This is a genomic window from Sulfuricurvum sp. (genome assembly GCF_049277495.1).
In the GTDB taxonomy this organism is placed as follows: domain Bacteria; phylum Campylobacterota; class Campylobacteria; order Campylobacterales; family Sulfurimonadaceae; genus Sulfuricurvum.
Window position 1 is genome coordinate 1 of record NZ_JBASYM010000066.1, and the last position, 57,671, is coordinate 57,671.

The following is a 57,671-nucleotide window of genomic DNA, read 5'->3' on the forward strand; positions in this document are numbered from 1 at the left end:
GTCTTCCGGAGGGTTTGGAGAGGTTAATTCCTTTGACCCGTCGCGGAAGAATCGACTGGCGGAGTGAATTGCGCGATTGCATCGGCGGATATTATATCAGCGACTTTGCGATTATTCCCCCCTCCAAAAAGCTCCTCTATAGCGGAATCTACCTCCCGGGAGCCACTTCACGCCATCTCGAACTTGCCATCGCGATTGACAGTTCCGGTTCGGTGGATGAGGATTTATTGGGTCAGTTTATTGCCGAGATCGAGTCGATCACCAAACTGTTCGGTTCGTATACGATTACGTTGTTGGTGTGTGATGACCGTATCCGCAGTATAGATAAATTTATGAACGGAGAAGCACTGACGTATACTCTGATCGGCGGAGGCGGTACCGATTTCACCCCTGTTTTCGAGACGGTTGCATCGTGGATGCATCCGCCGAAAGTCCTCCTGTATTTTACCGATTTGGACGGTAAGTTTCCTCTCATTGAACCTCATTATGATACGCTGTGGATTACGCCGCAATCTCTGGAAGTTCCGTTTGGACGGATAATCGCCATAAAGGATGAGAATGGTTGAAAATGCCCTCAGAATCTTAAAAAATTCCAACCTTTTTATCACCGGAGGTGCCGGTGCAGGGAAGACAACGCTAACCCGAAAACTGATTGAGCATGCCGAGAGTGAGGGAAAAAAAGTTGCACGTCTCGCTTCAACGGGGATGGCGGCCACCCTGATCGGCGGTCAGACACTCCACAGTTTTTTTGATCTCGGAATCGCCAATTCACAAGAGGATTTGGAACGCAGCGGTAAACTCGATGCGTCGAAAAAAGTGATCAAGCTGATCCGTTCGATGGATACGATCGTCATTGATGAGATTTCGATGGTGGGAGCACAGCTTTTAGACATGATCCGTCTGCGTTTGCTGCAGTCAGAGTTTACCGGACGTGTAATTACGGTAGGAGATTTTCTTCAGCTTCCTCCCGTTGTCCGAGGGAATGAGCCGATCTATTTTGCCTTTGAATCTCCGAGCTGGGAACGGCTGGGATTTCAGACCTTGCAGTTGGAAGGATCCTACCGGACTCACGAAGCGGAGTTTTTGTCCCTGTTGGAAAAAGTACGCAATGCCCGTATCGATGAGGAAGCCGTGAATGCACTCGATGCGTTGGTGAAACCTCTCAGCGAGGATAAATCGACGATAACGCTGCTTTATGGGAAAAATATCAGTGCCCAAAACCATAACCGTGCCCAGCTGGAACATTTAAACGGTGATATTATCGGGCTTTCCACCTATGTTACCCTTCATGACAAAAAAATGCAGGAGAGAGATGTGGAGCGGTTTATGAGTGAGAGCCGCATCGAACCGACATTAGTCCTCAAAGTAGGTGCACCGATCCTCTTTACCCGTAATTCGTGGAACTATTATAACGGTGAGCGGGGACGGATCACCTCAATCGAAGAGGATATTATCTGGGTGAAAAAAGCCGATGGAGTAAGTGTCAAAGTCGAACGTTCCAGTACGACGAAAACACGGTGGGTGGAGAAAGGCAAAGCGGTGAGCGAAGAAAATCTCATTACCCTGAGCCAGTTTCCCATCACGTTAGCCTTTGCCATTACGATCCATAAATCGCAGGGGATGAGCTTGGCCGATTACGTGATTGAGACGAATGAAATCTTTGCCCCTTCACAGTTTTACGTCGCGCTGTCCCGTTCCGTTTCGGCGCATCGAGTGACACTGACACGGCCGAACCGAGAGTGGGAGAAACTCTGTTTTGTCCATCCGAAAGCGAAGCGATTTAGCGATTCGGTGTAAATGCCGCGGCTATAATCACCCGGTACGAGAACATCACGCTAAAGACAGCCGAGAGCAGGGCAACAGCCACCATCATGTACATGACGGCGAGCTGATAGGAGATCGCTTTGAGCGGATCGGCTCCGGCGAGGAGCATTCCGGTCGTAATACCGGGGATATGGATGATCCCGACCGTTTGGAGCATATTGAGTGTCGGAATCATGGAAGCTTTGACGGACGCTTTGGAGGCAAAACTCAGTGCCTCTTTCAACGGTGCGCCTAAGGCCACCATCCCCTCTATGGTCTCTATCGTATTTTTGACCTCTCCCCGAAAACGCTCGGTACTTTGGGTATAGACATTGAGCGCATTTCCGATGATCATTCCTCCGATCGGAATCATTTCATTCGGAACCATATGGATCACCCCAAACGCCATCATCGAGAGAAACACGATTCCCGACGATGCACCGAGCGTATAGAAAGCGATTTTAAAACTTTCTTTACCCAGCGGTATCCGTTTCCGGGCAGTATAGGCTCCGAAAGTCACCATGCCAAGCAGTACGAAAAAGAGTAACGAGGGATGTTGAATTTTGAAAAGATAAACGAGGACATAACCGAGCGCTCCGAGCTGAACCATGGCTAAAATCGAGTTGGTCAGGATCTGTTTTTCGAGACCGAAGTGTTCACGGCGTGAGTACCAAAGGGCAAAAATGATGAGGAGGTAAGAGGCTAAAAAGGAGTATTGCATAGAGAAAGGATAAACAATTTTAGATTAATTGAAAGAGTGAAGAAGAAAATCTGCCCCGAAAGGGGCAAGCTTCAGTGCCATAGCGGCGAGCGTAGGTTCAGGGGCTTTTGCTCCTGAAACGTTCAAATTAAAGTGACTCAGCGTGAGCAGAGAGATATTCAGCAACACCTTCAGTGCTTGCTTTCATACCGGCATCGCCTTTTGCCCAACCTGCAGGACAAACTTCACCGTGCTCGTTTGTGAACAACATTGCGTCGATCATACGGAGCATTTCATCGATGTTACGGCCAAGCGGAAGGTCGTTGATCACTGCGTGACGAACGGTTCCGTCTTTATCGAGCAAAAATGATCCGCGTAGTGCGACAGAATCACCGAGCAATACATCGTAATCACGAGAAATTTGTTTGTTAAGGTCTGCTACCAACGGATAACGAACTTGACCGATACCGCCTTGGTTTACCGGAGTATTCTTCCATGCAAAGTGGCTGAACTGTGAGTCAACTGATACACCGATAACATTGATTCCGCGAGCAGTAAACTCGTCAAGACGGTGATCGAAAGCGATGATTTCAGACGGACATACGAAAGTAAAGTCCAACGGATAGAAGAACAATACGGCACCTTTTTCGCCGAGGTTTTCGTAGAGGTTGAAGTTATCAACGATTTGGTTGTTCCCAAGAACGGTAGTAGCGGTAAAGTCAGGAGCTTTTTTGGTAACGAGCATGTGATTTCCTTGTGTGGTTTTTTGAGTAATGTGCAGAAATTGTAACACACGAAGATTAATCGAACTGAGAATAGAGAAGTTAACCTGAAAATCTAAAGGATAATTTTTATTATTTAGAATGAAACTTGCAGCCATCACAAACAAGATACGTTCGTGTGACTTCGCGACCGAAATGTACTATAATTGTTTCATGATGACGAATACGCTTATAACCTTTAAAACCCTTTTTTTAATGATGCGCAAATACCAGCGGGAATTAGTGTGGGGGAATCTGATTGCGATTGCCGCTACCCTTATTTCGATACCTATCCCTTTACTGATTCCGGTACTGGTCGATGAGGTTCTTCTCCATAAAAGAGGATGGATCACCGAGACGATAGATTTGTTGAGCCCGATACAGGAACCTTTACTCTATATCGGGATTGTTTTGGCCGTGACGGTGGCGCTGCGGGTTCTATTTTTTATTCTCAGTGTAATCTCCCAGCGCTATTTCATTACCCTTTCACAGGAGATGAGCTTCAAAATCCGTACTCAGGCTCTTGAACATTTGAAATCGGTTTCGATGTCCGCATATGAACGCCTCGGCAGCGGAAAAGTGGTCACTCATCTGGTGACCGATATCGATACGATCGAGCTTTTTTTGGGAAGTGCTTTGAGCAAACTTGTAGTTTCCGTTGCGACGCTCATCGGGGTGGCGGCAGTGCTGATCTGGATCAATCCGCTGTTTGGGATTCTTATACTGATCTTCCAGCCGTTAATCATGATCGTGACCCGTAAGATCTCAGGGCGGGTCGGAATCCTCAAAAAAGAGCAAAATCGTACGATAGGGGAACTCTCTGACACCCTTACACAGTTATGCGACCTTTTCGGTCAGATCCGTGCGAGTAACAAAGAAGAGCGTTTTATTGAACGGAGTATCGTCCAAGCACGTCTGCTCAAAGAGAGTGCCAGAGTCTACGGTATTCAGGCACTTCGGGGAGAACGTTTTTCGTATACTCTCTTTTTGAGCGGATTTGAGATTTTCCGGGCGGTTGGATTGGTGATGGTTCTGTATTCAGATCTCTCGATAGGGCTTATGTTCGGAATATTCGGCTATTTATGGTTTATGATGACCCCGGTACAGGAGCTGCTATCCCTTCAGTACAGTTTTGCCAATGCCAAGAATGCACTTGCACGACTGAATGAACTCCTCTCTCTTCCTAAAGAGCCGTCGTATCGACTGGAACACGATCCGTTTTCCGCATCGCAGGGAACCCGTATTGAAACGACTTCCTTGGTATTTGGATACGATCCTTCCGAACCGGTTTTGAAAGGGCTCAGCCTCACTATCGGCGCAGGACAAAAGGTAGCCATCATCGGTGCCAGCGGAAGCGGTAAAAGTACACTGGCGCAGCTTTTGGTAGGCTTTTATCCTCCGACCTCCGGTGATATCCGTTATAATGGTGTGAGTGTCCAAGAAATCGGCTTTTCCCGTATCCGCGACAAAGTGTTTGTTGTTTTGCAGCAGCCGTTGATGTTTAACGACACCCTCCGATTTAATCTCACGATGGGGGATGCGATACCGGATGAAGCAATTTATACTGCATTGGGTATCGCGCAGTTGGAAGATTTTGTCCGTATGCTTCCTTCAGGTCTGGAAACACAGGTCGGCAAGCTCGGAATTCGTCTTTCAGGCGGTCAGCGCCAGCGTCTCAGCATCGCACGGATGGTTCTGGCGAATCCAAATGTAGTGATTTTCGATGAATCCACTTCCGCACTCGATGTTCATACGGAGAGTGCATTGTTTGAGGCGTTGGAAAATTTTTTGAGTGAAAAAACGGTGATTATTATCGCCCACCGTCTCAGCACCATTACGAAAGCCGATTATATTTATGTCCTCGAAAACGGGACGGTACTCGAAGAGGGGACGCGCGAAGCGTTAGAAAATTTGGATGGAAGTTTTAAAAGCTTCGTACACCATCAGCATTAATCAGGAGCAGATATGGAAAATAAGATATTCGTCAATTTTATGATTTTTTCAACCTTGGGGCTCGTCACGTGGCTCTTTTTCCCTTTCCTAAAAAGTTTTTTTGTCGCATTTTTATTAGCGATTGTCGTATTTCCGCTCCATCGTTTGGTGGAAGCCAAAATACGCGATATCCCTAGACTTTATTCCTTGGCAACACTCATTTCAGCGGGAATTGTCACTCTGGCGCTCTCGCTTCTACTCTTTATTCCTATTGCTATGCTTTTGTTCCAGATATTCGATCAGCCTGCGAATACAATGAAGATGATTCGTGTTCTGTCTGACAAGATTGACACGATTACGACGGAGCTTCCGACATTTTTAGTATGGATGAAAGAGCCGCTGGATAATTTGATTTTATTGGGAAAAGCGCATAAAGATGACATTATTGCAACGTTTGCCACATGGTTCGGAAGCGGATTGAAAAATTTTATGTCGATGCTCGGAGAGATGGGAATGATTGTCGTTTTCTTCTTTTTCCTGAGTTGGTACGGGCGGAGAATCGTTCTCTTCTTCCTTCCGATAATTCCTCTGTCACGGACGATGAAGCGGGCATTTTTTAATGATATGCTGACCACGACCGCAGTAGTATTTTATACTTTGGGGGGTGTGATGATTGCCCAAGGATTGGCATTTGGTATTTTTATCGCTTTTTTCCAGGGATATAACCCTTTTCTACTCGGATTTATGACTGCGATTTCAGCCGTCATCCCGGTAGTAGGTACTGCCCTGATTTGGATTCCTGTGGCATTGAATGAGTATTTCAAGGGGAATATCATGAATGCGATTATTATTTCGATCTATTCGTGGGCAATGATGGCATTTTTCATTGACAATATCGTCAAACTGCTTATTTTGAATTTTGTGAATCGTACTTTAAGCGACAGCAAGAACCGGATGAACGAATTTATGATTTTCTTTGCAATTGTAGCGGGATTGGCGACGTTTGGTTTTTGGGGATTTATTTTCGGTCCGGCAATTGTGGCATTTGCTCTGACGACACTTCGGATGCTCCGAAAAGCCAATCGAAGCATCCATCGTTAATCTTACACACTAATATGAGCTAAGCCCATTTTAGTGGCAAGGACAGAATTGTCCTTTTTACGACGATTGAAGTGCTTGAACCTCTTCGCGTAATCGTGAGAGTTCTGCCATAATGGCGGTGATCTCATCCGTTGTTTTCGTGTCACTGCCGTGAGTATAGCGCTCAATAGTCGATTGGACGTTTTGGGTCAGCATGTCGAGTTTACTTTTTGCTTTGTCAATAAGGGAATTGTGATCAATGTTGAGATTCCCTTCGAGTTCATGGATTTTATCAACGATCTCGTCTTGATGTTTGAACAGTAAATATCCTGCTACTCCGCCGAGTGCGGCGCCGACGATAAAGGTAAGTGTATTATTTTGATTCATTGTTGTCTCCTACTGATTTTTTTTCTTGAGTAACTGTGATAACGCCCCGATCGCGAGTGACCCGATGGTCACTTTGGCGATACCGTTGGAAGCTTTAAGGGCGAGGTCTTTCGTTTCGTCATGAACGAATGTGATCAAGCCGTGTAATTCCTGCAGTGAAAGTTTTGATTTTTCACCGATCGAGCGGGTCTCTTCTTTGAGATGACCGAGGAGTTCGTTGACTTCATGCAGCGTCAGCGCTGCTTTGGTCGAGATGAAGCTAAGCTCATTTTGGACGTGACCGATAAACGCATTGAGCTGCTGCATCGACTTGATCGTTTGCAGACCGATGAAGACAATTACCGTCGTGATAAACACGGCACATACGGCGATAATACCGACGAAAATCGTAAGCCAGTCCACCTGCATCTAAACCTCCTTTATTGTGTGAGCTTTGGATACATGATAACGAAATGTTTCTTAATGTTGATGGAAGTTAATCTTTTAATGAGGGGGTTTAGATGCGTAACTTTCTCTCTTTTAAGTATCTAATATATATACTTTCCATATTCTATAGGTATTGAAGGCATATATGATACTCACATTATCACATCAAAAAGGCGGCGTCGGAAAATCGACGATAGCCTGGAACCTTGCGGTCAGTTTTTCAAAAATAATCCCAACTCGGATCATCGATCTTGATACGCAGCGTTCGCTTACGGTCACGAATGCGCTGCGGCAGGAACACAACCTCCAGCCGATTCCGATGCTCCATTTTAATACCGCAGGCGAATTGGCAGAATATGCGGATGCTGATTCGGATGATGTTCTTACCATCATTGACTCGGGAGGATTTGACAGTGCCTTTAACCGTGTTGCCATAATCGCTTCGGATTTACTGATCACCCCTGTGAGTGACAAGCCTTTCGATTTGATGGGATTGCAAAAGTACGAAGAGATTCTCAAAAGTCTTTCCGAGATACAAGGGGAGACGATCAAAACCCATATTCTCTTTAACAACATAAATCCCGCGATGAAACGCTTCGGCGATCTGATCGATTTTGTCTGTGCCTCCGATCACTTTGAACTTCTTATCCCGATTCTCCGTCAGCGTGTCGATATCGCCAATTCAGTCGGTGAGGGTAAAAGCATCAAAGAGTATCGGATATTCAGCCGGGCCGATCAGGAAATGGATGAATTGTTTGAAGAAGTAAAATCGATTTTAAATATACAATAAATATTTAAAATATATATAAAGGATATGTGATGGCTAAAAAAAGTTTTCTACAGAATATCGAAAAAGTAAAAAGTTCCGCTGCCATGAGCGAGCGTGAAGAGAGTCTTGTAAGTGATAAAACAAAGAAAAAAAAGCTTATTACGATTCCTACGGCATGGGAAGATAAAATACGGGAGTTTCACGGAGGAACAGTGAGCGCTTATATACTTATCGCACTCCAAGAGAGGATGCAGAAAGACGGATTAATTTAAATTTCGTCAAAAGGAACCGTTATACGAGGTTCTTTTTTTGTCTTTAAAAGTATTTTCTTGAATTATAAAAATATGGTATGGTTAGAAATTAACCTAAGTAACGAACAAAGATCCTTGCAAATGTAAGGCAAGAGGTCTATTATCGTTATAATACAAGATCTGTACTGATTTTGAAAATCCAAAAGGTGAGTTTGTATGATTAAGATTATCAATAGTGAAGAATTTTCCTATTTTTTGCGTGTCAATAGAAATAAAATTATAACCATTTGGATGAATAAAAATGAGGTGCAAAATATACTGCATCGGCATTCTTTACCTGTTATAGAGAAAAATACCCATCTTTTTTACCAGTTTTGCGACTGCTTTATCAGTGTGATCGAGTGGCGCGCAACCGTATCGGAGTGTCAGGTAAAAATAGATTTTTTACAGCTTTTAAACAACTACAACGTAACGATTGCAGATCTTTTTACATTGATTACCAAACTGAAAAATGCAATAGAAGAGGTCATTTTTGAAAATGGGAACCTTTCTTATGCCCTGCAAAGCGAAATCGATTCTCTGACGCTCCAGATGGCAAACGATTTGGCGTCGAATTTTGAAAATATTATCAGTAGCAACATAAACTATAAAAGCGAAAATTCCAATCTTCTAACCGAGTATAAAAAAGCGGTAGATTTGAGCAATATCGTCTCCAAAACGAATCCCAAAGGGGTTATAACCTATGTAAACGACAAGTTTTGCGAGATATCCGGATACACACGTGATGAACTTATCGGAAAACCGCACAATATCATCCGGCATCCGGATATGCCCAGAGAAGCGTTCAAAGATCTGTGGGACACGATCAAAGCGAAAAAAAGCTGGAATGGCGTGGTCACCAACATGAAAAAAGACGGAAGCCAGTATATCGTCGATACTACGGTGATACCGATTCTGGATGTTGACGGAGATGTCGTGGAATACATCGCTATCCGCCACGATATCACGGAACTGGAAGAGACCAAACAGCAATTAAGAAATATCAACAAAGCGATGAAACACAAGGTCGATGAACTCTATTCGATGACCAACACCCTAGAACAAAAAGCCTACAAAGACAATCTTACGGGAATCAACAACCGGGAAAACTTTGAAGATATTTTCAGCATCGAGATCGCCAATGCAAAGCAAAACCATCTGCCGCTTACTCTGATCATTTTTGATGTCGACCATTTTAAACTGGTGAACGACACCTACGGGCATCAAGCCGGCGATATTATTTTAATCGACTTAGTCAAACTGATTGCCGACAACATTAAAAACGGAGATGTTTTTGCACGATGGGGAGGAGAAGAGTTTGTTATCCTTACCCCTTCTACAGAAATCTCCGGAGCGTGCAATTTGGCCGAAAACCTCAGAAAACTTGTCCAGTCACATAGCTTTAGCTATGTCGAAAGCGAGATGACATTGAGTTTCGGGATTGCACAGCTTTCCGCCGAAGATACGAAAAAGACCCTTTTTGAAAAAGCGGACGGGGCATTGTACGAAGCGAAAAAGAACGGCAGAAACAGGGTTGAGGTTTATACTTCATAAGTCATCTGATTTTCTCTCTTCGAAAAAGAAATAAAGAGTTCTGTCGATTTCAAAAAAAATGAAATCGACAGATTGAGACCTTGCGTTACAATGCGGAAAAAAAGATTAGTTTTCTAGGTTTCAATGAATAGATATTGATAGGATTTTTTTCTATCGGGTAGATCTCTTGTGATGTATCTGTTTTAGGGAGTTTCTAAATGTTGGTGGTGGCCAATCTCGGATTGTGGCTATCCTCTTTTTCGAAAGCATATTGAGTGAAGAATCCTATAAAATAGGACTTTATGCAAATCATCTTATTCTCCATTGTGGTCAATTTTGTGGTTAAGTTGTATGAAACATTGAGAAAATAGTTTCATTCTATGTTGACAATATTAAGACTACTTTTCTGTGTTTTTGCTTGCTCAGAAGTGGAATATATAAAAACAGTTAATCATATTTTATATAATTAAATAATACTATGCATTTTGTATCACACAAAAAAATATGAGAAGGAATGTAATGTCAGATATTATTGAACAAACTAGTGAACAAAAAACAGAAAAAAATGAGCTTGTAGTAAATCTTTCAAAAGAAAATTTTGCGGATATGATTTTAAATTTTCTAGGAAAAAAAGAAGAACTTACATATAGAAGTGAGGAAAATGGATATTTTAAAATAACGTTGGATGATATTGAAGAATTTTATTTTTTATTAGAACAAAAAATAAATAGAGAACAATCTCTTATCCTTGACGCTTTTTCAATGGAATTATTTTATGACAATGGAACAAAACGGGTAGTACATAGTTTTGAAAAAATTGCTGGATTTGTTGAAACAAGAAATATTAAACCAAAAGCAGTTTTATTAGAATGGCATATAATTGTAAAATTTAATGATTCTCCTCATGTAGAAACTCAAAAAATCCAACTTCTTTTTAAAGCTTATGATAATGAATATATCGGAATAGTTGTAGAACATACAGATCAGATATGGGGAATGGAGGTATTGAGTTTATTCGAAAATCAAATAAAAAATATTTATGTACCTGAAAAAAAGAGTAATGTTTATGCTAAAAAAATTAAGATTTTTTTAGAGAGCACTCCTATTACTACAGGATTGACAATAATTATTGTATTTTTGATTATGGTTTTTATTGAATCACTTGATAAAAATATTAGAGATGATTTAAAATTTCAAACAATTAATAAAGTAATAAATATAAATTCACAAGAAGATAAAAAACTGGTTGAAAGTTCATTAGCTATTTATATGATTGACAAAGATTATAGGGACAAAAATATTATTGATACATTTTCCACAAAAGAAGTTAGTAATGAAATGAAAAATTACATTGACAATAAAAATAACAATAGTAATTCATTTAAAAAATTCTTGTTAAAAATATTTATTTCAATTTATGGGTTTTATACGATTTTATATTTCTACTTAGTGTATGTTATTCGTTATAACAAGAAAAATTCTTTTATTTTACTAACAAAAAAAGCTCATAAAGACTATGAAACATATAAAGATGACAAAAATAACAAGCAGTTTTACTCTATCAGTTTAATTGCTTTTACGCTCATTATAGGTCTTGTAATCAATTTTGTATCTGTTTTCCTTTTTTAACATAGTAGCTAATACCTGAATCGCACCAATGCGATTAAATCCCTTAAATAGGGATGGTGGTGGTTAATTGTGTGGTTGAAATGTGGTTAAAAACGATTTGGGAAATTTTCGATATCTTTGAAAGTTAGTGTTTTAGGGAGTTTCTAAATGGTGGTGGTGGCCAATCTCGGAATCGAACCAAGGACACAATGATTTTCAGTCATTTGCTCTACCGACTGAGCTAATTGGCCACGTATTTGTGAGGCCGAAATTATAGCCTCACAAGCTTAAAAATAAGCTTAATCGTTATTTTGTCGCTTTTGCAAGCTCACGGAAGAGGTTTCCGCGCTGTGCATAAGAGGTGAATTGATCCAAACTTGCCGCGGCAGGGGAGAGGATCGCAACACTGTGGCGGTTGTGTTTTTTGCTGATCTGCTCTACCGCGACATCGAGGGTGTGACACAAGACGCAGGGGATCGCGTATTGCTTGCACAGCGCTTCGAGACGCAGCGCATTGGCTCCGATCGCATAGACCGTGACATCGTAGCGTTTAAGAGGGGTAAAGAGCTCTTCGAGCTCAACGCCTTTATCATCGCCTCCGAGTACCAGATGGATCGGGTAATCGCTGTAGGTACGCAAAGCAGCCAATGTCGCATCGATGTTGGTTGCTTTCGAGTCATTGACCCATAGGCGCTCGCGAGAGTCGCGGAACTCTTCCTGGCGGTGAGGGTCGAGGATGAATGTGTTGATCCGTTCATAGTCGCATCGGTCATAGAGGATCTTATCAATCCCCATGGCGATCATGGCATCCATCAAGAATGCCCCTTTGAATTTGATTTTGCTTGCATCAAATCCAAAATATTTGGCTAAATCTTTTTCATTTTCATAAACGATTTTAAAACCTTTGGTCGGTGCATCGGCAAACATTTTCGGCAGAAGGATCGCTTCGCCCTCTTTCATCATGCCCAGAGGTTTGAGCTTGGCGTCATAATAGGCCTGCATGCTTCCGTGCCAGCTGACGTGATCGGGAGTGACTGGGAGGAGGGCATAGATGTTCGGGCGTGCAACGGTGTTGTAATGCATGCTAAACGAGCTGGTCTCTAAAATCCAGATAGGAGCTTCAGGCGAGAGATCGGCTAATGGGGTGCCGATATTGCCGCCGCTGATGGCACCTTTGTCGCTGAGCAGATACTCGACCATCTGTGTCGTAGTCGTTTTGCCGTTAGTACCGCTGATCCAGATCGAAAACGGCATTTGCGGGGCGAAAAAATCATACTCGCTGATGAGGTGCGATGCCTGCTGAATCAGCGGATGTGACGGCGGAAATCCGGGCGAGGGGATCTCGTGGGTGAAAAGACGGGTATCAAACTCTTGAATAGGTTTGAGAAAGTTTCCATCTTCGTCGGTAAAAGGCTTGGTAACCTTGTCATCAAAAAAGGTGCAGGGACCAAAGGCTTTGGCAATAGCGCGGGTTGTTTTGCCGTACCCGAAACAGGCGATGTTGCGTTTTTGCATTAGCGGATCTTTAATGTGATGAGTGCGAAGATATTGGAAAGAAGCGAGATAATCCAAAATCGGACGATGATTTTGTTTTCCGCCCACTGTTTCATTTCAAAATGGTGATGGATCGGCGCCATCAAAAAGACCCGTTTTTTGCGGAGTTTGTAACTGCCGACCTGCAAGATAACGGAGACGGTTTCGATGACGAAAATGAGGCCGATAAGGATAAGAAGGAGTTCACTTTTGCCGATGATCGCCATGTAGGCGATAAAAGCTCCGATTGTTAGCGATCCGCTGTCACCCATAAAGACCTGTGCCGGATGGCAGTTGAACCACAAAAATCCGATGAGTGAACCCATCAACGCCGCGGCGATGATCACCACTTCTCCGGCAGGGATTTTAGGCATCAATAGATAGTGTGCCAATGCGGCATTACCGACGATATAGACGATGATGCTCAGCGAGAGGAGGGCAAAAAGAGACGGGACGGTTGCGAGACCGTCGAGACCGTCGGTCAGATTGACCGCATTGGAGGTGGCGATCATGACCAAAACCCAAAACGCGACACTCCACCATCCCATGTCAAAAAGGCTCGATTTGATAAACGGGACGTAAAAACCGGTATCGAGTTTGGCAAAATAGATCAAAAAGACCCCGATGGCGACTCCAAAGAGAATCTGCAAAAAGAGTTTCGCCCGAGGGGAAAGACCTGCGAGGTTGTCGGCACCGCGTATTTTTCCCCAGTCGTCGGTAAAACCGATGTAGGCATAAAATACAAGGGTCAAAAGACCGCCGATGACGAGCGGGTTCATCACGTTGACGGTCAGCAGGGATGCGATGACCGTCGAAGCGACAAAAACGATTCCACCCATCGTCGGCGTTTTGGCTTTTCCCTGGTGAGCGCTGACGTATTCGTTGATCGGCTGCACACGTGCAGAACGCTGTGCCCAGGCAATAAAACGGGGCATAAAAAAGAGGGTGAGGAGCAGACCTATGAAAAAAGCGATGCCGGCACGGAGGGTAATGTATTGAAACAAATTGATACCGAGGGCCTTGTGAAACCAATATAACATTCTATTAACTCTTTGTGATTAAATTTCAAAAGCAATGCAAAAGTGACATTTTAATATAATCCCCCCAAAGTTTGTTTAATCAAAGGAGCCAATTTGAGCAAAAAAACCGTTTTGGTCATCACAGACGGCATTGGTTACTCACCAAAACGCGAATATAACGCGTTTCGAGCTGCGGAAAAACCGACGTATGACCGTTTGTTCCGCGAAGTTCCGCATTCTCTGATCGATACATTCGGTCTGAGTGTCGGTCTTCCTGAGGGGCAAATGGGCAACTCTGAGGTGGGACACATGTCTATCGGCAGTGGTCGGGTATTGTATCAGGATTTGGTCAAAATCTCCCTAGCGCTCGAAGAGGGGACGTTTGAGCAAAACGCGGTATTTGCATCATTGCTCACAACCAGCAAACGGATCCATCTGATCGCTCTGCTCAGTGACGGAGGCGTCCATTCCCATATCGATCATTTGATGGGAGTTGCAGAGATTGCTGCCGAGGCGGGCAAAGAAGTATGGCTGCATCTCATTACCGACGGACGCGATGTCGCCCCTAAATCGGCAAAACTTTTTCTCCATACGGTCAATGCACACGGGTATCCTAATGTTAAAATCGCATCACTCGGAGGGCGATTTTTCGGAATGGACCGGGATAATCGATGGGATCGTGTGCAAAAAGGATATGAGGCTATCGTGTGTGCAACCCCAAAGAGTGAACAAAGCGTTGCTGATTACATCGAAAATGCATACGCTGCGGGTGAAACGGATGAATTTATCACTCCCACGGCATTTGAGGGATATGAAGGGTTTAAAGAAGGCGATTCGGTTCTGACGCTGAATTTCCGAAGCGACCGGATGCGTGAACTTGCCACGGCAATCGGAGAGAAAGATTTCAGCGGATTCGATCGGGTATTCGTACCGACGCATATGGCGACCATAACGCAGTACGATAAAAACTTTCCCTATCCGGTGCTGTTTCCCAAAGAGGCACCGAAAAATACCCTCGCAGAAGTGATTTCGCGAGCCGGGCTGCGCCAGCTGCATACGGCTGAGACCGAAAAATATGCCCATGTTACTTTTTTCTTTAACGGCGGTGTTGAAGAACCGTATGAGAATGAGACGCGGGTATTGATTCCGAGCCCGCAGGTGAAAACATACGATATGCAGCCCGAAATGAGCGCTCCGGAAGTCGGAACTGCGGTAATCACCGCTATGGATGCCGGAATTGATTTTGTGGTGGTCAACTTTGCAAACGGAGATATGGTCGGTCATACCGGCAATTTCGAAGCCGCAGTCAAGGGAGTCGAAGCCGTTGACGCAGAACTCAGTCGGATTGTTGAGGCCGCTCACCGTAATGGTTATGCCATGGTCTTGACCTCCGATCACGGCAATTGCGAAGAGATGCGTGATGATGCCGGTAACACCCTCACGAATCACACCGTCGGAAAAGTATGGTGTTTTGTCATGGCGGAGGGGGTAAGCGAAGTCCATCCGGGTGCACTCAATAATGTAGCCCCGACCGTTTTGAAATTGATGGGATTAGAGATTCCATCGGAAATGGACTTGCCGCTTATATAATGATGCTATCCCTTTGAAAGTTGGGATTTCGATACATTTCTGTTTCGGCAGGGATTGAAAAATACAAAATCAGATAAATAAAGGATTCAAATGAAATTTACAGGTAAAAACGTATTGGTAACGGGTTCAAGCCGGGGAATCGGAGCGGAAGTAGCAAAAGTATTGGCAGGCTACGGTTTGAAAGTATGGGTCAACTACCGAAACGGCGCTGCGGCTGCCGATGCGGTTAAGGCTGAGATTGAATCTGCCGGCGGAACTGCTGCGGTCATCGGGTTTGATGTAGCGGATGAAGCGGCATTTGTCGATGCTATCAAAACGATCGTGGATGCAGACGGCGAACTTTCGTATCTGGTAAACAATGCGGGTATTACCAATGATAAATTGGCATTGCGTATGAAAGCGGAAGAGTTTACGAGTGTACTGGATGCGAATCTTACGTCGGCATTTATCGGATGCCGCGAAGCGATGAAAGCGATGCGCAAACAAAAATTCGGAAGCATTGTCAACATGGCATCTATTGTCGGTGAGACAGGGAATGCGGGACAAACCAATTATGCCGCGTCCAAAGGGGGGATGATTGCGATGACTAAAAGTTTCGCAATCGAAGCTGCGACCAGCGGAATTCGCTATAACTGTATCACTCCCGGCTTTATCGCGACCGATATGACCGATGAACTCAAAGAAGAGGTCAAAGCGGCATTTACCGCAAAAATTCCGATGGCCCGATTCGGGAATGCATCCGAAGTTGCCGAAGCAACGGCATTTCTCCTGAGTGATCATGCGAGCTATATTACGGGAGAAACCCTAAAAGTCAACGGTGGAATGTATATGTAAAAGGGGCTTAATGGGGGTAGTTTGCCTCTTAAGCTAAATATGCTATAATTTTACGATTTTATTCATAGGAACAGGAGCTATTATGGCACTTTTGGAAGATATTAAAGAAGTAGTGGTTGAGCAACTCAGCGTTAACCCGGACGAAGTTAAAGAGGATTCTAAGTTCGTAGAAGATCTTGGCGCTGATAGCCTTGATGTTGTTGAATTGGTAATGGCTCTTGAAGAGAAATTCGATATCGAGATCCCTGATGACGAAGCGGAAAAAATCCAAACTGTTCAAGATGTAATCAATTACATCCAAAGCAAAAACTAAAACCCCTTATCGAGGGTTTCCCTCGATAGCCCAAACCTAAAATATGGTCTAAGATATTGGCTTAACGGAGCCAAAGTTTCAGACCATCCACCATCAGGAGAAAAAGTGAGAAGAGTAGTAGTAACCGGAATGGGAATGATCAATGCGCTAGGTCATGATAAAGAGAGCTCGTTCAAAGCAATTTGTGACGGAGAATGCGGGATTGATACCATCACGATTTTCGATGCTTCACAGCACAGTGTTCAGATTGCCGGAGAGGTAAAGGGGTTCGACCCTGAAACGGTAATGCCGCCTAAAGAAGTCAAAAAAGCAGACCGTTTTATCCATTTTGGATTGAAAGCGGCACAAGAAGCGATGGAGGATGCCTCTATTCCTGAAAATATGGACAAAAACTTTTTCGGAATCAGTGCAGCAGCCGGAATCGGCGGATTGGCAGCTATCGAAGCGAGTTCAATCACACTTGAAACCAAAGGGCCGAGACGTATCTCTCCATTCTTTATTCCCTCTGCGCTTGTCAATATGCTCGGCGGGTTTGTTTCGATTGAGCACGGCCTAAAAGGGCCTAACCTCTCTTCGGTAACGGCATGTGCAGCCGGGACTCACGGGATCAGCGAAGCGGCTAAAACGATTATGGTCGGCGGTGCGGATCAAATGCTCGTTGTCGCGGCAGAATCGGCTATCTGCGGTGTCGGAATCGGCGGATTTGCTTCGATGAAAGCGCTTGCTACGCGCAACGATGAACCAAAACGTGCTTCCCGCCCGTTTGATGCGGATCGCGAAGGTTTCGTTATGGGCGAAGGTGCGGCAGCATTGGTACTTGAAGAGTATGAAAGTGCGGTTGCACGCGGTGCCCGTATTTATGCGGAATTGATCGGCTTCGGCGAAAGTGGCGATGCAAACCACATTACGACTCCGGCTCCGGGCGGAGAAGGTGCGGCGCGTGCAATGAAAGCAGCGATGAAAATGGCCGGAAACCCGAAAGTAGATTATATCAATGCCCATGGAACCAGTACCAAGTACAATGACTGGTATGAAACAATGGCGACCAAAGAGACATTCGGCGGGGCGGAAAACTGTCCTCCGATCAGTTCAACAAAAGGGCAAACCGGTCACTGTCTCGGCGCAGCCGGCGGCATTGAAGCGGTTATCAGTATTATGGCAATGCGTGATGGCATCATCCCTCCGACCATCAATTATGAGACACCGGATCCAGATTGTGATTTGGACATTGTCCCTAATGTGGCCAGAGCGGTAGAACTTAACATCGTTATGAGTAACTCATTCGGATTTGGCGGTACCAACGGTGTCGTCATTTTCAAAAAAATATAAGAGGGCAAGCCGTTGGCTACCTATTTAGATTTTGAACAGAATATCCGCCAAATTCAGGAAGAGATTATTGCGGCAGAAGTGCGTTACGACCACCATGCGGTAGAGATCCTCAAGCAGAATTTGGACAAAGAGGTTCAAAAAACCTATGCAAACCTCTCACCTTACCAAGAGCTTCAGCTCGCACGTCATCAGGATCGTCCGTACGCGCTTGATTATATCAATCTTATTTTAGATAAAAAATATGAGATTCACGGAGATCGTCATTTCCGTGATGACCTCTCGATCGTCTGTTATATCGGAGCCATCGGTGATGAGCGTGTCATGGTTATCGGTGAACAAAAGGGACGAGGTACCAAAAATAAGCTCAAACGCAATTTCGGTATGCCTCATCCTGAAGGGTATCGTAAAGCCCTTCGTGCGGCAAAAATGGCGGAGAAGTTTAACCTTCCGATCTTGATGCTGATCGACACTCCGGGCGCCTATCCGGGGCTCGGTGCGGAAGAACGCAATCAAAGCGAAGCGATTGCCCGTAATTTGCTGGAACTTTCTAATCTCAATACGATTACCGTTTCGGTTGTTATCGGTGAGGGCGGAAGCGGCGGAGCATTGGCCATCGGTGTAGCTGACCGTCTTGCGATGATGCGCTACTCGGTATTCAGCGTTATTTCGCCGGAAGGGTGTTCCGCTATTTTGTGGAATGACCCTACCAAAGTAGAAGCGGCAACCAATGCTCTCAAAATCACGAGTGCCGATCTCAAAGAGCTTGATTTGATCAATGATATTGTCGATGAACCGCTGATCGGAGCTCATCGTGATAAAGAGGGCGCGGCCAATGCCCTTAAAAAGTATTTTCTAGGGGAAGTCGCTGAACTTCGTTTGTTGAGTGACGAAGAGCGTCTTGAAAAGCGCTATGAGCGTTTAGTCAGTGTAGGGCGCTTTACCGAATAACAGGAATACACGTTTCTCTCTCATTCCCGCATGAGCGGGATTCCATTTACTCTTTTTCTTCGTCTTTTTCTTTTTCTTTTTCTTCTTTTTTCACTTTTGGACGTTTCAGCCGCTTGGCCTCTTTTGAAAAAGCGATCAGCTCTTCGGTATTATGGATAGTATTCGGAATAAGCGAAAGGGTCCGTTTGAGAAGTTTGGCCGTTGTCATCGCATCGGATAATGCGCGATGGTGTGTTGCCTCTTTATAGAGTTCGAGCTGATCGTTGAGATACGCTAAGCCGTAGCGCTCGCTCTCGATCGTCCGCTCAGCCAAATCAATCGTGCACAGGGAACGGTTAAGGAGTCGTTGCAGACCGACGCGCTCGAGCATTGCAGAGATAAAATTGTAATCAAATTTGGCATCATGTCCGACGAATACGGCATCTCCCAAAAAGAGACGAAATTCCCGCATCACTTTTCCCAGAGCAGGTGCTTTGAGGGTTTGTTCGACACTGATACCGGTGATCTCCTGGATTTGCGGGGATATGTCGGTGCAATAGACTAAACTCTCGTAGGTATCGATGATCCGTCCGTTCAGAAGTTTGACCGCCCCGATTTCAATGATCTGATGGTGAGAGGGCTTAGAGCCGTTAGCTTCAACATCCACGATGCAAAAGAGGGTGTCGTCGACGGAGGTGAGAGCGGTTTCAAATTGATACACACCGTTACGGAGAACGATGTTCATCCCCTGGGCTTTAAAAAGTTCGAAAGCCAGGTCACTGTCGGCCCCTAATGCGGATTCAAACTCTTCCTTGGGAATACCGTTTTTACTTAGGCGTGAGAGGATTTTTGGATCGTGTAATTTCACGATTTGGCCTTTTGGATGAAGGTGGCGACACGAATAGGGTCTTTTTTACCCTTGGAGGCTTCTACCCCGCTGCTGACATCGACGCCGTAAAAGCCATAGGGTTTTAGGCTTTCAACATTCAGAGGATCAAGTCCCCCTGCGAGAATTATTTTAGAGCAGTCAACCCCTTCGAACCATTCGATATTCAGACGCTTTCCGCTGCCGCCGAAAGAATCGCAATAGGCATCGACAAGACGGTACTCGTCTGAATATCGTAAAACGTCTTCAGCTGTTTTTGCACGGATCACACGGAGATAGGGGAATTGCAGCTGAGGGTAAAAATCTTCATTGACGTCAAAATGAATTTGCGCCAAGGTGCATCCCGTTTCGAGGCAGGTCGAGCGGATGATTTCCGGTGTTTCGTTGACAAAAAGGGCGACTTTTTCAACGAATGGGGGAAGTTTGGCAATGATTGTTTTAGCGTTTTCAACCGTAATATAGCGCGGAGAATCCGAATAAAATACGAACCCGAGTGCATCGGCTCCTGCATTGACGGCCAATAGAGCATCTTCGAGATTAGTGATACCGCAGATCTTTACTCTCATATGCGGAGACTGTCAATCGCTGCTTTATAATCCTCAGCGCCGAATACATAGCTTCCAGCGACGCATACGTCAACACCGGCATCTTTTAGTTCGTGGATATTTTTGCTTCCCACTCCGCCGTCGATTTCGATAAGACAGCCAGGATTAATACGATCGCGCAACCCTTTAAGGCGGCGGATCTTCTCAACGACGGTCGGGATGAATTTTTGTCCTCCGAATCCCGGGTTGACCGACATGACGAGAACCATGTCTAAATCACCGAGCAGATATTCGATCGCTTCGGCAGGGGTATGCGGATTTAATACGATGGCCGGTTTGATCCCCAGAGAACGGATATGCTGAATGAGGCGATGGGGATTTTTTTCTTCTTCGATATGAAATGAGATATATTCAGGTTTCAACGGGGCAAACAAATCGACAAAAAAGGTATTGTTTTGCACCATGAGGTGAATGTCGAGAGGTTTGGTCGCAGCAGCGGCTATTGCACTGACGACAACGGGCCCGATGGTAAGGTTGGGGACGAAGTGCCCGTCCATTACATCAACGTGTACCAAATCACACCCTGCGTCACAAATGGCACGGACATCACGCGCTAAATTCCCAAAATCGGCAGAGAGGACACTCGGAGCAATGAGCATAATAGACACCTTGATTCTTTTTCCGATATTTTAGCGAAAAAGCTTTTCAGATAGCTTTGCCGACTTTGATACATTCGACTTTGACAGTAGCAGTATCTCTACCGTGTCAGGAAAAAGATAAAGTTACTGCCCTCGAAGCTCAAATTGACTTGAACCCCTTTTTTGTGTTGAGCCATTTCCATGAGTGAATTGACATCATGATAGGTACGCGGAAGGGTGATATCAACATGGTGTTTTTTCTCACCCAACAGGGATTTTGCCCGACCGCCGATAATGTTGACGAATTCGGCCAAGGAATCCAAAATAGCTTCTTCATCCTCGGTGACTTCACCGATCAGAAGCTCACATGCCTTTTTGGCGATCGTTTTTGGGAAAATAAGGATGATCATTCCGTCAACATCGCCGTAAAAGCCGATGGAACTGGCATATTGGTTTTTGGAATTTTGGATATCCAGCGTCTGTACATTGACCGATTCTTTAGTTGCTTTGGCATTGGTCATCATCGCAATGGTCGATACTGTCGCATCGATAAAGTGGGGAAGCTCATTGACCAGTGCTTTGTTGAGGGTACGGACTTGTTTGGTAGTTGCGGCACTGCTTCCGCCGAGTTCTTGAAGGAGTTCTTTATTTTTAAGAATATCATCCATTTGATCGAAAAATAGCATACCGGCATCTTCGAGATCATTTTTGAAACTTTGCGGAGTTTTTTCGAATGTCAGCCCTACAAAACAGATAGTGGCATTATATTCGGCAGCCGAAGAGGCCAGTTTGGTGAAAAAATTAAGAGCGTGGACGTTCATTGACACCACTTTATAGGCATCAAAGATAAAAAGACGAAAGCCGACATTGAGAGAGTTGTTGTGATAGGCGATATTGAACGTATTGCCGATTTCGGCATCGAGAAAGTTGGCGATGGTATAGATGATAGCGTTCCCGGTTACCCGGGTAGCAATTTTCTGACCGAATAGCCCTAGATAGGTATCTTCGATGATCGCGTAATAGAGATCAGGATTTTGTTTCTTTTCGTCAAACTCTTTTTTGCTTTGGGCGATAATTGGATTATGCCCGTAATCGAAGAGCTCAATCGCCATGGCCGAACGCTGGGATGCGTCATCGTTATAAAGAAGGACAGTTCTGGATTCGCTTTTATTGCTGGAGGCAAAGAGTTCGGCAATTTTTTCGCTGCGAAAGAGGGAAAAATTGAGGTTGCTTCCATAAAAAGCGGTGATGGTTTTAAACTTTGTGTGATCATAATCGCACAAGCCGACAGTGATATGTTTTTTACTGCGGAGCGAAAGCATCAGTTTTACAAAAACTTCCAATCCGTTTTTATTGAAAAAAATCACTTTTTTGAGAGAGACCAACAGCATATCGACGTTTAGATCTTCGGTTGCCTTGATATCATCAATGGTTAAATACGAGGGGGCGTTATTGCCGTCCAAAAATCCTTGTGGATGAAAAACGGCGACTCTCCCTTTAACGGTTGCTCTCATCGTACCCCACCACCTGCATAAAAGATTCGTATATGTCTTGGACAAATTCGATTTGAAAATCGATAAATTCGTTGAGTCCGGCTTCCACATAGATGCTTTGGCTCAACTCGTAAAAAAGCAGCAGATGCATCCACTGGGCTAAGATCCGCTCATTCGGATCCACATCCTCATCGAGCCCTGACGCGGCATGGACGATTCGGCTGATATTCGGAGACATTTCCCACTTATCGGCAATTTGGGTGCAAATGTCGAATAAGGTCAGCTTGCTGAGCCGAAAAAGAATCGTATTGTAATCCAAGGCTTTGACGCTTCGAAGCTGGTCTACTTCATTTTTACAGGTTCCAAAGAGTGCGTCACAAACGATGATACTCGCTGGCAAAAGGGTAATGGCGCTTTCCGTGTCATGATTCAATAACTGTAAATGACGGAGAATTTTTTCCCATTTTCGGCTGAGTGAAGCCTGTAAATCATAAAAAGCATGATTGTTCAGGGCAAAGAGTTTCCACTCTTTAGGAGCTAAAAGGGTGAGCAGATAATTATAGAGTATCTGCTGTGCGGTAGAGATGCCCAAAATACCGAAAATCTGCGATAAGTCGCTGACTTCATTGCGAAATCCGTAAATAGGGCGGTTAACCAGTGTCTTGAGATAAAGTTTGAGAGGAGGGTCTTCTTCGGCACATCTGGCCGCCTTGATCAAATCGCCTGCACGGACAAAATCAAGGGTTTGTTTGACGATTGCGGGAGTGGGGGGAATGCTTTGGATATAGTGAGAAATTTGTTCTTGTGTAACCACGTGCCATCCTGTCCGATTTAAATAAGTTTATTTTATTTTTTTATAAACTATATTGTAATGGCGTATTGATTAAAGAGGCCTTTAGAAAATTTAAACCATTACTTAAGGTAAACTTTGGGTTCATTGCGATAAAATTCGCAACTAAAATTTACGCAAGGAGCCTCAAAATGGCAAGAAAATGTGCTATTAGCGGTAAAGGCCCAATGAGCGGGAACAATGTTTCTCACGCGAAAAATAGAACTAAGCGTCGTTTTTTACCAAACCTTCGTACTGTTCGCGTAACGCTTGAAGACGGTACTACCAAAAAACTGAAAATCGCTGCTTCTGAGCTTCGTACTCTGAAAAAAGATTCGTAAACGTCCCGTGAAGGGTTCACGTTGAATCTTATCAGAAAGATACGAAAGTTTTTAAAATGGGAGTCCTCTCCCAAGCCTGACATCACTTTGAATGCTGAGCTTTATAGCCAGCTTCTCCCCTTTAGAACACCCCTTATTTTAATTCAGCTTTGTATGCTATTCGGTACCATCGGCTATATGCAGATTGAAGGACATTCCCTCATTAATGCAATATTCCAAACGGGATATACAATCACGACCGTCGGTTTCGGTTCCCTTGGCGAAGCGGACTTTTCTCCGATGGGGAAACTGTTTACGGTAACGCTGATCATCTTCGGATACACTGTTTTTATCTTTGCGATGGGTGTTATTATCGATGTTATCAATAAGGGTGAACTCAAACGAATTTTAAAGGAGCGAAAAATGTTGTATCGGATTGCCCGGCTCAAAAAACATTTCGTTATTTGTTACCATAATGAATATACGATTCAAGTGACAAAGCAGCTGCGTACAAATCAAATTCCGTTTGTCGTCATTGACCCTCGTGAGGATATCGAAGAACTTGCAAAACAGTATAAATATCCTTATTTTATCAAAGCTCAGCCGCATACGGAAGAGGCAATGCTGAAAGCGCATCTCAGCTCTGCCAAAGGGCTGATCACCTTATCGAGTTCCATTGCCGATAATATTGCGTTGATCGCGTCGGTACGGTTGTTTGAAAAAGAGCATCATATCCCCTCTCCGTATTATGTGATCTGCGCCGCCGAAGATGCAAACGATATTGATAAACTGAAAAAACTGGGTGCCGATACGGTCGTCTCCCCGAGCAAACTCACCGCGCAGCGAATTACGGTTATGGCGGCACGTCCGGATATGGAAAATTTGTTGGAGCAGTTCTTATACAAAAGTGATACTCCCTTGGATATGGAGGAGATCTTTGTTCCGAAAACGAGCTGGATGGTTTTGAAAAAGCTCAAAGAGACCCATTTGCGTGATATCGCAAATGTATCCGTGATCGGAATTACGAAAAAAGACGGAAAATTAATACCGATGCCCAAAGGGGATGTCCTGGTCATGAGTGAGTGTAAATTGCTTGTCATCGGAACCCAAAAAGGGATTTTATTTACAAAAAGCTTGGTGAAAAAACATGAGAAACCGGAGGAACTCAAATATGTATAAATTAAACGCTATCGAGGGCGGTGTGTGTGCGGCAACAGGATTTTTTGCCGATGGTATCCACATCGGATTGAAAAAAGAGGGGGCGAAGGATCTCGCTTTTATCTATTCTGAGAAACCGTGTGCGATTGCTTCGGTATTTACGACCAATAAAATGACGGCGGCTCCGATACGCCATTTTCGTGCGCAGGGGGAATTTGAGGGAAACTTTGTCCTCATTAACGCCAAAAATGCCAATGCGATGACGGGACGTGCCGGGATTGATGATATTGATGAAGTTCTTACGGCAGTACAAAAGAAATTTCCTCAAATCCAAAATCCGGTGATGAGCTCGACGGGGGTTATCGGGGTGCGGTTGCCGAAAGCCAAAATCATTGAAGGGGCGATGGCCTTCGACCTTTCTCATCGTGAGGGGATCAACGCTTCTGAAGCGATCATGACGACCGATACGTTTGCCAAGCGGATCGCGTATGAAGCGGTTCTTGAAAACGGACAGTCGTTTCGTATCGGTGCGATGGCCAAGGGTGCGGGAATGATTAATCCGGCAATGGCCACGATGCTCTGTTTTATCACAACGGATGCGGCCGTCGATAAAGCAACGATGCAAGAGATCCTCGATGAGTGTGTCCACACGACTTTCAATGCGGCAAGTGTCGATGGAGATACGTCGACGAACGATACGGTATTGGTGATGGCCAATCAAGAGAGCGGCGTATTCGATGCCGCAGCTTTCAAAGAAGCCCTTGAATCGATCATGCTTTTTCTGGCCAAAGAGATGGTTCGTGACGGAGAAGGCGCGACGAAGCTCGTAACCTATAAAGTGACGGGGGCGATCAACCATAAAGAGGCCGAAATTGCGGCAAAAGCGCTCAGTAATTCACTGCTGGTGAAAACGGCGCTCTTCGGACAAGATCCCAACTGGGGGCGTATCGCTTCGACTGTCGGTGCGAGCGGAATTATGTGCGATGAAGCATTTTTAAGTATTTGGTTTGACGAGGTATGCGTTTACAAAAAAGGGGAACTGCTGTTTGATGAGAAGCTCGAACCTTTCGCAGCGGCTGTTATGCAAAAAAGTGCGTTTACGATCCACTGCGATATCGGTCTTCAGGACGGTGAATTTACGGCCTACGGGTGCGATTTGGGACACGAATACGTCAAAATTAATGCGGACTATCGCACATAGTATTAGCTCTCGCTAAGTGATGGCGCGGTATACTTCCGCCAATTTATAGGCAACAGGATAGACCCATGCGTGGATATAAGATTTTCAGCGGTTCAGCGTGTACCGAGTTTGCGGCGGAAGTGTGCAGAACCCTCGATGTTCCCCTTTCCAAAGCGTCAGTCAAACGTTTTAGTGACGGAGAGATCAATGTTCAGATCTCTGAAAGCGTTCGCGGACGTGATGTTTTCATTATCCAATCAACGGGTGCTCCTTCGAATGACAACTTAATGGAACTGTTGATCATGACCGATGCTCTCCGCCGCTCGTCTGCGAGTTCAATTACGGCAGTCGTCCCTTATTTCGGGTATGCGCGCCAAGACCGTAAAGCGGCTCCGCGTGTTCCCATCACCGCAAAACTCGTTGCCGATATGTTCGAAACTGCAGGGATTGACCGTGTCGTGACTATCGATTTACATGCGGGACAAATCCAAGGGTTCTTCGATATCCCGGTCGATAACCTCTATGGGGCGATTATTTTCCAAGAATATATCAGCTCCAAAAATCTCCCTAATCCGGTCATTGCATCTCCGGATATCGGCGGCGTAGCACGTGCTAGATATTTCGCTCAAAAATTGGGTCTCGACATGGTTATCGTCGATAAACGCCGTGAAAAAGCGAATGAATCGGAAGTGATGAACATCATCGGTGACGTCGAGGGTAAAGACATCATTATGATCGATGATATGGTCGATACGGCCGGTACGATGGTGAAAGCCGCCGCCGCTCTCAAAAAACGCGGGGCTACATCCGTTATGGCGTGTGCCACCCATGGTGTGCTCAGCGGAAATGCCTATGAAAATCTTAACAACGGAGAGCTTGACGAATTGGTTATTTCGAATACCCTGGTATTGAACGGCCAAAGCGATAAAATTAAGGTTTTAAGTGTTGCTCCGCTTTTTGCTGAGGTCATCCGCCGTGTCTATCATAATGAAAGTGTTAACAGCCTTTTTAGCTAATTCCCCACTGGGGCTTAGCCCTGACCTCCTAAGCAACGTTCTGCTATAATTTCATCAATTAACATAAACGAGCAATCAACATAATGGACAATATTCGCAACTTTTCAATCATCGCCCATATCGACCACGGAAAAAGTACTTTAGCTGACCGTATCATTCAAGAGTGCGGAGCGGTCTCTGATCGTGAATTGAGCAAACAAATGATGGATACAATGGACATCGAGCAAGAACGCGGGATTACGATTAAAGCCCAAAGTGTTCGCCTCGACTATGTCAAAGACGGCCAGCACTACATTCTAAATCTGATTGACACTCCGGGCCACGTTGATTTCAGTTACGAAGTCTCAAAATCACTTGCATCTTCAGACGGTGCATTGTTGATCGTAGATGCGGCGCAAGGGGTGGAAGCCCAAACCATCGCTAATGTCTATATGGCGATGGAAAATAATCTTACACTCATCCCCGTCATCAATAAAATCGATCTCCCCGCCGCAGAACCGGAACGGGTTGCGGAAGAGATCGAAACAACGATCGGGATCGATGCGACCGATGCGATAATGATTTCAGCAAAAACCGGAGTAGGTATTCGAACTTTAATCGATGCGATTGTCGATCGTATCCCGGCTCCGAGCGGAGACCCGAGCGCTACGACCAAAGCGATCATTTACGATTCGTGGTTTGATGCGTACCAAGGGGCAATGGCTCTGGTACGTGTGTTTGACGGTGAGATCAAAATGGGTCAGATGATTAAACTGATGCATAATGATGAAAATCATCAAGTGTTAGAGCTGATGTATCCTCATCCTCTTCGTCGTCAAAAAACGCAAGCGATTAAAGCCGGAGAGATCGGAATCGTGATTTTGGGTGTTAAAGAGGTGGGATCTATCCGAGTCGGCGATACGATTACCGATGCACGTAACCCCACGAAAGAACCGGTAGGTGAATATGCTCCTGCGAAACCGTTCGTGTTTGCGGGGCTCTATCCGATCGATACCGATGAATTCGAAGCGGTACGGGATGCTCTCGATAAGCTCAAACTCAACGACAGTAGCCTCAGTTATGAGCCGGAAACTTCTGTCGCCCTCGGGTTCGGATTCCGTGTCGGATTTTTGGGAATGCTGCATATGGAAGTGGTTAAAGAGCGGTTAGAGCGGGAGTTTAATCTCGATCTGATCGCTACTGCCCCATCGGTTATCTATAAAGTTTATAAGACCGACGGAACGATGATAGAGGTGCAAAACCCGAGCGAATTACCCGAACCGCAAACGATCGAGAAAATTGAAGAGCCGTATGTCCGTGCAACGGTCATCGTACCGACCGATTATTTAGGGAATGTGATTACCCTTTTGACAAATAAACGGGGGATGCAGGAGAAGATGGAGTATCTCAACGAGACACGCGTCATGCTCATCTACGTTATGCCGATGAACGAGATCGTCGTTGATTTTTACGATAAACTCAAATCAACCTCCAAAGGATATGCGAGTTTCGATTATGATCCGATCGAATTTCGTCAGGGAGATCTCGTCAAACTCGATGTCCGTGTCGCGGGAGATGTCGTTGATGCACTCAGTGTTATCGTTCCTCGTACTTCAGCCGACATGCGCGGACGTGCATTGGTTACCAATATGAAAGAGATCGTTCCGAGACAACTCTTTGAAGTAGCGATCCAAGCCTCAATCGGAAACCGTGTCATCGCCCGCGAAACGGTTAAATCGATGGGTAAAAATGTCACCGCCAAATGTTACGGCGGGGATATTTCCCGTAAACGCAAACTCCTCGATAAACAAAAAGAGGGTAAGAAACGGATGAAAGCGATCGGAAAGGTCCAACTTCCTCAAGAGGCATTTATGTCTGTCCTTAAAATGGATTAACATGCGCTGTATGCTATGCGAGCGTCTTAGTTTCTCGCATATCTGCCCTTCGTGTCAAACAACATTTCTGACTCCAATTCTTCATAAACGGAAGATCCTCGGCTCCATCGAGGTACTCTCTTTTTTCCCTTACCATGAGATCGAACCGCTTTTACTGACCAAACATACCGATATCGGATACTATATTTATACGATATTAGCTCAAAGGGCATTCAGCACTTTTGCCGCGCAATGGACGTATGAGGGAGATATCGCTTCTATCGGAATCGATGACCACTCCTCGGGCGGATACAGCCATACGGCGATTCTCAACCGTGCGTTAAAATCATCGCGGATCACGCCGCATTACGGAAAATTGCGTGCAGCCAATACGTATAAATATGCCGGTAAAAGTGTCGAAGAGAGGCTTATGAACCCGAGAGGATTTACCTATCTCCCGTTTGATCATAAAGAGGTGATTTTGGTAGATGATATCGTCACGACGGGCACAACGCTGAGCGAAGCCGCCGAGATACTCCATGCAGAGGGAAAAAAAGTACTCTTTTGCCTCACTCTGACCGATGCGGAGAATAGATAACGAGATTAATACCCTTCTTCCGTCGTAATACGGATATCGACTATGGCACGTCCGATCGTGAAATGGTAGAGGGATTGATATTTTTGATCGTACAGCCCCAGCAACGCGTGAAATTCATCATCCAAAAAGCATCCGATTCCTGTTGCGCTGAGTCCCAGCGACGTGGCTTCGAGATAAAGCATCTGACCGATAGCCCCGCATTGGTGGTAAAGATTTTTGTATCCTATAGCACCGTAGCTTTCGAGTGATGCACTAAAGCGGCAGAGCATTCCGAAACTAAAGGCTCCGTCTTTCGCGATCTCCTGATTGCAGGATATCATCTGTGCCGCCCCGCGAAAATCTCCCTCACGAAGGAGATAGAGCCCCTCACCGAAATCCTTCCATACAAACGTCGATTCCATTGCTGATTTTAGAGACTCTAAGTCCGCTATGTTTCGGACATAGGTGTACAATCCTTTCGGCAGCCCCTCAACGCGATGGATAAAGAGGACGAAATGAACATCGCTCGCCTCGCTGCAAAAAAGCGAAGCATTGAGAATTTGGCGAAACTGCTCTTCGGTGACGGGGGTGCCATCCATCATTTGGGCACTGCGGCGTTTCAGAATGACCTCTCCGGCACTTTTCGAAGGTACCGGAATTTTTCGGTACTGACTCAGGGGTTGCGGTTGGGGATAGGCTCCTCGGGTCGCCGTATCGATAACCTCCAGAATAGGCCACTCATGGTGTGACGGGCTAAGGATATTGGCACGGCTTTTTAATGGAGGTACCGCAGGCAAATCCACATCGGACGTTTTACGGGATGAGAGACTTAAGCGCAAAAGCATATCCGGACTCTCTTGTTCATGGGGATCAAAGCGGTGGAGCTGATCCAGTCCGCAGAGACGTTCAATCTCCTCACTGTTCACGCTCAGAATGTCGCAATTCCATCCCAGTGCCGCCGCACTGATTTTGATGGCCTGATAGGCATGTCCGGCATCAAGCTGACAATAACGCCAGCACCGTTCGCCATACTTCCATGCTTCACGCCAAAAAATCGAGCTTAGTGCAATTAAAATCGTTCCTTCTTCGATTTTGAACGGTGTGTCGAATTGATGGAGGATCTCCAGGGCATGTTCACGCGGTGCATAATGCGAAAGGGCGGGAAATTGGCTGATCCCCTCCAGTGGCGGGGTGAGAATATAGCATTCGCTGGGCTGTAAGTTTCCGCTGCTGGCATTGCAGCGAAGCGCCCAGCGCGAACCGCCGTGGCTTTTCCATGCGGCGAGTCCGAGTCCGTATCGGAGCAGTTGGGAGACCGATTCAAAACACAACGGTGCACTCGGGAGGGCCCCGGGTTCAAACAAAAGGTGGTAGGGAGGAGTGACATTGCTGAGTTTCAGGGAAACAAGTTCGCTTCCCTCGTATCGCCGAAAGGGATCAGGCTGGGTTGCCCAGTCCATATAGCCGAGACTGGCGGCATAGCGGGAGGGACGGTGTTTGGTTCGGTCGTGATATTCAAGTACGGTTGTAATATTTTTCATGGGTGGATTGTCGGCTATAGGGGATAAAATTCCCCTATCTTTTTACATTAGCGCAGGGTTTTTAAGAGTTCGGAAAGCATTTGATCGTGGGTTGTCGTATTATCAATCTCCATGCGGCTCAAATCGGATTTGAACGATCCTCTGTAATGGACCCCTTTTGGGTTCACATCGGCATGGACTTCAGCATTGAAATGAATCAGAGGCTGGGTGATATTGTATTCTTGCCGCAGTACGTCGGGAAGAGTCTTCGCTTGGGTCAGGGTGAAATCAAATTGTCCGCCGGAAGAGTTTAAGTCCCCGTGTGCATCCGCTTTTCCGCTTAGGGGAGAGGGAAGGGCAAGAAGAGCAAAGGTTTGCTCAATATCGGCATGTTTGAGATCATATGAGAGTGATTCCGGCTCCAAATCTACGATTTTGACACGGAGTGACGTGTCACTTCCGGCAACACGTCCATAGGCTTTAAAATGCATAAGACGATCATCTCCGCGCAGCGTGGCATTGAGCTCCGCCGGACCGCTCAGCGGCATACCGATGAACTGTTCCAAAACTCCGACGTGAGCGAATGCGGCATCAACCGTGATATTGACATCGAAAGGTTTGATTCTCCCGTATTCATCTGCCAACAGGGATCTGAAATCAAAGGATTCGTTGGTGTCTTCCACTATAGGGGTGGGGATTAAACGACGGGTATGGGATTGCAATCGGATTTTCCCCTCCACATCGCGCCGATCAAAGCCGCGAAGGGCAATATCCCCGGAGAGAGTCGTATCGGTGTCGGAGGGATAGTCGAGCAGGGAGAGAAGCGGTTCATAGGCTATATTGTGTAGTTTTAAATCGAAAATAGCAAGATGAAAACGGTGTAACTCTATCTGATAGAGGATGCTTCCTTTAAAAATATCTGCATTGCCATGGATAATCAAGGCGGCTATTCCGCCGTTTATGGCGCCATCGGTTTTGAAAGGGCCGCCAAGCGGATTGAATCCCCCTTTTTGAAAACATTCCAGTCGGTAATGGGCATAAAGGCGCAGTGTCAGAAGAGAAAATCCCCCTTGGGTCGAGAGGGTGTTTCCAAACTCATCTTGCACCATCAAATGAAAGCGGTCATGGCGCAGGGCAAATTCCCTGACCGTGATCGGCTCAGATAAAGCCGAACTAAGCGATTTTTCGACCAAAGGTGTCATCAAGCGATTTCCCCATGGGGTAAAGAGGAGCAGATAGAGGAGAAAGGCAATCCCAAACAGACTCAGGGATACTTTTCCGAGCAGAATACGATGGAGAAAAGCTAACCGTTTCATAAGTGTGCCACCGCTAAAATCCATGCGGTACCGATCGTTAAAAAGATCACGAGGTTGAGAAGAGTGACCGCTCCGCCGTAAATATAGATATCACGAGCCTTGATATATCCGGAACTGAGATAGATAGCGTTGCAGGAAGAACCCTGCGGGGTGATAGTGGCATTGAAATTAGTGGCGAAAAGGAGCATCATCGCCATCAGTTCTCCCGGTACACCTGCAGAAATACCTACCGAGAGAAATATTCCGAAAAGGGCAAGCAAATGGGCGCTTTGGGAGACGAAGAGGTAGTGGATAAGAACATAGACGATGACCAGTAAAAGATAAACCAGTCCCCATGACAATCCCGTTAAATAGCCGGTAAAGTGGTTGGCAACGGCTCCCATAAATCCCATTTCAGCGAGCTGTGTGCTCATTGAAAAAAGGATGGCAAACCAGATGAGGGTACTGAGGGCTTCCCCTTGGGTTCTGAAATCTTCGACACTGAACACTCTCGATGCCATCAGTACGCCAAGTCCGCCGAAAGCGACTGCAGCTTTATCGATCGGAAATATTCCTGAAAGCGACCAAAGGGTGAGCATTCCTAAAAATACCGTTCCCGTTATCCATTCATTGCGGCTGATCCGCCCCATCGTATTCAGTGCTTCGCGTGCCGCTTTCGGAGCATCAGGAGTCGCTTTGAGCTCCGGGGGATAGATATGAAACAACACCCACGGTATCAGGATAAACGCGACGAGTGTCGGGAGTAAAGCATACAATAGCCATGAGCCGAAGGTGATATGCACCCCCATCGTTTCAGCGATTTTTGCTCCGATCGGATTGACCGCCATTGCGGTGAGCCATAATCCCGAAGAGATGGTGAGCCCTGCCATCGACGTCATCATCAGATAGCTTCCTGCCTTTTTTTCGGTTCCGTCACCTATTTTGGAATGGCAATCGTGTGCAAGCCCGTAAACGATCGGGTAGAGGACACCGGAACGGGCTGTATTGCTCGGAAATGCCGGGGCGATCAAGATATCCGTGGCGATCAGACTGTATCCCAATCCGAGAGTGGAATGGCCGAAATATTCAATAATATGGAGAGATATCCGTTTTCCGAGCCCTGATTTATGAACCGCATGGGAGACCAAAAAAGCGGCGATGATGAGGAGGATAAAACCCTCCGAAAACCCGGCATACGCTTTTGAGGGTTCTATCACTCCGAAGGAAACGCTGATGGCTAACGCAATGACGGATGCGGCGATGATTGGCAGTACGTTACCTAAAATAGCTATAATAGTTGTAAGGAAAATGGTAAAAAGTTGCCATGCTTTTGGAGTAATGGCGAGCGGTGGAGGGGTAAACCACAAGACTAGGGCAAAAACTCCCAGCAATACAATAGGAAAAAGTTGATTGACTCTTAGTGACAATTGTTCCCCTCCTTTTTTTAACCTTATTATAGCATTTTAGGTCGGTATATATACTTGATAGGAATAGACTCAACTATTCTACATAAAATTTATCATATACCACTTGACAACAGTTGACTCAATGTACTATAATAACGCCGGATTTCAAAAAAGGAGTCGTACAAAATTATGTCTAACGAAGTAAATGAAGACGTGATCAGTGATGAGCAGACTTCCCTGCAAGAGGGTGAGGAAGCAGTTGCTGAGAGCATGAACGAATTAGAAACTATCCAAGCCGAATTGGCATCTTTCAAAGATAAGTACGCCCGCGTACATGCCGATTTCGACAATATCAAAAAACGGTTAGAGCGTGAGAAATATCAAGCGCTTGAGTATGCAAACGAAAAATTTGCCAAAGACCTTATCCCCGTAGTAGATTCACTCTCTATGGCGATAGGTGCAGCACAAATCGAAGCGGAACCTGCGGTATTGCTGGAAAAACTCCAAGAAGGGGTTGAACTGACAATGAAACAGCTTCTAAGCGTTCTCGAAAAACACGGGGTCACTCCGGTGGATGAATCCGAACCGTTTAATCCGGATATTCACAACGCCGTACAGCGTGTGGACAGCCCGGACCATAAAAGCGGTGAGATCGTAAACACTTTTCAAAAAGGGTTTCGATACAAAGAACGAACATTGCGAGACGCAATGGTCGTAATTGCAAACTAAATAAAATAAAGGAATTAATATGTCTAAAGTAATTGGTATCGATTTAGGAACTACAAACTCATGTGTTGCTGTCTATGAAGGCGGCGAAGCGAAAATTATCCCGAACAAAGAGGGAAAAAACACGACTCCTTCGGTTGTAGCATTTACCGATAAAGGGGAAATCCTTGTAGGAGACCCTGCAAAACGTCAGGCGATCACAAACCCGGATAAAACGATCTATTCGGTCAAACGTATCATGGGTCTTATGATGAACGAAGAAAAAGCGAAAGAGGCTCACGACAAAGTTACCTATAAAATCGTTGACAAAAACGGTATGGCTGCGGTTGACGTAGCGGGTAAAGTCTATACGCCTCAAGAAATCTCGGCTAAAATCCTCTCAAAATTGAAAGCGGATGCGGAGAGCTACCTCGGACAAGCGGTCACCGATGCGGTTATTACTGTTCCGGCATACTTCAATGATGCACAGCGCAAAGCGACCAAAGAAGCGGGAACTATCGCAGGTCTTAACGTTCTTCGTATCATCAACGAGCCGACGGCATCTGCATTGGCATACGGTTTGGATTCTAAAGGGGATGAAAAAGTTCTCGTTTACGATCTAGGGGGCGGAACATTCGACGTTACGGTTCTTGAAATCTCTGAGGGGACTTTCGAGGTTCTTTCAACGGACGGGAATGCGTTCCTCGGTGGGGATGACTTCGATAATAAAATCGTTGATTTCCTCGCATCTGAGTTCAAATCCGATCACGGGATCGACCTCAAAGCGGACAAAATGGCGCTTCAACGTTTGAAAGACGCGGCTGAAAATGCGAAAAAAGAGCTCTCTTCTGCTGAAGAAACAGAGATCAATCTTCCGTTTATCACCGCAGACGCATCCGGTCCAAAACACTTGGTAGTCAAGTTGACCCGTGCAAAATTCGAAGGTATGATCGACACGTTGGTTAAAGAGACGATCTCTCATATCAAAACAGCGATGAAAGATGCGGGCTTAAGCAACAATGAGATCAACGAAGTCATCATGGTTGGGGGTTCAACTCGTCTTCCGATCGCACAAAAAATGGTATCCGATGAGTTTAGTGGTAAAACACTCAACAAAGGGGTAAATCCGGATGAGGTAGTAGCAGCCGGTGCGGCGATCCAAGGCGGGGTACTTCGCGGAGATGTTAAAGACGTTCTTCTTCTTGACGTTACCCCATTGTCACTCGGGATCGAAACGCTTGGTGGTGTCATGACAAAAATCATCGAAAAAGGGACGACTATCCCGGTGAAAAAATCACAAATCTTCTCAACAGCGGAAGATAACCAACCTGCAGTAAGCATTTCTGTAGCTCAAGGTGAACGTGAATTTGCCCGTGATAACAAATCTCTCGGATTGTTCGAATTGACCGGTATCCCATCGGCACGCCGCGGTGTACCTCAAATCGAAGTTACTTTCGATATCGATGCGAACGGTATCTTGACCGTTTCTGCTACCGATAAAGGTACCGGCAAAACCCAAGAGATCAAAATCACCGGTTCGAGCGGGTTGAGTGAAGAAGAGATCAACAAAATGGTCCAAGACGCAGAAAACCACAAAGCCGAAGATGCAAAACGCAAAGAGATCGTAGATCTCCGCAACCAAGCGGACGCTCTTGCAAGCCAAACCGAAAAATCTCTCGAAGAGATGGGTGATAAAATCGACGCTAGTGAAAAAGCGGCAATCGAATCGGCTCTTGAAGAGCTTAAAGCGGTACTCAAAAATACCGATGCTTCTAAAGAAGAGATCGAAGCGGCAACGAAAAAATTGGCAGATGCGAGCCACAAAATGGCAGAGCAAATGTACAAACAAAATGAAGGCGGCGAAGCCGCTTCTTCATCAGCTAAAAAAGATGACGACGTCATCGACGCTGAAATCGAGTAATATCTCTCCTCATTCCCGCGTTTGCGGGAATCCACCTTTTCCCCTCTTAACCTAGTTCCTTTTTTTCACATTATAATGTTCTTATGGTAGATAAAATGAATAAGAATGTCGTCTGTCTTCTTTTAATATGTGTGGATTTAGTGGAGTCTATGTGCAAAAATTGCGTTAATATTGTATGATTAAAGAAAAAAAGAGTATCTAATGCTTAATGAATATCAACTAGAGATTATTGTCTCCATAGCCATAGTGGTGGGTATCTTCGTTGTTTACTTGATTTTTAAACGAAGCTCAACCCCGCAAACTCCCAGTGAAAAACCGGAAAAACATGAACTACCGGAAACAACTGCCCAAGAGACGGTCAAAATAGTTCCCGAGATACAAGAAGCGCCATATGAAGAGCCACTTTCAGAAATTCCCGTATTTGGAACCGAAGAAGGAGATTTTGGAGTCACAGCACCGATTTTTGAAGTTAAACCCGAAGAGGTACCGGACAGAAGAAAAAGTGACAAGACAATCCAAAAGCGATCCGTTCCAGGGCATGGAAAAATTACAAAACAAAATTTTTCTGAATTCGCCGGGGAGAGAATATTGGTGGCAGAAGATAATCTGATCAACCAAAAAGTTCTTATGGGTCTTTTAGCCGGAAGCGGTATAGAGCTAGTCATGGCCAATGATGGTCAGGAAGCCCTGGATATACTGGAAAATGACACCAATTTTTTGATGATTTTGATGGATGCACACATGCCGAGAGTGGACGGTTTTGAAGCAACACGCATTATTCGGGCAAATCCTCTGTACGACCACATCTTGGTAGTAGCGCTTAGCGGAGACACTGCATCGGATGACATACAAAAAATGAAAAATGCAGGAATGTCTGAACAGCTGGAAAAACCTCTGAGAATGGAATCCCTATATAACATCATCTATGCCTATACCGGTAAAGGTACTCCTAACGATAAGCCTATAGAAACTAATCTGAGAAAAATTTTAGATGTTGACAAAGGGCTTCAAACGTGTGGAGAAGATGAGGATTTTTACCGTGAAATCTTATCGGAGTTTATTGCTGACTATGGCAACTCCGCGGTTAAGTTAGGAGAGTTTTTACGCGCTAACAATCTTCAAGAGGCTAGAGCATATCTCCTTGATATTATCGGGGTAAGTGAAAACATTGGGGCGCACCCGCTCGGTGAAATTGCTTCAAACATGAAACTAGCGCTCAGTGACGCTCACGAACGGAGCTATTTCAGCCTTTTCGACCAGTACAAGGTTCAGCTGGAAAGATTGATGCAGGAAATCAGAGCGTATCTTGGAAGAGAATTTTGACAGCGATATTGCATTAATCCGCATTTGTTATAATATTCCTAACAGAAAAGGGATTTATCATGGAACATTTTTTAGAAAAAGCCAAAACTGCCAGCCGTATACTCTCAACGATGAGCGGAGCAGAACGTAATCGTATTTTACGCGAAATGGCCGAAGCGCTTCGTGCCAATACTATGAACATCATCGAAGCCAACGCTTTGGACATGATGAAAGCGGATGAAGTCGATTTAGCCCCTTCTTTGAAAGAGCGGCTGATGCTGGATGAAAAACGGATTGAAGCGATGGCGGTTGCCATCGAAGAGATCGCCGCGCTGAAAGATCCTATCGGACGTGTACTGGATGGATGGGTCACTGAAGCAGGGCTGAAAATCGAAAAAGTGAGTATCCCGATCGGCGTGATCGGAATCATTTATGAATCTCGTCCGAATGTCACTTCGGATACGGCGGCACTGTGTTTTAAAAGCTCTAACGGCTGTGTCCTTAAAGGGGGGAAAGAAGCCGAAAATTCTAATGCTGCGATCGCCGAAGTTTTGCAGGGGGTATTGACCCGTAATGAATTGCCGAAAGAGCTGATCGCATTGTTGCCCGATGCGACGCGTGAAGGGGTAGCGAAGCTGATCAAGATGGACCGTTATGTGGATCTGATCGTTCCTCGCGGCGGAGAAGCATTGATCCGGTTCGTAAGCCAAAATGCCAGTGTCCCTGTCGTGAAGCATGACAAAGGGCTGTGCCACATCTATATCGATAAAGATGCAAACATCGAAAATGCTATTGCGATCGCACTGAATGCGAAAGTACAGCGCCCGGGTGTCTGTAATTCGATGGAGACGCTGCTGGTCGATGAAGCGATAGCGGTTGAAATTTTACCGATGCTGAAAGAGGCGTTCGAGCGTGAACACACGGAGCTTAAGGGGTGCGTATTGACACGAGAAGTGATCGCTGTTACCCCGGCGAGCGACGAAGATTTTGAAACCGAGTATTTGGCCAATATTCTGAATATTCGGGTCGTCGACGGAGTTGATGGGGCGATCAGCCATATCGTTCGATACAGTTCGGGGCATTCGGAATCCATCATCACGGAAAATATTACGGCGGCGGAACGCTTTTTGGATGCGATCGATTCGGCGTGCGTCTATGTGAATGCTTCTACCCGCTTTACTGACGGCGGCGCTTTCGGTTTCGGTGCGGAAGTGGGAATCAGTACGAACAAACTGCATGCACGCGGACCGATGGGTGTTGAGGGATTAACGACCTATAAATTTAAGATTTACGGAAAAGGGCAGATTCGTTGAAATCTGTTTTAGATATTGAAAATATATCTTTTGGATATACAAAAGATATTCCAATATTTGATAATTTCTCCCTCTCCTTAAAGCAGGGGGAGATCAAAGCGATTGTCGGTCCCAGCGGCGTCGGGAAATCGACACTGTTTGAACTGATCTTAGGACACCGCAAGCCCTCATCCGGTTCAATCCAAGCCTTATCCCTCTCTCAAGTCTTTCAAGACCCTTACAGCTCCTTTCATCCGACGTATACCGTACGCGATCAAATCCAAGAGGTAACTTCTATGGAAGGGTATACCGAGCTGCTGGATCAAATGGGGCTGGATGAGAGTTTACTGGATGCGCTTCCCCATAAACTCTCCGGCGGACAGCTTCAGCGGTGTTCGATTTTGCGGGCACTGCTGATGAAGCCGAAGCTTTTGCTTTTAGACGAGCCGACGTCGGCACTTGATAATCTGAATCAACTCGATATTATGAAACTGATTGTAAAGCATATAGAGGGGATGGGTGTATTGTTGATCACCCATGACGGAGATTTGGCAGCTTGGTGTGCTGATGAGATTATTGTCCTAGGTGGCGAATAAGATAATATCCGCTTCCGGCCATCAATACCGAACCAAACAGATTCAGCGCCATATTGAGTGCAGCCAGCAAAATCTGACCGCCGCTGAGGAGAAATACTGTCTCCATCGCAAAGGTGGAATAGGTGGTAAGAGCTCCTAAAAATCCGGTCGTCAGAAATGATTTGGCATGGATGCCGATGAGGGTCGAATAGCTAAAATAGGCGAAGAGGACTCCGATGATAAAACTGCCGATGAGATTGACTCCCAGCGTTCCGAAAGGGAGGGTATGGGGGAGATGGTGGTTGATTTGACCGTTGAGATAGGCGCGGGCGACTGCCCCTAAAAAACCGCCGCTACCGATAGCAAGGATGGTTTGCCAGCTCATCATCATAAACCTTTTGCATTTTGATTTGTAGATTTTTCAGCCACTCCGGATCACTTTTATCGGCAATAAAAGAGTCCAAATAAATCGCATGAACCGTTCCGGGATGAAAGTCTTTGCGTTTATTGCTGAAATGGTATGCCGTCGCAATAAGGACGACAGGCTGGACTCTGAGAGAAAATTTATCGGCTACCATTTTAGCACCCGCTTTAAACGGTTTCATCTTGCCCGTTTCGGTTCGTGTTCCCTCGGGGAAGATAGTAATAACCCGTCCTTGATCGAGACGGTCTTTGCAATCTTTGATCAGCTTGACCAATGCAGTCTTGCTTTCACGTTCCAGGGCGATATCTTTGGGCAAACGGAGAACAAGGCTGAAAAAAGGGACTTTGAACAGCTCTTTTTTGGCAACCCATGCCAGATTTTTGGAAGTGATCGTTTCCATAATCCCGATATCCATTTCGCTTTGGTGGTTGATCAGGTACATCTGAGCGTCAGGATCAGGAGCCCCATGGACTTTAACGGGGACAAAAACGAGCAAGCGGATAAACCATGCACTGATTTTTTGTGCATAGGGTTTAGGGACAAAATAAAAGATAGTAATCATCAGCGTCATCCCGGTAAAGATGACGATTACGGCATAAAGCCATTTAATTCGAGCAAATATCACGTTTGTTGACCCAGCCGACTTGATCATTTTGCAGATGAACTTTGATAAATTCACCGACCTCTTTTTCCGCTTCTAAGTGCTCTTCTTGCAAAGTCATTTCAAAAATAGTACCGTTTTTAATCGGCAGCAGATAGATGGGGGCATCTTTCTTGACACAGACATTGGGGTTTGGAAGAAGGGCAAAAACGATGTAGAACATCGGAAATGCCGAAACATAGAGATACCATTTCTGCCGTCTCCAATAAAAGAGGGCGAAGAGGAGAACGACAACAACGGTTGCCGCACCGATTTTGAGTTCGGTATGGCGTGCATCGGTCGGAGAGAGATCGCCCTGAGTCGAGACGGTATCATCATCAACAATGATCGGGATCACCATCGACTCATAACGCTGCTTTTTAAGATTGAAGATTGAAAAATTGAGGTTTTGTTCCGTGTCGGGAATGATCACATAATAGGTCATTTTGGATTCGCCGACATTCGTGAGCTTTGATTCAAACCCTTGCTTGATTGCATTGGGGATATTAAAGTCACTGATATTACATCGGGATGCTTTGACCGTGAAAATAACGACATTGCTTTCGTTATTATACGGGGTAGTCTTATAATCGACAATGACAAACTTATCGGCTAATACATTGGCAAATCCTGCGGGAGGGCTAAGCGGTGTTGCCGTTAGGGTTGCACCGGTCAGTGTCTCGGAAGCCCCGCCGGTAGAGGTCAGCGTTGCAGTGACATCTGGAAAACGGATGGAAGCAGATTGAACCAGAAAATAGAAGGTGTCATAGACGCCGTCATCTTTGACCTGACGACGAGGCGTATCGCTGAAAATACGGATCCCTTCCTCATTCTGAAGGGTATATTCGACATTCCCGGAAGCCAAATCAGTAGGGGTGAGTTTCACGGTAAGGGGAATGATCTCACCGACATAAGGATGTGTCGGAAGATCGCTAAATTGGAGAGTCAGCGCCGGCGACGTTACTCCGGAGAAAAGGGAATCTATGGCTGAGGATTGGTTGTCCGCTGTTTGGGGCTCTTCAGTGCTTTCCGGGGGAAGATCGGTCAGGACTGAAGGCTCGGCAAAAAGTACAGAGGTAAAAATCAGAAAAAAAAGTGAGAGTGTTTTCAAGCGTTTATAAATCCCTCGAGCATCGCTCGACCGTCATCGGAACCCAGAAGTGCTTCCATTGCACGCTCAGGGTGAGGCATTAGACCAAATACGTTTTTAGTTTTATTACAGATTCCCGCGATAGAGTCAACCGATCCGTTAGGATTATCGATATTACCGGAGGCGTCGGTATATTGTAAAAGGACTTGATTGTGAGCATAGAGCTCTTTTAAGCCTGCCTCATCGATGTAAAAATTGCCGTCATGGTGCGCGATAGGAATATTGACAACCTGGCCGGCCTTGCAATGTCGGAGGAAATCATTATCGTTATTGACCACTTTTAGATGGTGATGGCGAGAGATAAAATGAAGCCCTTCATTACGTTTAAGTGCACCCGGAAGTAGTCCGGTTTCGGTCAGTACCTGAAAGCCGTTACAGATTCCAAGGACTTTCCCACCCTTCTCAGCATACAGTTTGAGCGCCTTCATGATCGGAGACATTTTCGCAATGGCACCGCTTCTAAGGTAATCACCGTAACTAAAACCTCCGGCGACGACAACAAGATCGGTTCCTTCAGGGATAGTCTCTTCTTTGTGCCAAAGAATTTGTGTTTCGCATCCTAACGCGGCAAATGCATGCTGCGTGTCGTACTCACAGTTGGTTCCCGGGAATTGGACGATGCCGACTTTCATGCTTGAATCTCGATCTCATAATCTTCGATAACGGTATTGGCCAACAACTCTTCACACATGTGCGCTACTTTTTCTTTTGCGATAGCTTCATCACTCTCATTCATCTCGATAATGATCTGTTTGCCGACTCGGACATCTTTGACGCTTTCAAAGCCATGGCCGCTGAGGGCATGGTGTACTGCTTTGCCTTGGGAGTCAAGGACGCCGTTTTTCAAAAATATGTTTACGATTGCTTTCATCTTATTCCTTTAGGGGTTTCGGTATCAGTTAAGGATTCGGTTAAGAACTTCTTCATAGGCGACTTTAAGTCCGCCGAGCCCTTGGCGAAAACGGTCTTTATCCATTTTTTCACCCGTTTCTAAATCCCAAAAACGGCAGTTGTCCGGGCTGATTTCATCGGCTAAGATGATTTTTCCGTCTGCATCACGGCCGAATTCAAGTTTGAAATCAACGAGGTTAAGCCCTTTTTCGTGAAAATAAGGTCGTAAAATATCGTTCACTTCACGTGCCATTGCACGCAGTTGATCGAGTTCTGCTTCGTTTTTAACGAGATTGAGAATCAAGCAGTGCTGATCATTAAGTTTCGGGTCACCGAGTGCATCGTTTTTGTAGTCAAATTCGACTAACGTAAACGGCAGAACCGTTCCGTCAGCGATACCGAGGTTCTTGCTGAGGCTTCCGGTAGCGATGTTGCGTACAATCACTTCAATCAGGATAATATCCACTTTTTTGCAAAGCATATGGGTATCATCGAGCATCTCAACGAAATGGGACTCGACACCGCGACTTGCCAACATTTTGAACAGCTCGGTTGAAATTTTGTTATTCAACGCACCTTTGCCGGATTCATTGTCTTTCTTCGCCCCGTTGAATGCAGTCAGATCATCTTTAAATTCCGCAATGACCAAATTTGCATCGTCGGTATTGAAAAGGCGTTTAGCTTTTCCTTCGTAGATGAGTTCGCGTTTTTCCATGGTTACTTTCCTTTGACTATAATTAAAGCTTTAATGATATCGACACCCTCTTTGAGCTGAATATCTTTATTCAGCTGCGCCGGAGTGATGATGGTTTTATTGGTGGCATTGGCCTCGGTAACATCGATCATTCCGCCCTCTTTTTCGATTTCGGACTCTAAATGTTTTTTGAGGTCGGCTTCTTTGATATTAAATGTTTTGTCATTGTTTTTGACCTCGCCGGAGACCACTTCGATGTCCGGAACTACTCCTACGGCTTGGATAGTCCGTCCGCTTGGGAGATAATAGCGTGCAACCGTCAGTTTGATCGCTTCGCTGTCGGTGATCGGCATAACGACTTGTACGGAGCCTTTACCGAAGGTTTTTTCTCCGATGATAACCCCGCGTTTAAGATCTTGGAGCGCACCGCTGACGATTTCTGAGGCACTGGCGGAGCCTTCATTGACGAGAACAACCAGAGGCAAATCGGTTATCGTCGCACTTTTGGTAGCGCTATAGGAGACATCATCGGCTTTGTTACGCCCTTTTTGGGAAACGATCACCCCTTCGTTGACAAAGAGATCGGTGAGATCAACGGCCTGATCCAAAAGTCCGCCCGGATTGTTGCGCAGGTCTAAGATTATCCCTTTGCTTTTCGCAGCATTCTTTTTAAGAGCTGTTTTGACATCAGCAGCTACTTTTTTATCAAAACTCGTGACACGGACATACAGAATATTACCGCTGATCATTCGGGTATAGACGGACTCAACGGTGATGATATCCCGGATAATATGGAATTTCAACGGATCGGCGGCCCCTTTTCGGACGATAGTAAGGTCAATCGGTGTTTTGGGTTTTCCGCGCATGAGGGCAACGGCATCATCAATCGTCATGCTAAGCGTCGACTGAGCATCGATTTTAAGGATAATATCGCCGGCTTTGAGTCCCGCTTTATCGGCCGGTGTCCCTTCGATCGGAGCGATAACGGTGAGGGCATTGTCACGCATCCCGACCGTGATCCCTAATCCGCCGAATTCGCCGTCGGTTTGGGTTTTGAGATTCTCGTAGCTTTTTTTGTCCATATAGCTGGAATGGGCATCAAGATTGGAGAGAAGCCCCTGCAGAGACTTGTCAATCAATTGATCGATAGTAAGGCCGTCCACATTGTATTGTTCTACGATTCCCAAAACTTTCGTAAATTTTGCTAAAGATTGGAGACGTGAGGCTTCAACAGAGGCTTCGGATGGTTCCGCAGTATTGCTTTTTGCAAGCAGCGATGTAGAGAGGACAACACTCACCGCTAGGGCACTGATAAAACCGACGATCATCATTTTGGTGTTTTTCATACGTTTTCCGAACCTCGTGTAGAGCCGTTAATAAGATAGGGAATTATAGTGAAAACTCTATTAATTAACAATGGATTAGATCACTTCGATGACGACATCGCCGATTGTGATCTTCTCCCCTTTGGTGATTTTAGCCCGTTTGCGGGTTTCGACTTCGCCGTTTCGGAGTACATGAGCATTTTCGATCAGCATTTTGGCCTGTCCGCCGGTGTCGACAAGGTCTAAGAGTTTAATGAGTTTATGCAATTCTATATAGGGCTCGGTAAGAGTATAAGTCATGGTATGTCTTTGTGAATAAAATATCGAATATTATGGATAAAAAAGGGGAACGTGGAGAGTCATGAAGCCCGAGGGCCTCATGGATGTGATTACCAGCGGTCGCGTGGAGGGCGTGGTGCGCGTGGGCGGGCTTCGTTAACACGAAGTGTACGTCCACCGAAATCGTTACCTTCAAGGGCTGTGATCGCTTTGTTAGCTTCGTCTTGGTTCGCCATTTCAACGAAACCGAAACCGCGGAAACGGCCTGTCTCTTTGTCATTTACGAATTTAACTGAACTAACTTCACCGTATTGTCCGAAAAGATCTTTAAGATCGTTTTCGTCTTTGCCGTAGGGAATGTTCCCGACATAAATTTGTGTCACATTGTACTCCGTGAAAAAATCGAACTATAACCAGCATAATCCTTAGCACATTTTAACCATTACAATCTTACGGGAATGTTAAAAATAATTGTATTTCCGTTATTAGTCCGATCACCCGTCTATATCTTTACAAAAACGCTCCAGCCTCGTGTATGGTGGTAAAACATGGCTTAGAATGCTCTTGTAAAAAGCGCAAAGCCTCTTCCATCATGGCTCCGCCCAAGAGGATCGGGAAAATCGGTTTCTTCCACGGTCGCTCAAGGAGTTGGACGATATCGAACGTATCGGTCATCATTTGCGGGGTGATCAGCAGGTAAACCATGTCGACATTTTCCATATCATCTACGCAGCGCAATGCCGCTTCAAAACGTTCGCTGCGGGCATCCCCGATAATATCGATTGGGTTATTGCGTGACCAATTGGACGGTAATATCGCATCGAGTGCTTCGATGTCACGCTCATTGAGGCTATAGAGGCCTGAACCGCGTTCGATAATGGTATCGGTGAGGATCGTCCCGGGGCCTCCGGCATTGGTAATGATGGCGATGTTATCAAAACTTTTGGCATAAAGCAGTGCCTCGAGGGTATCTACCATTTTAACGCCGACACTCTCCAGAAGTCCGCGGAACATAGGATAATCTCCGCTGAGATTGCCGGTATGCGAAAATGCCGCCTTTCGTGCCTGGGGGGATTTCCCCGCTTTGTAGACCCGAATCGGTTTAGGACAGCGGCGAATCGCTTCCAAAAAGGCTTTTCCGTCCCGTATCCCCTCGGCATAAAGTGAGATCGCTTCGCATTCAGGGGTTGCGGAGAGCATGGTGATGATATCGGCAAAGTCCATATCGGCCATATTCCCGGCAGAGAGGATGTGGGAGAATCCGATCCCCTCTTGAGATGCTTTATCCATTAAGGAAGAGAGAACGGCACCCGATTGGGCAATAAGGGCGAGAGAACCTTTGTTGATCGCGGATGAGCCAAAGGTGAGGTTGAGATTTCGGATGGACTCGTAGTATCCGAGACAATTGGGACCGATAATATTGAGGTTATGCTGCTGTGCCAACGCACTAAGACGTTCTTCGCTTCGGGTATCCCCGATCTCTTTAAACCCCGCAGAAACGATGATCAGATTTTTCACCCCTTTGGGGATTAATGACTCTATGGCTTCGAGCACATATTCCGAAGGGATTGTGATAACGGCAGTATCAATGGTATCGTCGATATCGCGAAGAGAAGAGTGGAGCGTATGCCCCTCAAAGCTTCCTCCCCGTACATTAACCAGATAGAGTTTACCGCTGAATGTCAGTGCATTATGGGCAACCGCATAACCGACTTTATTGGGATCGTTGGATGCCCCGATAACGGCAACGGTGCGGTTATCGAAAAAGTTATGCCGAATTCTCGGGGTGAGTGCGGGTTCGGGGATGGTTTGATGATAGTCGATTCGGGCATCGACGACATAGAGCCCCTCCGGATTGAAAATAACGGGGTTAAGATCGCATTCGCGAATATCGGGATGCGTTTGGATAAAGTTTTGAAGCGTTTGGATGAAAGCAACGATCTTCTCCATACACGGCAAAGCTCCCCGGAAACCCTCAAAGAGTTTGCTGATCTTGGTGGTGCGAAGTGCACGGAGAATTTCGTCTTCGCCGGCGTGTATATCGATATAGCATACGTCACGGTAAAGCTCCAGTAAAACGCCCCCTTTGCCAAAAAGGATGATTTGCCCGAAAATGGGGTCATCCACGACTCCGGCGAATAATTCTTCCCCCTGAATCATGGCGGTTGCGATAAATCCGTCATCGGGACTCAGAGCAATATTGTGTTCGCGTATACGGTTGATCATTTGCGTTCGCGCATTGTGAGCCTCATCCGCATTTCCGATAGAGAGAGCAACTCCGCCGACATCGCTTTTATGAACGATTTTAGGTGATTCGATTTTGAGGGCTATGGGATAAAAATCGATTTCCAGCGGTTCATTGAGGGCAAAGCGGCTAAAAGGCGGGATTTGGAAGCCTGATTGCAGTAGTAGAGGATAAAGCTCCGATTCGACCATCGTTATTTCTCCTGCAGAAATTTAGATAAACGCTCCCTCTCCGAGGTCAAGCAAGGAGGTAGTATAACCTAACGGGGAGCGGGTGTAAAGTAAAGAGCCTCATCCCGTAATTTTTGGAGAATCTGATCGCTCGGAAGAGGGTGGCAAAGATGGTAGCCTTGGAGAGTGTCAATGTCATTTTTGATCAGAAAATCGTAATGGGAACTCTCTTCAACCCCTTCTGCCGTGACATTCATTCCGAGTACATGCGCAAGATTGGAAATCGCTTCGACGATATGGCGATTGGAGGTTCCTTCAAATAGCGGCAGAATAAAAGATTTGTCGATTTTTAGCGTATCAATCGGCAACTGTGCCAAATAGGCAAAAGAGGAGTACCCGGTACCGAAATCGTCTAAAGAAATACGTACCCCTCCCTCCTTGAGTTGAGTGAGCTGGCGGCTTACAATATCGATATTGTCCATGACGGCACTTTCGGTTACCTCTACCTTGAGATAAGAAGTCGGAATATTGCGCTCGACTAAATAGTGGAGAAGTTCATGGGCAAACTCTTCCCGGTGAAGCTGTTTTGCCGAAACGTTGATGGCTACAAAAAACGGTTCGTCACGCAGGAGGCGAACCGTTTCAATAAAGTTGCATGCTTGAATCAGAACCTCTTTTCCGATAAGGAGGATATCACCGTTTGATTCGGCGACGGAAATAAAAATATCCGGGGCGACAAATCCCTTATCCGGATGCGGAAGACGAAGAAGGGCTTCGTATCCTTCCAAACGCAAGGTTTTTGCCTCCACTAAAGGTTGAAAATAAAGTTCGAAGAGATTGAGGGAAAGACCGTCGCGGATCAACGATTCAATATGCAAAAATTCGTGAATAGCCCGCTGCATGGAGGTATGGTAATAGACGAACTGATTTTTTCCTTTATTCTTAGCCTCATACATGGCAGTGTCGGCATGTTTGATTAAATCATCTCCGTTGGAAGCATCTTCAGGATAAAGGGCAATACCGATGGATGAAGAGAGAAAAAAGTCCATTTCATTGATTTTAAACGGTTCTTTAAAGGTTTGGATCAAGCGTTCTGCGATCATATCGATGCTAGGAGTATCGGCATCTTGGAGTAAAATAACGAATTCGTCTCCGCCGAAACGGGCACAAAAATCATATTTTCCCAGCGTTTGTTTGAGCCGGTTACTGACTTCGATGAGTATCTTGTCTCCGATTTTATGACCCATCGTATCGTTGATATTTTTGAAATTATCCAAATCCAAAAACATCAGTGCAAAAGGGGTAAAGCCAGAGTGTTCGAAACGCCCTTCGAGCTGCAGTTTGAGCTTGGCGCGGTTAGGAAGCATAGTGAGCGGATCATGGTAGGCTAAAAAGGCGATCTCTTCACTTTGGGCTTTGGGGGAGGTAATATCACTCGTGATACCGATAAAAAGATGGAGTGTGGGGTGATGGTGAATACGGCTGTTGAGCCATCGTATCTCTCCGTCATTGTGGAGAATACGAAATCGTATCTCTTGCGATTGGCCGGGGAGAAGGGTTTCAAAAAACATTTGTACCAAAGCATGGTCATCCGGAAAAATCCGTTGTTTCCAGAGGGAGTTGTCCGCTAAAAACATCTCTTTGGTAAATCCGAAAATCCGTTCGATGGCATTGTTGACATAGCGAAGAGAGAGGCTTTCGCTATCGATATACCAGATGACTTCCTCAATACTGCTCAGAATCTCTTCGAGTTCCTGGTTTTTGGAATGAAGAAGCGTTGAGAGTTCCCGGGCCTGTAGCTCAATAAGCTCTTTGGAGGCACGAAGCTCTTTGTTCAAATGATTGAGCTCGGTAAGATTTCGGACATTGACAAAGAATCGGACGTGATCGTTGTGACGGATCATCCGCACACTTTTGACGGTGTGAATGATATTTCCGTCGAGGTGGAGAAAGTCGGTATCGGTATCGAGCGATTTTCCCTCCTGCATGACTTTGGCAATGCACACTTGGAAGACATCGATGTCTGCCAGAATACTGAGAATATTAAGGCCCAGTAAATGGTCGCTTTCATATCCCAGCATTTCAGCGAAAGCTGCATTCGCAAAAAGAATGACACCCCGCTCATCAACCATGATAATTCCATCCGGAAGATAATTTAAGACATCGTAAAGGGGAGCTTCAGTTTGCATTTAGTCCTAAAAAGTGATTAATTTGTGATATTTTAATTTGTTATAGTTTAAAACGACCTTTTTCTATATCATAAATGTATAAAGTGAATTTGGCTATAATCGCGAAATTTTAATAGGTAAAGAGTTTTTAATGGTACAAGTAACAAATTTAACAATGCGCTTCGGCAGCCGAGTCCTTTTTGAGGGAATTAATCTCAAACTCGATCGCCATAAGCGTTACGGACTGATCGGTGCCAACGGTGCAGGAAAAACAACATTTCTGAAAATTCTCAGCGGTGAGATCAAAGAGTATGAGGGTGATATCTCCATCGAACCGGGTCTCAGAGTCGGTGTTTTGGGACAAAATCAATTTGCATTCGAAGATTTTACCATTGCCGATGCGGTACTTTGGGGGAATAAACGTCTTTTTGATGCGATCAAAGAGAAAGAGCATCTTTATGCAACGGGAGATTTCGAAGACGATGCGGTGAATAACCGCCTCGCCGATTTGGAAATGATCTGTGTCGAAGAGGACCCGACCTATGAGTATGACGTTCAAATCGCTAAAATTTTGGAGAATGTCGGGATCAGTGCGGAACATCATAACGATTTGATGTCAAGTCTTCCTTCATCAGAGAAGTTCAAAGTATTGCTGGCGCAGGTTTTGTATCCGAAACCGGATGTTTTGTTCCTCGATGAGCCTACCAATAACTTGGATATCGATACGATCGGATGGCTTGAGCATGAACTTCAGCGTCACGAGGGGACGATGGTCGTTATTTCGCATGACCGTCACTTCATCAATTCGGTTGTTACCAATATTCTTGATGTCGATTATCAAAAAATTCGCGAATTTACCGGTAACTATGATGATTGGTACATCGCATCGACCCTGATTATCAAGCAGGCGGAAGCCGACCGCGGCAAAAAACTGAAAGAAAAAGAAGAACTCGAAGCGTTTGTACGCCGATTCTCGGCCAATGCTTCCAAAGCAAAACAGGCGACTTCCCGCCAAAAGAAACTCGATAAACTTAGTATTGATGATGTCAAACCCTCATCCAGACGTGATCCGAGTATCGTGTTTAAAGCGAAACGCCAAATGGGTGACGAAGCCCTTACCGTTGCGGATGTTTCACACAGCTATGATGATTTAAAGGTATTGCACAATATTAACTTGCAAATCGTTCCGGGTGAAAAAATTGCCATTATCGGTGCCAACGGTGCCGGGAAATCAACTTTGTGTAAAATTATCATGGAAGAGATCAAACCGACCAGCGGAACAGTGAAGTGGGGAGCGACGATCGAACCGAGCTATTTCCCGCAAGACACCGCCGACCGGATCAAAGGGACGGAAACGCTGTATGACTGGCTTCGGGCGTATGATCCGAAACGGGAGATCGCAGAGATCCGCAACTGTCTGGGACGTATGCTTTTTAACGGAGAACAGCAGGAAAAAAGTATCGAGAAGATCAGCGGAGGAGAAAAACACCGTATGATGCTCTCTAAAATGATGCTTGAGGGGGGAAATTTCCTCGTACTCGACGAACCGACCAATCACCTTGACCTTGAAGCGATTATCGCTCTCGGAGAGGCATTGTATGAATTTGACGGGAACGTCATCTGTGTGAGCCATGACCGTGAACTTTTGGATGCGTTTGCCGGACGTATTATCGAACTACACCTGGACGGAAGCTACATCGATTTCACAGGGACGTATGAAGAGTTCGCTGAGGCTAAGGCAAATGGGACACTATAACGATTTCGTCGGATTGGGTGTAGCCGGTAATTTTGCCCTTCACCTCGAACAAGCGGGGGAGAGTGCCGATTTTAAAGATGTACTGACCGAAGACCCAAACGGCCCTAAAGGGATGTTTCCGTTTTATATGCCGGGCAGTGCAGGGCAGATCGGAATTTACCCGATCAGTTCAGACACGATTATGCTTCCCAATGAAGAGTGCAATGTTCAGCCGGAACCGGAAGTCGCTTTAATCTGCGATCTTAGCTACGATACGGATGGAAACGTTACGAACATCGAACCGAAATTTTTCGGTGCCTACAATGATTGCTCTCTTCGAAAAGAGGGAGCGGCCAAAATCAGTCATAAGAAAAACTGGGGGAAAGCCTCAAAAGGGCTTTCCGATACGCTTATCCCACTCGATACCTTTGAAAAAGGGGGAGTGATGGATACCTATCGCATCGCCTCCTTTTTACGCCGGGACGGAAGTTTGTTCCGATATGGCGAAGATGTGGAATTACCGGGCTACAGCTATTTTTACGGCAAGCTTTTGGAGTGGATGAAAAATCAGATCAATACGCAAACCGATTTCGGTCCGTTGGAACCTATCGGGGCATATCTTAAAGCGGCAGGATTGCCGCGTAAGGCGATTATCAGTATCGGTGCGACCCGCTATACCCATTTCGGCGAGACCAATTTCCTGAGAGAGGGAGATGAGGTGATCGTCGTCGTGTACGATAATGCCAAATACTGTACCAATCCGATCCTTTCAATGGCAAACCGCGGTGCGCTGCAAGGTGAGGGGATCAGTGCCTTGGTCCAAAAGGTCATCCGTGGTTAAACCCGGACTTTACCGCCACTACAAGGGGAAACATTACGAAGTCATCGGAGAAGCCAAGCATTCGGAAACTTCTGAAACCCTCGTCGTCTACCGTCCTCTATACGGGGAACGGGGATTATGGGTCCGTCCTTTAAAGATGTTTATCGAAGTAATGCCCAATGGAGTGCCGCGATTTGAATATTGCGGAGAAGTAAAATGAGCCGTGGGACAAAACTCTCTTTAGACCTAGGCAGTTCATGGGGTGAGGGATGGAGTATAGAGGAAGAAAAAACCTCTAAAGTCTTAACCCTTCTTGACCCTTCCGCACATCGTCTTGTTTTCCAAAAAGAGAAACGAAAAGGGAAAGTTGTCACCCTTGTCGGCCCTTTCAGCGTGAGTGAAGATGATGGACAAAAAACCCTCTCCACTTTGAAAAAATCACTCGCCTGCGGCGGTGCGTATAAAGAGGGATGGATGGAGTTTCAGGGTGAGATTGCACCCAAAGTGCGCGAAGCACTCGAAAAATTGGGATTTAAGTTCAAAAATCCGAAATAAGTTATAGCTTTGTCGTAAACACGACTTGATTCCGTCCCCGTTCTTTGGCGGCGTAGAGGTTGGTGTCTGCCGTGTGGATCAGTGCATCTTCCCCCATATGGGCCGTCGGAGTGATACAAATACCTCCGATCGAGATACTCAGGATCGGTAAAATCTTGCTTCCGTTGTGCTCTATTTTTAAACTTTCAATATTCGATCGTACCCTCTCCCCCATCATCCGGGCATTTTTACAATCGGAATCGGTGAGGATAATCCCGAACTCTTCCCCTCCCAGACGAAACGGATAATCTCCGGGACGCTGCAAGGTACTTCTCAATACTTTTGCAACGGCTTGCAAGGCGGCATCACCTTGCAGATGGCCATAGGTGTCATTGTACTGTTTGAAAAAGTCGATATCCAGCATCATAAACACAAACGGTTTGTTAGAACGCAGTGCCCGTTTGAACTCCCGCTCGTAAACGATATTAAAATAGCGCCGGTTGAAAAGGGAGGTGAGAGAGTCTGTATAAGATGCTTGCTCAAGCTTGAGATTGAGGTGTTTCAGGGTTTCGGTCGATTCCATCAACTGGTGCTGCTGTAACTCGATTTGGGCAAATATTTTCCAGGCCAGACCCATGACCAGAGCCAAAATCACCCCTAAAAAAAAGATCAATTGTTTGAGGGCATTTTCATATTCGGCTAATAAAATGGAGTGCTCATAGCGTGCGGCCGCATTTTCATACGCGATCAGCTGATGGATCGTATCGTGTATTAATCGGATGTTTTCATCGAGTACGGTCAAGGATAAGGGATGTGTGCGGTCAGGATTATTGATGATCGAGCGCACTTCCCCGAAATAGCGTTCGAGATTTTGTATCTGAGTCTCCGTGTAATCGACATAGGCCATCTCTTCGGGGCGTTTTTCATGGGAAAGATAAGAAGTCCAGAGTTGGTTAACCCGTTCGATTCCAAGAGAGATATTGTTGGAAGTCTGTTCATCGCTCAGGAGCTGATTGCTCCATCGGTAGATCGGCGATGCTAAATCATTATTATAGGTTTCGGTGATGGAGTTTAGTTCACTGAGCGGAATGAGGGAGCCGAAGTAAAGAGTATCGATATTGCGCTTAATATTTTGAATATTGAGATAGCCGACGAAACCTACGATAACAAGACCAAACCCTATAATCAGTAACAGATAGAGAAGTTTGGATTTAAGTTTAAGTGATTCCACGGTTTGGTTTAATCTTTTCAAATTGGATATAGAACCTAAGCAACTCCTATACCAAAAGCCATTACAATGAGAAACTTTAAACGGGAGATATGACGATGGCAAAACGAATTATTAAAGATGAACGCATAAAAGCGATTGTTCATAATATTGCCGAAGATTTCCGGTTTTCCCATGAAACGGGAGATTATGCACTATTATTTTACAAAGCTGATACGGAAGGCGCCGTCCGAGGGGCCGACATTGACGCAATGATCGAGTACCTTTCGACGGGGCTGACGGAGCTGCAAGACAATATTCAGTGGAGACGGGAGTTTTTGAGCGAGAATCCGGGAATCGATGAGATGCGGATGCTGGAAAATCTCGGTGTTATTGAAAAAGAGTACATTGATTTACTGGAGTTTTTACGTTAATATCCAGTAGAGGCCGTAACCGGCCCCTGCAGCAATCAGAGCGATAACCGCAAAAAGAAAACGCAGTGGTTACAGTTTGGATTTATAGGGTTCCAGCGGGATTTTTTTACGAATCACGTATTGGATCCCCCCTTGCAAATCGACGACATGATAACCGAGCTGTTTTCCTAAAAAAGTGCCAACGACCTGCGAACGGCTTCCGCTGTTACAGATAAGAGCGAATTTTTCATTCTTTTTAACGACTTTGTTCAACTCTCCCAAAAAGGCTTCGGTGTTATAGTTCCCCTGTTCATCAAAGAACATAATCGGGATAGAACCTTTGATGATTCCTGTTGTTTTCCACTCACCGGGAGTACGGATATCAATAATCTTGATTTTGGAGTCGATCAGCTTCTGATCAACCGGTTGGCGAACGTAATCGGCCATCAGTGTCGAGGCAAATAATAAAAGAGCTAACAGGGTGATACGCATTCTAAATCCTCTAAAGGGTATAATGGCGGTATTGTATCGATGAATAATTAACATGAGGTTTTATGGGCGAATCTAAAACAGAAAATTCAAAACGGCTCCGGTATATTCGGCTGTTGGGCCGATTTATTAATGGGATACTTTCGTATTTGGCGAAAAGCGAGAATCCGACCAAAGAGCAGTATGACCAAAAAGTAGATATGAACTTTCGGTTTCTGGAAAAAAATGAAGCGGTCAAACTGTATAAAGATGAGTACATGGTACTCGAAGCATTAGGGCAGAAAATTCTCGACTTCCGTGCCAGTGACGAGAGTATTGAGACGATCAAAGAAGAACTTTTTTACGCCCAAAATCAGCTGGAAAAACGGATCAATGCCCGTACCTATAAAAAATCAAAACACGACAACCATGCACGAGACGGATGGGATTAAAGTATCCCCAAATGTTCCAATAATATTTTACATCCCAACCCGATCAGCATAATCCCGCCCAGCATCTCTGCTTTGCTCTCCAGCAATGACCCAAGTTTTTTCCCGACATAGACTGCCGCGATACACAGGACAAATGTCACAATACCGATGACCCCTGCCGCACTGAATATATCGGTTTGCAAAAAGGCAAAGGTCACACCGATAGCCATAGCATCGATACTGGTAGCAACGGCAAGGGAGATGAGGGTTTTATTCGAGAGATCCGTTACCTCTTCGTCAAACTCATTTTTATAGGCTTCATAGAGCATTTTACTCCCAAGCCCTACGAGGAGACCAAAAGCGATCCAGTGATCGAATGCCTGGACATAGTCGGCAAAACTGATTCCGATGAAATAGCCTGCGATCGGCATGGCCGCTTGGAAAAACCCAAACATAGCAGAAACAAAAAGAGCTCGGGAGAAGAGCAGATCTTTGTATTTAGAACCGATGGCAATCGAGACGGCAACGGAGTCCATTGCGAGTGCGACGGCAAGAAGAAGTATTTCCATCATAATATCCACAAATAAAGTGTGGAATTATAGCGTGCTTATCAGTTTTGAAGATACTTGGTGCAAGGGATATTTAAAACGACCCCCTCAGGCATAGCGCTTTGCATAATTTTCCCATTATTGTGGATAAGAATATATCCAATTTTCAAAGATTCTAACAGCTTGATCGCTGTAGTCGATTCCATCACGGAAACGGCTGTTGCAAGAGCGTCGATACGGGTATTGTCATGGGTGTCGATAAGTGTTATTGACGCATAGCGCTGTTCTGAGGTTCCTGTTTTCGGGTCGAGGAGATGATTATGTTTCGTATTTTTAATGTACCGTTCATAATTGCCGCTGGTGCTGATGGCGACGCGTTTCAAAGAAGAATGGAGCGTCGCTATGGAACCGTTTGGATGGAACGGGTCTTGAATGTCAACTTCGCATCCGCCTAAACAGCCGATATCCCCGGATGCCGCAACGACCGCATTATCGATACCGGCATTTTCTAGCATCTCGATTGACAAATCAACGGCATACCCCTTGCCGATTCCGCCCAGATCAATCATCGTTCCGGGAAGAAGGTTTACATGATTTTTTTCTAAAATCATCCGTTCTGCCCCCACAAATTTTTCCAGCTTTTTTAGCTCTTCGGGACTGGGAATGTGCTCATCCTGATAGCCGAAACGGTATCCTCTATGGGAAAAGGAGCCAACGGTTATATCAAATGCTCCGCCGCTAAGATGATACATTTCCAGGGAACGTTCCAAGATCTTTTGAGTAACGGGAGAAACATTCCCTTCTGATTTTTGATTGAGTTGTGAGATTTCAGAATCGCTTTTGTAGGTTGAGAGGCGCTGATCCAACATTTTAAAAAGGGCAAAAATAGCATTGCTGCGATTATCATCCTCCATTTTGACACTGATGAAGGTGCCCATATGAATCTGGGTACGTTCATTCGCTTCCAACAAGGTTAGCGAGAGTAAAAGGATCAAGAGTGCTTTCATGCTGAAAGTGTAGCAAGTTATAGGTTCAAATAAGTAAACGATAATTATTTTCATTATTAATTTGTAATTCAGCTTGATCCACCTATACTTACGGAATCAATAATCAAAATCAAAAAGGAAGTCCAATGAAATCTCTCGTTATCAGTGCAGTTGCTGCAATGGCTTTATCGACCGGAGTAAGTGCAGATGAAATCAGTGAGCTTAAGAGTCAGCTCAAAATCCTCAGTGAGCGTCTTTCGATGTTGGAGGAAAATGGAAAAAAACAGGTAGAACAAACAGAAGCGTTGACCGGCGAATTGATTAACATCCAAAACGCAACATCTTTCAGCAGTATCGATATGACTAAAACAGAAGCTGGGCTTGGAGCGGCGGCATCAAAAGTCTACTATTCCAAAAACCCTCTCTCTATCGGTGGATACGGTGAAATGTTCTATACACACCAAAGAAATACAGGTACGGATGAAACCGAAGTTTATCGCTTTGTCCCCTATATCGGGTATAAATTCAGTGATAATATCATCTTGAATTCTGAAATTGAATTTGAGCATGGCGGCCAGGAAATTGCTGTTGAACAGCTCTATTTGGACTTTTTGGTGGATCCTTCGTTTAATATCCGTTTAGGACACCAAGTCGTTCCGATGGGTCTTGTTAATCTTAATCATGAGCCGGTTTTATTTAATACCGTAGCCCGTCCGGATGTTGAAAGATATCTAATCCCTTCGACATGGCATGAAACCGGGGTAAGCGTATACGGTAAAACAGACAGCTTTAACTATTCAGCCGGAGCGATTGTTGCTTTGGATATGGGTCTTGCAAATCATGATGGCCAACCTGAAGCGGGTACTTTCGGAAAAAATTGGATTCGTGATGCACGGCGCGGCGGGAATGGGTCCAATAGCGAAACTTCCAATCTGGGAATTGTCGCACGTTTGGATTACACCGGCATCAACGGATTGCTTTTGGGTGCAAGTGTCTATACCGGTAAAGCCGGCCCCTCTACCAATGGCTTAGAAGAAGGGAGAATGACGATAGCCGATGTACATGCTCAGTATCAATCCGATGGCTTTAAAATCAAAGGGCTGTATACTCAATCGCACCTGAGTCATGCTGATTCTTATTTGGGCGATCACCAAGGTGTCATTGCTACCGAGCATGCGGAATCGGCACGTGGCGGTTA

General features: G+C 45.5%; 60 protein-coding genes and 1 tRNA gene (1 of these 61 running past the window's edge). 31 read left to right on the forward strand and 30 right to left on the reverse strand.

Going from position 1 to position 57,671, the window contains the following annotated elements; genetic code table 11:
• The coding region (locus WAO38_RS11005; protein ID WP_422237062.1) for a VWA-like domain-containing protein at positions 1-566 on the forward strand (566 nt) is incomplete at its 5' end.
• A complete protein-coding gene (locus WAO38_RS11010) occupies positions 559-1,797 on the forward strand; it encodes an ATP-dependent DNA helicase (RefSeq protein ID WP_422237063.1) in 1,239 nt (412 codons plus the stop codon). The genes WAO38_RS11005 and WAO38_RS11010, both read left to right, overlap by 8 nt.
• Here WAO38_RS11010 and WAO38_RS11015 read toward each other — a convergent pair.
• Positions 1,781-2,524, reverse strand: a complete 744-nt coding sequence (locus WAO38_RS11015; protein WP_422237065.1) for an ABC transporter permease — start codon at positions 2,522-2,524, stop codon at positions 1,781-1,783. The two genes, WAO38_RS11010 and WAO38_RS11015, sit on opposite strands and share 17 nt — an antisense overlap.
• 127 nt (positions 2,525-2,651) lie before the next feature.
• Positions 2,652-3,248: a peroxiredoxin gene (locus tag WAO38_RS11020; RefSeq protein ID WP_422237067.1), complete on the reverse strand. Its 597-nt coding sequence runs from the start codon at positions 3,246-3,248 to the stop codon at positions 2,652-2,654.
• 190 nt (positions 3,249-3,438) lie between these two features.
• Between WAO38_RS11020 and WAO38_RS11025 the strand changes: the two genes are divergently transcribed.
• Both WAO38_RS11025 and WAO38_RS11030 read left to right on the forward strand, forming a co-directional pair.
• Positions 3,439-5,217, forward strand: coding sequence for an ABC transporter ATP-binding protein (locus tag WAO38_RS11025; RefSeq protein ID WP_422237068.1), 1,779 nt, complete (start codon positions 3,439-3,441; stop codon positions 5,215-5,217).
• Positions 5,218-5,229: 12 nt separating this feature from the next.
• Entirely contained in the window at positions 5,230-6,297 is a 1,068-nt protein-coding gene (locus tag WAO38_RS11030; RefSeq protein ID WP_422237069.1) for an AI-2E family transporter, read from the forward strand.
• Positions 6,298-6,354: 57 nt separating this feature from the next.
• Here WAO38_RS11030 and WAO38_RS11035 read toward each other — a convergent pair whose 3' ends face one another.
• Complete coding sequence (locus WAO38_RS11035; protein WP_422237071.1) at positions 6,355-6,663, reverse strand: hypothetical protein; 309 nt, start codon at positions 6,661-6,663, stop codon at positions 6,355-6,357.
• A gap of 9 nt (positions 6,664-6,672) precedes the next feature.
• On the reverse strand, positions 6,673-7,071 hold the full coding sequence (locus WAO38_RS11040) for a hypothetical protein (RefSeq protein ID WP_422237072.1): 399 nt from the start codon (positions 7,069-7,071) through the stop codon (positions 6,673-6,675).
• Positions 7,072-7,234: 163 nt separating this feature from the next.
• Here WAO38_RS11040 and WAO38_RS11045 point away from each other — a divergent pair, with 163 nt between their 5' ends.
• From WAO38_RS11045 to WAO38_RS11060, 4 genes are all read left to right on the forward strand, one after another.
• Complete coding sequence (locus WAO38_RS11045; protein ID WP_422237073.1) at positions 7,235-7,879, forward strand: ParA family protein; 645 nt, start codon at positions 7,235-7,237, stop codon at positions 7,877-7,879.
• A 29-nt stretch (positions 7,880-7,908) separates the two neighbouring features.
• On the forward strand, positions 7,909-8,130 hold the full coding sequence (locus tag WAO38_RS11050) for a hypothetical protein (RefSeq protein WP_422237075.1): 222 nt from the start codon (positions 7,909-7,911) through the stop codon (positions 8,128-8,130).
• 195 nt (positions 8,131-8,325) lie between these two features.
• The gene (locus WAO38_RS11055) at positions 8,326-9,702 is read left to right on the forward strand and encodes a sensor domain-containing diguanylate cyclase (protein WP_422237077.1); all 1,377 of its coding nucleotides are present in this window, start codon (positions 8,326-8,328) and stop codon (positions 9,700-9,702) included.
• A gap of 498 nt (positions 9,703-10,200) precedes the next feature.
• Entirely contained in the window at positions 10,201-11,310 is a 1,110-nt protein-coding gene (locus tag WAO38_RS11060; protein WP_422237080.1) for a hypothetical protein, read from the forward strand.
• Between the two features lie 154 nt (positions 11,311-11,464).
• On the opposite strand, the gene WAO38_RS11065 is transcribed toward WAO38_RS11060, so the two are convergent.
• From WAO38_RS11065 to mraY, 3 genes are all read right to left on the reverse strand, one after another.
• Positions 11,465-11,540 (reverse strand) — tRNA-Phe (locus tag WAO38_RS11065).
• 55 nt (positions 11,541-11,595) lie between these two features.
• Positions 11,596-12,804, reverse strand: a complete 1,209-nt coding sequence (gene murD, locus WAO38_RS11070) for a UDP-N-acetylmuramoyl-L-alanine--D-glutamate ligase (protein ID WP_422237082.1) — start codon at positions 12,802-12,804, stop codon at positions 11,596-11,598.
• Positions 12,804-13,862, reverse strand: a complete 1,059-nt coding sequence (mraY, locus tag WAO38_RS11075) for a phospho-N-acetylmuramoyl-pentapeptide-transferase (RefSeq protein ID WP_422237084.1) — start codon at positions 13,860-13,862, stop codon at positions 12,804-12,806. Before mraY ends, murD begins: the two co-directional genes overlap by 1 nt.
• Before the next feature lie 93 nt (positions 13,863-13,955).
• Between mraY and gpmI the strand changes: the two genes are divergently transcribed.
• The 5 genes from gpmI to accA all read left to right on the forward strand — a co-directional run bounded on the left by gpmI (position 13,956) and on the right by accA (position 18,855).
• Positions 13,956-15,431 (forward strand): 2,3-bisphosphoglycerate-independent phosphoglycerate mutase, encoded by a 1,476-nt coding sequence (gene gpmI / locus WAO38_RS11080; RefSeq protein WP_422237086.1) that lies wholly within the window; start codon positions 13,956-13,958, stop codon positions 15,429-15,431.
• Positions 15,432-15,521: 90 nt separating this feature from the next.
• Positions 15,522-16,265 carry a 3-oxoacyl-ACP reductase FabG gene (gene fabG, locus WAO38_RS11085; protein WP_422237088.1) on the forward strand — a complete coding sequence of 248 codons (744 nt, stop codon included), beginning with the start codon at positions 15,522-15,524 and terminating at the stop codon, positions 16,263-16,265.
• An 82-nt stretch (positions 16,266-16,347) separates the two neighbouring features.
• Entirely contained in the window at positions 16,348-16,578 is a 231-nt protein-coding gene (gene acpP, locus WAO38_RS11090; protein ID WP_299929955.1) for an acyl carrier protein, read from the forward strand.
• Positions 16,579-16,683: 105 nt separating this feature from the next.
• Positions 16,684-17,907, forward strand: a complete 1,224-nt coding sequence (locus tag WAO38_RS11095) for a beta-ketoacyl-ACP synthase II (protein ID WP_422237090.1) — start codon at positions 16,684-16,686, stop codon at positions 17,905-17,907.
• A gap of 12 nt (positions 17,908-17,919) precedes the next feature.
• Complete coding sequence (gene accA / locus WAO38_RS11100) at positions 17,920-18,855, forward strand: acetyl-CoA carboxylase carboxyl transferase subunit alpha (RefSeq protein ID WP_422237092.1); 936 nt, start codon at positions 17,920-17,922, stop codon at positions 18,853-18,855.
• Positions 18,856-18,901: 46 nt separating this feature from the next.
• On the opposite strand, the gene WAO38_RS11105 is transcribed toward accA, so the two are convergent.
• The 5 genes from WAO38_RS11105 to WAO38_RS11125 all read right to left on the reverse strand — a co-directional run bounded on the left by WAO38_RS11105 (position 18,902) and on the right by WAO38_RS11125 (position 23,210).
• On the reverse strand, positions 18,902-19,702 hold the full coding sequence (locus WAO38_RS11105; protein ID WP_422237094.1) for a 3'-5' exonuclease: 801 nt from the start codon (positions 19,700-19,702) through the stop codon (positions 18,902-18,904).
• Entirely contained in the window at positions 19,699-20,286 is a 588-nt protein-coding gene (locus WAO38_RS11110) for a phosphoribosylanthranilate isomerase (RefSeq protein WP_422237096.1), read from the reverse strand. Before WAO38_RS11110 ends, WAO38_RS11105 begins: the two co-directional genes overlap by 4 nt.
• Positions 20,283-20,924 (reverse strand): ribulose-phosphate 3-epimerase, encoded by a 642-nt coding sequence (rpe, locus tag WAO38_RS11115; protein ID WP_422237098.1) that lies wholly within the window; start codon positions 20,922-20,924, stop codon positions 20,283-20,285. The genes WAO38_RS11110 and rpe overlap by 4 nt, the downstream gene beginning before the upstream one ends.
• Before the next feature lie 98 nt (positions 20,925-21,022).
• Positions 21,023-22,417 (reverse strand): chemotaxis protein CheX, encoded by a 1,395-nt coding sequence (locus WAO38_RS11120; protein ID WP_422237100.1) that lies wholly within the window; start codon positions 22,415-22,417, stop codon positions 21,023-21,025.
• Positions 22,401-23,210 (reverse strand): HDOD domain-containing protein, encoded by an 810-nt coding sequence (locus WAO38_RS11125; protein ID WP_422237102.1) that lies wholly within the window; start codon positions 23,208-23,210, stop codon positions 22,401-22,403. Before WAO38_RS11125 ends, WAO38_RS11120 begins: the two co-directional genes overlap by 17 nt.
• 167 nt (positions 23,211-23,377) lie before the next feature.
• Between WAO38_RS11125 and rpmB the strand changes: the two genes are divergently transcribed.
• The 6 genes from rpmB to WAO38_RS11155 all read left to right on the forward strand — a co-directional run bounded on the left by rpmB (position 23,378) and on the right by WAO38_RS11155 (position 29,350).
• Entirely contained in the window at positions 23,378-23,566 is a 189-nt protein-coding gene (gene rpmB / locus WAO38_RS11130) for a 50S ribosomal protein L28 (RefSeq protein WP_013459236.1), read from the forward strand.
• A gap of 21 nt (positions 23,567-23,587) precedes the next feature.
• On the forward strand, positions 23,588-24,724 hold the full coding sequence (locus WAO38_RS11135; RefSeq protein WP_422237103.1) for a potassium channel family protein: 1,137 nt from the start codon (positions 23,588-23,590) through the stop codon (positions 24,722-24,724).
• On the forward strand, positions 24,717-25,904 hold the full coding sequence (gene argJ / locus WAO38_RS11140) for a bifunctional glutamate N-acetyltransferase/amino-acid acetyltransferase ArgJ (protein WP_422237105.1): 1,188 nt from the start codon (positions 24,717-24,719) through the stop codon (positions 25,902-25,904). The genes WAO38_RS11135 and argJ overlap by 8 nt, the downstream gene beginning before the upstream one ends.
• Before the next feature lie 65 nt (positions 25,905-25,969).
• On the forward strand, positions 25,970-26,899 hold the full coding sequence (locus tag WAO38_RS11145; protein WP_422237107.1) for a ribose-phosphate pyrophosphokinase: 930 nt from the start codon (positions 25,970-25,972) through the stop codon (positions 26,897-26,899).
• Positions 26,900-26,982: 83 nt separating this feature from the next.
• Positions 26,983-28,773, forward strand: coding sequence for a translation elongation factor 4 (gene lepA, locus WAO38_RS11150; protein ID WP_422237108.1), 1,791 nt, complete (start codon positions 26,983-26,985; stop codon positions 28,771-28,773).
• A 1-nt stretch (position 28,774) separates the two neighbouring features.
• Positions 28,775-29,350: a ComF family protein gene (locus WAO38_RS11155; protein ID WP_422237110.1), complete on the forward strand. Its 576-nt coding sequence runs from the start codon at positions 28,775-28,777 to the stop codon at positions 29,348-29,350.
• 5 nt (positions 29,351-29,355) lie between these two features.
• Here WAO38_RS11155 and WAO38_RS11160 read toward each other — a convergent pair whose 3' ends face one another.
• From WAO38_RS11160 to WAO38_RS11170, 3 genes are read right to left on the reverse strand one after another with little or no spacing between them, the layout of a single operon-like run.
• On the reverse strand, positions 29,356-30,870 hold the full coding sequence (locus tag WAO38_RS11160) for a SagB/ThcOx family dehydrogenase (RefSeq protein WP_422237112.1): 1,515 nt from the start codon (positions 30,868-30,870) through the stop codon (positions 29,356-29,358).
• A 47-nt stretch (positions 30,871-30,917) separates the two neighbouring features.
• Positions 30,918-32,165, reverse strand: coding sequence for a hypothetical protein (locus tag WAO38_RS11165; RefSeq protein WP_422237114.1), 1,248 nt, complete (start codon positions 32,163-32,165; stop codon positions 30,918-30,920).
• Positions 32,162-33,571: a DASS family sodium-coupled anion symporter gene (locus WAO38_RS11170; protein ID WP_422237115.1), complete on the reverse strand. Its 1,410-nt coding sequence runs from the start codon at positions 33,569-33,571 to the stop codon at positions 32,162-32,164. Before WAO38_RS11170 ends, WAO38_RS11165 begins: the two co-directional genes overlap by 4 nt.
• Positions 33,572-33,739: 168 nt before the next feature.
• Between WAO38_RS11170 and grpE the strand changes: the two genes are divergently transcribed.
• The 5 genes from grpE to WAO38_RS11195 all read left to right on the forward strand — a co-directional run bounded on the left by grpE (position 33,740) and on the right by WAO38_RS11195 (position 39,366).
• Complete coding sequence (grpE, locus tag WAO38_RS11175) at positions 33,740-34,279, forward strand: nucleotide exchange factor GrpE (RefSeq protein WP_422237117.1); 540 nt, start codon at positions 33,740-33,742, stop codon at positions 34,277-34,279.
• A 19-nt stretch (positions 34,280-34,298) separates the two neighbouring features.
• On the forward strand, positions 34,299-36,176 hold the full coding sequence (dnaK, locus tag WAO38_RS11180; RefSeq protein WP_422237119.1) for a molecular chaperone DnaK: 1,878 nt from the start codon (positions 34,299-34,301) through the stop codon (positions 36,174-36,176).
• A gap of 201 nt (positions 36,177-36,377) precedes the next feature.
• A complete protein-coding gene (locus WAO38_RS11185; RefSeq protein ID WP_422237121.1) occupies positions 36,378-37,499 on the forward strand; it encodes a response regulator in 1,122 nt (373 codons plus the stop codon).
• Between the two features lie 59 nt (positions 37,500-37,558).
• Complete coding sequence (locus WAO38_RS11190) at positions 37,559-38,791, forward strand: glutamate-5-semialdehyde dehydrogenase (protein WP_422237123.1); 1,233 nt, start codon at positions 37,559-37,561, stop codon at positions 38,789-38,791.
• Positions 38,788-39,366: an ATP-binding cassette domain-containing protein gene (locus WAO38_RS11195; protein ID WP_422237125.1), complete on the forward strand. Its 579-nt coding sequence runs from the start codon at positions 38,788-38,790 to the stop codon at positions 39,364-39,366. Before WAO38_RS11190 ends, WAO38_RS11195 begins: the two co-directional genes overlap by 4 nt.
• Here the strand turns inward: WAO38_RS11195 and crcB are convergent.
• The 11 genes from crcB to WAO38_RS11250 form a co-directional block, all read right to left on the reverse strand.
• Positions 39,344-39,730: a fluoride efflux transporter CrcB gene (gene crcB / locus WAO38_RS11200; protein ID WP_422237127.1), complete on the reverse strand. Its 387-nt coding sequence runs from the start codon at positions 39,728-39,730 to the stop codon at positions 39,344-39,346. The two genes, WAO38_RS11195 and crcB, sit on opposite strands and share 23 nt — an antisense overlap.
• Entirely contained in the window at positions 39,699-40,394 is a 696-nt protein-coding gene (locus WAO38_RS11205) for a lysophospholipid acyltransferase family protein (protein WP_422237129.1), read from the reverse strand. Before WAO38_RS11205 ends, crcB begins: the two co-directional genes overlap by 32 nt.
• Entirely contained in the window at positions 40,375-41,520 is a 1,146-nt protein-coding gene (locus WAO38_RS11210) for a hypothetical protein (protein WP_422237131.1), read from the reverse strand. Before WAO38_RS11210 ends, WAO38_RS11205 begins: the two co-directional genes overlap by 20 nt.
• Positions 41,517-42,191, reverse strand: coding sequence for a phosphoribosylformylglycinamidine synthase subunit PurQ (purQ, locus tag WAO38_RS11215; protein WP_422237133.1), 675 nt, complete (start codon positions 42,189-42,191; stop codon positions 41,517-41,519). The genes WAO38_RS11210 and purQ overlap by 4 nt, the downstream gene beginning before the upstream one ends.
• Positions 42,188-42,430: a phosphoribosylformylglycinamidine synthase subunit PurS gene (purS, locus tag WAO38_RS11220; protein ID WP_422237135.1), complete on the reverse strand. Its 243-nt coding sequence runs from the start codon at positions 42,428-42,430 to the stop codon at positions 42,188-42,190. Before purS ends, purQ begins: the two co-directional genes overlap by 4 nt.
• A 24-nt stretch (positions 42,431-42,454) precedes the next feature.
• Complete coding sequence (purC, locus tag WAO38_RS11225) at positions 42,455-43,165, reverse strand: phosphoribosylaminoimidazolesuccinocarboxamide synthase (protein WP_422237137.1); 711 nt, start codon at positions 43,163-43,165, stop codon at positions 42,455-42,457.
• Positions 43,166-43,167: 2 nt separating this feature from the next.
• Positions 43,168-44,490, reverse strand: a complete 1,323-nt coding sequence (locus tag WAO38_RS11230) for a S41 family peptidase (RefSeq protein ID WP_422237139.1) — start codon at positions 44,488-44,490, stop codon at positions 43,168-43,170.
• Positions 44,491-44,565: 75 nt separating this feature from the next.
• Positions 44,566-44,769 (reverse strand): RNA-binding S4 domain-containing protein, encoded by a 204-nt coding sequence (locus WAO38_RS11235; protein ID WP_422237141.1) that lies wholly within the window; start codon positions 44,767-44,769, stop codon positions 44,566-44,568.
• Positions 44,770-44,858: 89 nt separating this feature from the next.
• Entirely contained in the window at positions 44,859-45,131 is a 273-nt protein-coding gene (locus WAO38_RS11240) for an RNA recognition motif domain-containing protein (protein WP_015652803.1), read from the reverse strand.
• A 127-nt stretch (positions 45,132-45,258) separates the two neighbouring features.
• On the reverse strand, positions 45,259-47,184 hold the full coding sequence (locus tag WAO38_RS11245; protein WP_422237143.1) for an acetate--CoA ligase family protein: 1,926 nt from the start codon (positions 47,182-47,184) through the stop codon (positions 45,259-45,261).
• Between the two features lie 68 nt (positions 47,185-47,252).
• Positions 47,253-49,352: a putative bifunctional diguanylate cyclase/phosphodiesterase gene (locus WAO38_RS11250; RefSeq protein ID WP_422237145.1), complete on the reverse strand. Its 2,100-nt coding sequence runs from the start codon at positions 49,350-49,352 to the stop codon at positions 47,253-47,255.
• 130 nt (positions 49,353-49,482) lie between these two features.
• On the opposite strand from WAO38_RS11250, the gene WAO38_RS11255 reads away from it, so the two are divergent.
• The 4 genes from WAO38_RS11255 to WAO38_RS11270 are packed head-to-tail and all read left to right on the forward strand — an operon-like array spanning position 49,483 to position 52,441.
• Positions 49,483-51,087 (forward strand): ABC-F family ATP-binding cassette domain-containing protein, encoded by a 1,605-nt coding sequence (locus WAO38_RS11255; RefSeq protein WP_422237147.1) that lies wholly within the window; start codon positions 49,483-49,485, stop codon positions 51,085-51,087.
• The gene (locus tag WAO38_RS11260) at positions 51,074-51,907 is read left to right on the forward strand and encodes a DUF5718 family protein (protein WP_422237149.1); all 834 of its coding nucleotides are present in this window, start codon (positions 51,074-51,076) and stop codon (positions 51,905-51,907) included. Before WAO38_RS11255 ends, WAO38_RS11260 begins: the two co-directional genes overlap by 14 nt.
• Complete coding sequence (locus WAO38_RS11265; RefSeq protein WP_422237151.1) at positions 51,900-52,106, forward strand: DUF1653 domain-containing protein; 207 nt, start codon at positions 51,900-51,902, stop codon at positions 52,104-52,106. Before WAO38_RS11260 ends, WAO38_RS11265 begins: the two co-directional genes overlap by 8 nt.
• Positions 52,103-52,441, forward strand: a complete 339-nt coding sequence (locus tag WAO38_RS11270; protein ID WP_422237153.1) for a translation initiation factor — start codon at positions 52,103-52,105, stop codon at positions 52,439-52,441. Before WAO38_RS11265 ends, WAO38_RS11270 begins: the two co-directional genes overlap by 4 nt.
• A gap of 1 nt (position 52,442) precedes the next feature.
• Here WAO38_RS11270 and WAO38_RS11275 read toward each other — a convergent pair whose 3' ends face one another.
• Positions 52,443-53,651 carry a diguanylate cyclase domain-containing protein gene (locus WAO38_RS11275; RefSeq protein WP_422237155.1) on the reverse strand — a complete coding sequence of 403 codons (1,209 nt, stop codon included), beginning with the start codon at positions 53,649-53,651 and terminating at the stop codon, positions 52,443-52,445.
• Positions 53,652-53,746: 95 nt separating this feature from the next.
• On the opposite strand from WAO38_RS11275, the gene WAO38_RS11280 reads away from it, so the two are divergent.
• Complete coding sequence (locus WAO38_RS11280; protein ID WP_422237157.1) at positions 53,747-54,061, forward strand: hypothetical protein; 315 nt, start codon at positions 53,747-53,749, stop codon at positions 54,059-54,061.
• Positions 54,062-54,130: 69 nt separating this feature from the next.
• Here the strand turns inward: WAO38_RS11280 and WAO38_RS11285 are convergent, their stop codons facing one another.
• On the reverse strand, positions 54,131-54,532 hold the full coding sequence (locus WAO38_RS11285) for a rhodanese-like domain-containing protein (protein WP_422237159.1): 402 nt from the start codon (positions 54,530-54,532) through the stop codon (positions 54,131-54,133).
• A gap of 62 nt (positions 54,533-54,594) precedes the next feature.
• Between WAO38_RS11285 and WAO38_RS11290 the strand changes: the two genes are divergently transcribed.
• Positions 54,595-54,960 carry a hypothetical protein gene (locus WAO38_RS11290; protein ID WP_422237160.1) on the forward strand — a complete coding sequence of 122 codons (366 nt, stop codon included), beginning with the start codon at positions 54,595-54,597 and terminating at the stop codon, positions 54,958-54,960.
• On the opposite strand, the gene WAO38_RS11295 is transcribed toward WAO38_RS11290, so the two are convergent.
• Together WAO38_RS11295 and WAO38_RS11300 are read right to left on the reverse strand one after the other, a co-directional pair.
• Complete coding sequence (locus WAO38_RS11295) at positions 54,957-55,508, reverse strand: manganese efflux pump MntP family protein (protein WP_422237258.1); 552 nt, start codon at positions 55,506-55,508, stop codon at positions 54,957-54,959. The genes WAO38_RS11290 and WAO38_RS11295 overlap by 4 nt on opposite strands.
• 41 nt (positions 55,509-55,549) lie before the next feature.
• A complete protein-coding gene (locus tag WAO38_RS11300) occupies positions 55,550-56,494 on the reverse strand; it encodes an FAD:protein FMN transferase (RefSeq protein ID WP_422237162.1) in 945 nt (314 codons plus the stop codon).
• A 125-nt stretch (positions 56,495-56,619) separates the two neighbouring features.
• Here WAO38_RS11300 and WAO38_RS11305 point away from each other — a divergent pair, with 125 nt between their 5' ends.
• Positions 56,620-57,671, forward strand: the 5' portion of a protein-coding gene (locus WAO38_RS11305; RefSeq protein WP_422237164.1) for a porin. 271 nt of this gene lie beyond the right edge of the window; 1,052 of the gene's 1,323 nt are visible here — the first part of the coding sequence; the start codon lies at positions 56,620-56,622; its stop codon lies off the right edge, out of view.

Coding starts and splice junctions, on each gene's coding strand:
- WAO38_RS11010 (WP_422237063.1), top strand. CDS start 559: ATGGTTGAAAATGCCCTCAGAATCTTAAAAAATTCCAACCTTTTTATC.
- WAO38_RS11015 (WP_422237065.1), bottom strand. CDS start 2,524: ATGCAATACTCCTTTTTAGCCTCTTACCTCCTCATCATTTTTGCCCTT.
- WAO38_RS11020 (WP_422237067.1), bottom strand. CDS start 3,248: ATGCTCGTTACCAAAAAAGCTCCTGACTTTACCGCTACTACCGTTCTT.
- WAO38_RS11025 (WP_422237068.1), top strand. CDS start 3,439: ATGATGACGAATACGCTTATAACCTTTAAAACCCTTTTTTTAATGATG.
- WAO38_RS11030 (WP_422237069.1), top strand. CDS start 5,230: ATGGAAAATAAGATATTCGTCAATTTTATGATTTTTTCAACCTTGGGG.
- WAO38_RS11035 (WP_422237071.1), bottom strand. CDS start 6,663: ATGAATCAAAATAATACACTTACCTTTATCGTCGGCGCCGCACTCGGC.
- WAO38_RS11040 (WP_422237072.1), bottom strand. CDS start 7,071: ATGCAGGTGGACTGGCTTACGATTTTCGTCGGTATTATCGCCGTATGT.
- WAO38_RS11045 (WP_422237073.1), top strand. CDS start 7,235: ATGATACTCACATTATCACATCAAAAAGGCGGCGTCGGAAAATCGACG.
- WAO38_RS11050 (WP_422237075.1), top strand. CDS start 7,909: ATGGCTAAAAAAAGTTTTCTACAGAATATCGAAAAAGTAAAAAGTTCC.
- WAO38_RS11055 (WP_422237077.1), top strand. CDS start 8,326: ATGATTAAGATTATCAATAGTGAAGAATTTTCCTATTTTTTGCGTGTC.
- WAO38_RS11060 (WP_422237080.1), top strand. CDS start 10,201: ATGTCAGATATTATTGAACAAACTAGTGAACAAAAAACAGAAAAAAAT.
- murD (WP_422237082.1), bottom strand. CDS start 12,804: ATGCAAAAACGCAACATCGCCTGTTTCGGGTACGGCAAAACAACCCGC.
- mraY (WP_422237084.1), bottom strand. CDS start 13,862: ATGTTATATTGGTTTCACAAGGCCCTCGGTATCAATTTGTTTCAATAC.
- fabG (WP_422237088.1), top strand. CDS start 15,522: ATGAAATTTACAGGTAAAAACGTATTGGTAACGGGTTCAAGCCGGGGA.
- acpP (WP_299929955.1), top strand. CDS start 16,348: ATGGCACTTTTGGAAGATATTAAAGAAGTAGTGGTTGAGCAACTCAGC.
- WAO38_RS11110 (WP_422237096.1), bottom strand. CDS start 20,286: ATGAGAGTAAAGATCTGCGGTATCACTAATCTCGAAGATGCTCTATTG.
- rpe (WP_422237098.1), bottom strand. CDS start 20,924: ATGCTCATTGCTCCGAGTGTCCTCTCTGCCGATTTTGGGAATTTAGCG.
- WAO38_RS11120 (WP_422237100.1), bottom strand. CDS start 22,417: ATGAGAGCAACCGTTAAAGGGAGAGTCGCCGTTTTTCATCCACAAGGA.
- rpmB (WP_013459236.1), top strand. CDS start 23,378: ATGGCAAGAAAATGTGCTATTAGCGGTAAAGGCCCAATGAGCGGGAAC.
- argJ (WP_422237105.1), top strand. CDS start 24,717: ATGTATAAATTAAACGCTATCGAGGGCGGTGTGTGTGCGGCAACAGGA.
- WAO38_RS11145 (WP_422237107.1), top strand. CDS start 25,970: ATGCGTGGATATAAGATTTTCAGCGGTTCAGCGTGTACCGAGTTTGCG.
- lepA (WP_422237108.1), top strand. CDS start 26,983: ATGGACAATATTCGCAACTTTTCAATCATCGCCCATATCGACCACGGA.
- WAO38_RS11155 (WP_422237110.1), top strand. CDS start 28,775: ATGCGCTGTATGCTATGCGAGCGTCTTAGTTTCTCGCATATCTGCCCT.
- WAO38_RS11160 (WP_422237112.1), bottom strand. CDS start 30,870: ATGAAAAATATTACAACCGTACTTGAATATCACGACCGAACCAAACAC.
- WAO38_RS11165 (WP_422237114.1), bottom strand. CDS start 32,165: ATGAAACGGTTAGCTTTTCTCCATCGTATTCTGCTCGGAAAAGTATCC.
- grpE (WP_422237117.1), top strand. CDS start 33,740: ATGTCTAACGAAGTAAATGAAGACGTGATCAGTGATGAGCAGACTTCC.
- dnaK (WP_422237119.1), top strand. CDS start 34,299: ATGTCTAAAGTAATTGGTATCGATTTAGGAACTACAAACTCATGTGTT.
- WAO38_RS11185 (WP_422237121.1), top strand. CDS start 36,378: ATGCTTAATGAATATCAACTAGAGATTATTGTCTCCATAGCCATAGTG.
- WAO38_RS11190 (WP_422237123.1), top strand. CDS start 37,559: ATGGAACATTTTTTAGAAAAAGCCAAAACTGCCAGCCGTATACTCTCA.
- crcB (WP_422237127.1), bottom strand. CDS start 39,730: ATGAGCTGGCAAACCATCCTTGCTATCGGTAGCGGCGGTTTTTTAGGG.
- purQ (WP_422237133.1), bottom strand. CDS start 42,191: ATGAAAGTCGGCATCGTCCAATTCCCGGGAACCAACTGTGAGTACGAC.
- purS (WP_422237135.1), bottom strand. CDS start 42,430: ATGAAAGCAATCGTAAACATATTTTTGAAAAACGGCGTCCTTGACTCC.
- purC (WP_422237137.1), bottom strand. CDS start 43,165: ATGGAAAAACGCGAACTCATCTACGAAGGAAAAGCTAAACGCCTTTTC.
- WAO38_RS11230 (WP_422237139.1), bottom strand. CDS start 44,490: ATGAAAAACACCAAAATGATGATCGTCGGTTTTATCAGTGCCCTAGCG.
- WAO38_RS11235 (WP_422237141.1), bottom strand. CDS start 44,769: ATGACTTATACTCTTACCGAGCCCTATATAGAATTGCATAAACTCATT.
- WAO38_RS11245 (WP_422237143.1), bottom strand. CDS start 47,184: ATGGTCGAATCGGAGCTTTATCCTCTACTACTGCAATCAGGCTTCCAA.
- WAO38_RS11250 (WP_422237145.1), bottom strand. CDS start 49,352: ATGCAAACTGAAGCTCCCCTTTACGATGTCTTAAATTATCTTCCGGAT.
- WAO38_RS11255 (WP_422237147.1), top strand. CDS start 49,483: ATGGTACAAGTAACAAATTTAACAATGCGCTTCGGCAGCCGAGTCCTT.
- WAO38_RS11260 (WP_422237149.1), top strand. CDS start 51,074: ATGGGACACTATAACGATTTCGTCGGATTGGGTGTAGCCGGTAATTTT.
- WAO38_RS11270 (WP_422237153.1), top strand. CDS start 52,103: ATGAGCCGTGGGACAAAACTCTCTTTAGACCTAGGCAGTTCATGGGGT.
- WAO38_RS11280 (WP_422237157.1), top strand. CDS start 53,747: ATGGCAAAACGAATTATTAAAGATGAACGCATAAAAGCGATTGTTCAT.
- WAO38_RS11285 (WP_422237159.1), bottom strand. CDS start 54,532: ATGCGTATCACCCTGTTAGCTCTTTTATTATTTGCCTCGACACTGATG.
- WAO38_RS11290 (WP_422237160.1), top strand. CDS start 54,595: ATGGGCGAATCTAAAACAGAAAATTCAAAACGGCTCCGGTATATTCGG.
- WAO38_RS11295 (WP_422237258.1), bottom strand. CDS start 55,508: ATGGAAATACTTCTTCTTGCCGTCGCACTCGCAATGGACTCCGTTGCC.
- WAO38_RS11300 (WP_422237162.1), bottom strand. CDS start 56,494: ATGAAAGCACTCTTGATCCTTTTACTCTCGCTAACCTTGTTGGAAGCG.